At 65.3% G+C, this 57,671-nt stretch carries 49 protein-coding genes (1 of these 49 running past the window's edge); 42 read left to right on the forward strand and 7 right to left on the reverse strand.

From position 1 onward, the window contains the following. The 11 genes from dnaA to I3J27_RS00055 all read left to right on the forward strand — a co-directional run bounded on the left by dnaA (window position 1) and on the right by I3J27_RS00055 (window position 14,257). Complete coding sequence (dnaA, locus tag I3J27_RS00005; RefSeq protein WP_270164123.1) at window positions 1–1,410, forward strand: chromosomal replication initiator protein DnaA; 1,410 nt, start codon at window positions 1–3, stop codon at window positions 1,408–1,410. 249 nt (window positions 1,411–1,659) lie between these two features. Further along, complete coding sequence (dnaN, locus tag I3J27_RS00010; protein ID WP_270164124.1) at window positions 1,660–2,778, forward strand: DNA polymerase III subunit beta; 1,119 nt, start codon at window positions 1,660–1,662, stop codon at window positions 2,776–2,778. Between the two features lie 231 nt (window positions 2,779–3,009). Beyond that, window positions 3,010–4,146: a DNA replication/repair protein RecF gene (gene recF, locus I3J27_RS00015; protein WP_270164125.1), complete on the forward strand. Its 1,137-nt coding sequence runs from the start codon at window positions 3,010–3,012 to the stop codon at window positions 4,144–4,146. Between the two features lie 113 nt (window positions 4,147–4,259). Further along, window positions 4,260–5,018, forward strand: a complete 759-nt coding sequence (locus tag I3J27_RS00020; RefSeq protein WP_270164126.1) for a hypothetical protein — start codon at window positions 4,260–4,262, stop codon at window positions 5,016–5,018. Between the two features lie 281 nt (window positions 5,019–5,299). Further along, window positions 5,300–7,735: a DNA topoisomerase (ATP-hydrolyzing) subunit B gene (gyrB, locus tag I3J27_RS00025; RefSeq protein WP_270164127.1), complete on the forward strand. Its 2,436-nt coding sequence runs from the start codon at window positions 5,300–5,302 to the stop codon at window positions 7,733–7,735. Between the two features lie 255 nt (window positions 7,736–7,990). Continuing rightward, the gene (locus I3J27_RS00030; protein ID WP_270164128.1) at window positions 7,991–9,511 is read left to right on the forward strand and encodes a peptidoglycan-binding domain-containing protein; all 1,521 of its coding nucleotides are present in this window, start codon (window positions 7,991–7,993) and stop codon (window positions 9,509–9,511) included. Between the two features lie 126 nt (window positions 9,512–9,637). Next, entirely contained in the window at window positions 9,638–10,105 is a 468-nt protein-coding gene (yidI, locus tag I3J27_RS00035) for an inner membrane protein YidI (protein ID WP_270164129.1), read from the forward strand. Between the two features lie 119 nt (window positions 10,106–10,224). Further along, window positions 10,225–11,520, forward strand: a complete 1,296-nt coding sequence (gene murA, locus I3J27_RS00040; RefSeq protein WP_270164130.1) for a UDP-N-acetylglucosamine 1-carboxyvinyltransferase — start codon at window positions 10,225–10,227, stop codon at window positions 11,518–11,520. A gap of 210 nt (window positions 11,521–11,730) precedes the next feature. Next, window positions 11,731–13,125 (forward strand): MATE family efflux transporter, encoded by a 1,395-nt coding sequence (locus tag I3J27_RS00045; RefSeq protein WP_270164131.1) that lies wholly within the window; start codon window positions 11,731–11,733, stop codon window positions 13,123–13,125. After that, complete coding sequence (locus I3J27_RS00050) at window positions 13,122–13,610, forward strand: DUF2867 domain-containing protein (protein ID WP_270164132.1); 489 nt, start codon at window positions 13,122–13,124, stop codon at window positions 13,608–13,610. Before I3J27_RS00045 ends, I3J27_RS00050 begins: the two co-directional genes overlap by 4 nt. Further along, complete coding sequence (locus I3J27_RS00055; RefSeq protein ID WP_270164133.1) at window positions 13,607–14,257, forward strand: 2-hydroxychromene-2-carboxylate isomerase; 651 nt, start codon at window positions 13,607–13,609, stop codon at window positions 14,255–14,257. The genes I3J27_RS00050 and I3J27_RS00055 overlap by 4 nt, the downstream gene beginning before the upstream one ends. A 1-nt stretch (window position 14,258) precedes the next feature. Here the strand turns inward: I3J27_RS00055 and I3J27_RS00060 are convergent, their stop codons facing one another. Then, window positions 14,259–15,374: an FUSC family protein gene (locus tag I3J27_RS00060; protein WP_270164134.1), complete on the reverse strand. Its 1,116-nt coding sequence runs from the start codon at window positions 15,372–15,374 to the stop codon at window positions 14,259–14,261. 119 nt (window positions 15,375–15,493) lie between these two features. On the opposite strand from I3J27_RS00060, the gene I3J27_RS00065 reads away from it, so the two are divergent. Beyond that, window positions 15,494–16,861, forward strand: coding sequence for an MmgE/PrpD family protein (locus tag I3J27_RS00065; RefSeq protein ID WP_270164135.1), 1,368 nt, complete (start codon window positions 15,494–15,496; stop codon window positions 16,859–16,861). Window positions 16,862–17,057: 196 nt separating this feature from the next. Here the strand turns inward: I3J27_RS00065 and I3J27_RS00070 are convergent, their stop codons facing one another. Then, entirely contained in the window at window positions 17,058–18,485 is a 1,428-nt protein-coding gene (locus I3J27_RS00070) for a serine hydrolase domain-containing protein (protein ID WP_270164136.1), read from the reverse strand. Between the two features lie 143 nt (window positions 18,486–18,628). After that, the gene (locus I3J27_RS00075) at window positions 18,629–19,690 is read right to left on the reverse strand and encodes an AraC family transcriptional regulator (RefSeq protein WP_270164137.1); all 1,062 of its coding nucleotides are present in this window, start codon (window positions 19,688–19,690) and stop codon (window positions 18,629–18,631) included. 280 nt (window positions 19,691–19,970) lie between these two features. On the opposite strand from I3J27_RS00075, the gene I3J27_RS00080 reads away from it, so the two are divergent. From I3J27_RS00080 to I3J27_RS00095, 4 genes are all read left to right on the forward strand, one after another. Beyond that, complete coding sequence (locus tag I3J27_RS00080; protein ID WP_270164138.1) at window positions 19,971–20,888, forward strand: pirin family protein; 918 nt, start codon at window positions 19,971–19,973, stop codon at window positions 20,886–20,888. Between the two features lie 63 nt (window positions 20,889–20,951). Next, window positions 20,952–21,866: a phosphoribosylaminoimidazolesuccinocarboxamide synthase gene (locus tag I3J27_RS00085; RefSeq protein WP_270172996.1), complete on the forward strand. Its 915-nt coding sequence runs from the start codon at window positions 20,952–20,954 to the stop codon at window positions 21,864–21,866. 417 nt (window positions 21,867–22,283) lie between these two features. Continuing rightward, on the forward strand, window positions 22,284–24,500 hold the full coding sequence (locus I3J27_RS00090) for an SLC26A/SulP transporter family protein (RefSeq protein ID WP_270164139.1): 2,217 nt from the start codon (window positions 22,284–22,286) through the stop codon (window positions 24,498–24,500). 162 nt (window positions 24,501–24,662) lie between these two features. After that, on the forward strand, window positions 24,663–24,938 hold the full coding sequence (locus I3J27_RS00095) for a hypothetical protein (protein WP_270172997.1): 276 nt from the start codon (window positions 24,663–24,665) through the stop codon (window positions 24,936–24,938). 51 nt (window positions 24,939–24,989) lie between these two features. Here the strand turns inward: I3J27_RS00095 and I3J27_RS00100 are convergent, their stop codons facing one another. Then, window positions 24,990–26,483 (reverse strand): NAD-dependent succinate-semialdehyde dehydrogenase, encoded by a 1,494-nt coding sequence (locus I3J27_RS00100; protein ID WP_270164140.1) that lies wholly within the window; start codon window positions 26,481–26,483, stop codon window positions 24,990–24,992. Window positions 26,484–26,592: 109 nt separating this feature from the next. Continuing rightward, window positions 26,593–26,913 (reverse strand): hypothetical protein, encoded by a 321-nt coding sequence (locus I3J27_RS00105; protein ID WP_270164141.1) that lies wholly within the window; start codon window positions 26,911–26,913, stop codon window positions 26,593–26,595. A gap of 338 nt (window positions 26,914–27,251) precedes the next feature. Between I3J27_RS00105 and I3J27_RS00110 the strand changes: the two genes are divergently transcribed. Both I3J27_RS00110 and I3J27_RS00115 read left to right on the forward strand, forming a co-directional pair. Continuing rightward, window positions 27,252–28,445, forward strand: coding sequence for a serine hydrolase domain-containing protein (locus I3J27_RS00110; protein ID WP_270164142.1), 1,194 nt, complete (start codon window positions 27,252–27,254; stop codon window positions 28,443–28,445). Window positions 28,446–28,541: 96 nt separating this feature from the next. After that, on the forward strand, window positions 28,542–30,236 hold the full coding sequence (locus I3J27_RS00115; protein ID WP_270164143.1) for an AMP-binding protein: 1,695 nt from the start codon (window positions 28,542–28,544) through the stop codon (window positions 30,234–30,236). A 174-nt stretch (window positions 30,237–30,410) separates the two neighbouring features. Here I3J27_RS00115 and I3J27_RS00120 read toward each other — a convergent pair whose 3' ends face one another. Next, window positions 30,411–31,412: an adenosine kinase gene (locus I3J27_RS00120; protein ID WP_270164144.1), complete on the reverse strand. Its 1,002-nt coding sequence runs from the start codon at window positions 31,410–31,412 to the stop codon at window positions 30,411–30,413. A 124-nt stretch (window positions 31,413–31,536) separates the two neighbouring features. Between I3J27_RS00120 and murJ the strand changes: the two genes are divergently transcribed. From murJ to trmB, 16 genes are all read left to right on the forward strand, one after another. Further along, window positions 31,537–33,087, forward strand: a complete 1,551-nt coding sequence (gene murJ, locus I3J27_RS00125) for a murein biosynthesis integral membrane protein MurJ (RefSeq protein WP_270164145.1) — start codon at window positions 31,537–31,539, stop codon at window positions 33,085–33,087. 87 nt (window positions 33,088–33,174) lie between these two features. Further along, complete coding sequence (gene trpS, locus I3J27_RS00130) at window positions 33,175–34,227, forward strand: tryptophan--tRNA ligase (protein WP_270164146.1); 1,053 nt, start codon at window positions 33,175–33,177, stop codon at window positions 34,225–34,227. 98 nt (window positions 34,228–34,325) lie between these two features. Then, window positions 34,326–34,820 (forward strand): universal stress protein, encoded by a 495-nt coding sequence (locus I3J27_RS00135; RefSeq protein WP_270164147.1) that lies wholly within the window; start codon window positions 34,326–34,328, stop codon window positions 34,818–34,820. Window positions 34,821–34,982: 162 nt separating this feature from the next. Further along, window positions 34,983–35,552: a NifU family protein gene (locus tag I3J27_RS00140; RefSeq protein WP_270164148.1), complete on the forward strand. Its 570-nt coding sequence runs from the start codon at window positions 34,983–34,985 to the stop codon at window positions 35,550–35,552. A gap of 88 nt (window positions 35,553–35,640) precedes the next feature. Next, complete coding sequence (tsaB, locus tag I3J27_RS00145; RefSeq protein WP_270164149.1) at window positions 35,641–36,333, forward strand: tRNA (adenosine(37)-N6)-threonylcarbamoyltransferase complex dimerization subunit type 1 TsaB; 693 nt, start codon at window positions 35,641–35,643, stop codon at window positions 36,331–36,333. Further along, window positions 36,330–36,815 carry a ribosomal protein S18-alanine N-acetyltransferase gene (gene rimI / locus I3J27_RS00150; protein ID WP_270164150.1) on the forward strand — a complete coding sequence of 162 codons (486 nt, stop codon included), beginning with the start codon at window positions 36,330–36,332 and terminating at the stop codon, window positions 36,813–36,815. Before tsaB ends, rimI begins: the two co-directional genes overlap by 4 nt. A 38-nt stretch (window positions 36,816–36,853) precedes the next feature. Beyond that, entirely contained in the window at window positions 36,854–37,309 is a 456-nt protein-coding gene (locus tag I3J27_RS00155; protein ID WP_270164151.1) for a Fur family transcriptional regulator, read from the forward strand. A 1-nt stretch (window position 37,310) separates the two neighbouring features. Next, on the forward strand, window positions 37,311–37,991 hold the full coding sequence (locus tag I3J27_RS00160; RefSeq protein ID WP_270164152.1) for an HAD family hydrolase: 681 nt from the start codon (window positions 37,311–37,313) through the stop codon (window positions 37,989–37,991). Window positions 37,992–38,180: 189 nt separating this feature from the next. Beyond that, the gene (miaB, locus tag I3J27_RS00165) at window positions 38,181–39,575 is read left to right on the forward strand and encodes a tRNA (N6-isopentenyl adenosine(37)-C2)-methylthiotransferase MiaB (RefSeq protein ID WP_270164153.1); all 1,395 of its coding nucleotides are present in this window, start codon (window positions 38,181–38,183) and stop codon (window positions 39,573–39,575) included. Between the two features lie 64 nt (window positions 39,576–39,639). Then, window positions 39,640–40,635, forward strand: coding sequence for a PhoH family protein (locus I3J27_RS00170; protein WP_270164154.1), 996 nt, complete (start codon window positions 39,640–39,642; stop codon window positions 40,633–40,635). Window positions 40,636–40,696: 61 nt separating this feature from the next. Next, entirely contained in the window at window positions 40,697–41,206 is a 510-nt protein-coding gene (ybeY, locus tag I3J27_RS00175) for an rRNA maturation RNase YbeY (RefSeq protein WP_270164155.1), read from the forward strand. A 1-nt stretch (window position 41,207) separates the two neighbouring features. Next, window positions 41,208–42,326, forward strand: coding sequence for a hemolysin family protein (locus I3J27_RS00180; RefSeq protein WP_270164156.1), 1,119 nt, complete (start codon window positions 41,208–41,210; stop codon window positions 42,324–42,326). Then, window positions 42,323–43,936 carry an apolipoprotein N-acyltransferase gene (lnt, locus tag I3J27_RS00185; protein WP_270164157.1) on the forward strand — a complete coding sequence of 538 codons (1,614 nt, stop codon included), beginning with the start codon at window positions 42,323–42,325 and terminating at the stop codon, window positions 43,934–43,936. Before I3J27_RS00180 ends, lnt begins: the two co-directional genes overlap by 4 nt. 221 nt (window positions 43,937–44,157) lie before the next feature. Then, complete coding sequence (locus I3J27_RS00190; RefSeq protein WP_018319423.1) at window positions 44,158–44,571, forward strand: helix-turn-helix domain-containing protein; 414 nt, start codon at window positions 44,158–44,160, stop codon at window positions 44,569–44,571. A gap of 85 nt (window positions 44,572–44,656) precedes the next feature. Further along, window positions 44,657–45,814: a M20 family metallopeptidase gene (locus I3J27_RS00195; protein WP_270164158.1), complete on the forward strand. Its 1,158-nt coding sequence runs from the start codon at window positions 44,657–44,659 to the stop codon at window positions 45,812–45,814. Further along, on the forward strand, window positions 45,811–46,521 hold the full coding sequence (trmB, locus tag I3J27_RS00200) for a tRNA (guanosine(46)-N7)-methyltransferase TrmB (RefSeq protein ID WP_270164159.1): 711 nt from the start codon (window positions 45,811–45,813) through the stop codon (window positions 46,519–46,521). The genes I3J27_RS00195 and trmB overlap by 4 nt, the downstream gene beginning before the upstream one ends. Here the strand turns inward: trmB and I3J27_RS00205 are convergent. Further along, window positions 46,518–47,600 carry a DUF2336 domain-containing protein gene (locus tag I3J27_RS00205; protein ID WP_270164160.1) on the reverse strand — a complete coding sequence of 361 codons (1,083 nt, stop codon included), beginning with the start codon at window positions 47,598–47,600 and terminating at the stop codon, window positions 46,518–46,520. The genes trmB and I3J27_RS00205 overlap by 4 nt on opposite strands. 362 nt (window positions 47,601–47,962) lie before the next feature. Between I3J27_RS00205 and rimP the strand changes: the two genes are divergently transcribed. The 8 genes from rimP to pnp form a co-directional block, all read left to right on the forward strand. After that, complete coding sequence (gene rimP / locus I3J27_RS00210) at window positions 47,963–48,718, forward strand: ribosome maturation factor RimP (RefSeq protein WP_270164161.1); 756 nt, start codon at window positions 47,963–47,965, stop codon at window positions 48,716–48,718. A 2-nt stretch (window positions 48,719–48,720) separates the two neighbouring features. Continuing rightward, complete coding sequence (gene nusA / locus I3J27_RS00215; protein ID WP_270164162.1) at window positions 48,721–50,331, forward strand: transcription termination factor NusA; 1,611 nt, start codon at window positions 48,721–48,723, stop codon at window positions 50,329–50,331. Window positions 50,332–50,354: 23 nt separating this feature from the next. Continuing rightward, window positions 50,355–51,038, forward strand: a complete 684-nt coding sequence (locus I3J27_RS00220; protein ID WP_270164163.1) for an RNA-binding protein — start codon at window positions 50,355–50,357, stop codon at window positions 51,036–51,038. A 70-nt stretch (window positions 51,039–51,108) separates the two neighbouring features. Continuing rightward, a complete protein-coding gene (infB, locus tag I3J27_RS00225) occupies window positions 51,109–53,817 on the forward strand; it encodes a translation initiation factor IF-2 (RefSeq protein WP_270164164.1) in 2,709 nt (902 codons plus the stop codon). Between the two features lie 155 nt (window positions 53,818–53,972). Further along, the gene (gene rbfA, locus I3J27_RS00230) at window positions 53,973–54,404 is read left to right on the forward strand and encodes a 30S ribosome-binding factor RbfA (protein ID WP_270164165.1); all 432 of its coding nucleotides are present in this window, start codon (window positions 53,973–53,975) and stop codon (window positions 54,402–54,404) included. Beyond that, complete coding sequence (truB, locus tag I3J27_RS00235; protein ID WP_270164166.1) at window positions 54,401–55,519, forward strand: tRNA pseudouridine(55) synthase TruB; 1,119 nt, start codon at window positions 54,401–54,403, stop codon at window positions 55,517–55,519. Before rbfA ends, truB begins: the two co-directional genes overlap by 4 nt. Window positions 55,520–55,521: 2 nt before the next feature. After that, the gene (rpsO, locus tag I3J27_RS00240; RefSeq protein WP_270164167.1) at window positions 55,522–55,791 is read left to right on the forward strand and encodes a 30S ribosomal protein S15; all 270 of its coding nucleotides are present in this window, start codon (window positions 55,522–55,524) and stop codon (window positions 55,789–55,791) included. 377 nt (window positions 55,792–56,168) lie between these two features. Further along, window positions 56,169–57,671: the 5' portion of a polyribonucleotide nucleotidyltransferase gene (gene pnp, locus I3J27_RS00245; protein WP_270164168.1), read on the forward strand. Its footprint extends 654 nt past the window's final position; 1,503 of the gene's 2,157 nt are visible here — the first part of the coding sequence; it begins with the start codon at window positions 56,169–56,171; its stop codon lies beyond the right edge, outside the window.

The raw sequence follows: 57,671 nt of genomic DNA on the forward strand, positions 1-57,671 counted from the left end.
ATGACAATGGAACAGGATCGCTGGTCACGCGTGAAGAGCCGGCTGCGCTCGAACGTTGGCGAGGACGTCTATACGAGCTGGTTTGCGCGCATGGATCTGGAAGGCGTGCAGGAGGAGAGCGTGCGGCTCTCGGTCCCGACACGCTTCCTGAAGAGCTGGATCCAGGCCCATTATGCCGAGCGCGTGCTGTCGTGCTGGCAGGCCGAGATGCCCGAAGTGCATCGCATCGATCTCACCGTTCGCTCCGCGGTGCGCCCCGTGGTGCAGCCGAAGGAAGCGCCCGCGCCGGTCGAAGCGCGCCGCACGCCTGCGCCGGAGCTGCGCTCGACCGCGACCGCGCCGGTCTCGGCCAATCATGACGCGCTCGGCGGCTCGCCGCTCGATCCGCGCCTGACCTTTGCAAGCTTCGTCGTCGGCCGCTCCAACACGCTGGCGCATGCCGCGGCACGCCAGGTCGCCGAAGGGCGCCGCGGCGACCCCGTGATGTTCAACCCGCTCTACATTCATGCCGGCGTCGGCCTCGGCAAGACGCATCTGCTCCAGGCGGTGACCTGGGCCGGCAATTCCGGCAACGAGCGCAAGGTGCTGTATCTCACGGCCGAGAAATTCATGTACGGCTTCGTCGCCGCGCTGAAGACGCAGACGGCGCTCGCCTTCAAGGAAGCGCTGCGCGGCATCGACGTGCTCGTGATCGACGATCTCCAGTTTCTCCAGGGCAAGTCGACCCAGGCCGAGTTCTGCCACACGCTGAACGCGCTGATCGACGCCGGCCGTCAGGTCGTGATCGCGGCCGACCGTCCGCCGTCCGATCTCGAAAGCCTCGACGATCGCGTGCGCTCGCGCCTCGCCGGCGGCCTCGTGGTCGAGATGGGCTCGCTCGGCGAGGAGCTGCGCCACGGCATTCTCAAGTCGCGCGTCGCCGCCGCCCGCGCCCATCATGCGACCTTCGAGGTCCCGGAGGAGGTGCTGGCCTATCTGGCCCGCGCCATCACCCATAACGGCAGGGATCTCGAAGGCGCGATCAACCGCCTGCTGGCGCACTCGAAACTCAACAACCGGCCGGTGACGCTGGAAATGGCGGAGCACGAGGTGCGCGACCTGATCCGGCCGCAGGAGCCGAAGCGGATCAAGATCGAGGACATCCAGCGCGTGGTGGCGCGGCAGTATAATGTCAGCCGCTCCGACCTCCTGTCCTCGCGCCGTACCGCCAACGTAGTCCGGCCGCGCCAGGTGGCGATGTATCTCGCCAAGACGCTGACCCTGCGTTCGCTCCCCGAGATCGGCCGCCGCTTTGGCGGGCGTGACCACACCACGGTGCTGCATGCCGTGCGCAAGATCGAGGCCCTGGTGTCCAAGGACACCGCGCTGTCGGAGGAAGTGGAGTCGCTGAAGCGCCAGCTTCAGGAATAAACGCCTAGGCTGCCTCCTGCCATTCTCCCGCCGCCCTGGCCTGCCCGGGCGGCGGTTGCGTTTCCAAGGGTAAATCGTGGGGAACTGCCCCCAATCCCTTGAAACGGATGACATTCCGAGCCACCTTGCGCGACCCTGACGGCTTTGGTCATATCGGCTCGATGACCCGGCCTTCCGGGGTCTTCGGTGCCGCGGCGCGCTGTCCTCCGCCCGGCTTTTTCCATCTTTGGGGATCGGGCGAGTAGTGCAATGAAGGTTACGGTCGAACGCGCGCAACTCCTGAAGTCGCTGGGCCATGTCCACCGCGTGGTCGAGCGCCGCAACACGATTCCGATCCTCGGCAACGTGCTGGTCCGCGCCGAGAACGCGAAACTGTCGCTGAAGGCGACCGACCTCGACCTCGAGGTGACGGAAACGCTGCCGGCGGAAACCGCGACCGCGGGATCCACCACCGTGCCGGCGCACATGTTCTACGACATCGTGCGCAAGCTGCCGGATGGCTCGCAGATCGTGCTGGAGGCCGACGGCGACCGCGCCGTGCTGGCGATCCGCGCCGGCCGCTCGCGCTTCACGCTGCAGACCCTGCCGGAGAATGATTTCCCGGATCTCGCCGCCGGCGACATGTCGCATTCGTTCAACCTTGCCGCCAAGGACGTCAAGCGGCTGATCGACCGCACCCAGTTCGCGATCTCCACGGAAGAGACGCGCTATTATCTCAACGGCATCTATCTGCACGCCGCCGGCACCGCGAAGGCTGCCACCCTGCGCGGCGTCGCCACCGACGGCCATCGCTTGGCCCAGCTCGATTTGGTCCAGCCCAAGGGCGCCGACGGCATGCCAGGGGTCATCGTGCCGCGCAAGACGGTCGGCGAGGTGCAGCGCCTGATCGAGGACACCGAAGCCGAGATGACGATCGAGCTGTCGCAGGCCAAGATCCGCTTCACCATCGGCAATGTGGTGCTGACCTCGAAGCTGATCGACGGCACCTTCCCTGACTATGGCCGCGTCATCCCGCAAGGCAACGACAAGGAGCTCGTCGTCGACAAGAAGGATTTCGAGAACGCGGTCGACCGTGTCTCGACCATCTCCAGCGAGCGCGGCCGTGCGGTCAAACTGTCGCTGTCGCCGGGCAAGCTGGTGCTGTCCGTCACCAACCCGGATTCCGGCAGCGCGACCGAAGAGCTCGAGGTCGAATACGCCTCCGACGCCCTCGATATCGGCTTCAATTCCCGCTATTTGCTCGACATCGCCGCCCAGATCGAAGGCGACGTCGCAACGCTCCGGCTCGCCGATCCCGGTTCGCCGACGCTGGTGCAGGACAAGGACGACAAGAGCGCGCTGTATGTGCTGATGCCGATGCGAGTGTGAGGGGCGCTCTCTCGACCATCCATCGGAGCCGTAGGGTGGGCAAAGCTTGCGCCGTAGCTCGAAGAGCGAAGGTGAAAGCGTGCCCACCATGCAGCGGCACGGATGATCGCGGCGAGACGTGGGCACGGCGCGCGCAGAGCGCACCTTTGCCCACCCTACGGCATACTGCGTGAGGCGCCACCCTCTCCCACAAGGGGAGAGGGGAAGAATCCCGTCCATGACGAATAGCTGATGACCCCCTCCCGCATTCATCGCCTGACGCTGACGCATTTTCGCAATTACCGGGCGGCGGGGCTCGAGACGGCGGCTGACATGGTGGCGCTGGTCGGGCCGAACGGGGCGGGCAAGACCAATTGCATCGAGGCGATCTCGTTCCTGTCGCCGGGCCGGGGCCTGCGGCGCGCGACGCTGGAAGACGTCGCCGACAACCAGGGCGACGGCTCCTGGGCGGTGGCGGCGCAGGTCGAGGGCGCGCTGGGGCTTGCGACGCTCGGCACCGGCATCGACGCACCGCAAGCAGACAGCACCGTGAGCCGGCGCGTCCGCATCGACCGCGAGCCGGTCAATTCGGCCACCGCCTTCGGCGACCACATCCGCATGGTCTGGCTGACGCCGGCGATGGACGGGCTGTTCATGGGCGGAGGCTCCGAGCGGCGGCGCTTCTTCGACCGCCTGGTGCTGGCCATCGACAGCGACCATTCGAGCCGCATCTCCGCACTGGAGCGCTCGTTGCGCTCGCGCAACCGCCTGCTGGAGACGCGCAATTACGACGACCATTGGTGTGACGCGATCGAGCGCGAGACCGCCGAGCTTGCGGTCGCGGTCGCCGCAACGCGCGGCCAGACCGCAGCAAGGCTGACCGGCATGCTGAATGCGCGCGCACAGGCGTCCGCCTTCCCGTCGGCTCAAATCGCGCTCGACGGCTGGATGGAGAACGCGCTGCTTCAGGAGACTGCGACCTCGGTCGAGGACCGCTACCGCCAGATCCTGCGCGACAACCGTCCGCGCGATGCCATCGCCGGCCGTACCACCGACGGTCCGCATCTCACCGACCTTCAGGTGATCTATGCACCGAAGAGCATGCCCGCGCGCGACGCGTCCACGGGCGAGCAGAAGGCGCTTCTGATCGGCCTCGTGCTTGCCCATGCGACGCTGGTCGCCGAGATGACCGGCATCGTGCCGCTGCTGCTGCTCGACGAGGTCGTCGCCCATCTCGATCCTAGCAGGCGCGCGGCGCTGTTCGACGAGCTGCGCAAGCTCGGCGCGCAGGTCTGGCTGACCGGCGCGGACCCCGCCGCCTTCACTGAGATTGGCGCAGGCAGCGAAGTCTTTGACGTCGAGAGCGGACGGGTTTCGGCGCGGCGCTAGACCCCGCCCTTGAACCCGACCGTTTCCCTTCGCGACTAGCTTTTTGAGGCGCGGCGATGCGTGTCGCAACCTCAGCCATCGCGCATGACGCGCGATTTCCCTGGAGAAGCGAGATGCGGACGGTGAGGACCGGGGCGCGGGTCCCGGCACGATGGCTGGCGCCTGCCTGCGGCCTGTTTTTTCTTGCGACCTGCATGCTCGCGGCGAGCGCCAGCGCCTGGGTGCCGCAACTGGCGCCGCTGTTTTCACCCGCGCTGACGCCGGATCCCGACGCGAAGCTGCCCGCGCCGACCCGTTATACCTATCGCGAGATCGGCATCACCACGATGCTCGACGTCGACGCTCCGCTCCGGACCAAGCTCATCACCCGCATCCCCGCCGAGCTCGGCGACGTGCTCGCCTTCTACCGCAAGGAGCTCGGAAAGCTCGGGTGGCATGAGCAGCGCGATGGCGCGGTGATCGCTGCCGATCACGTCCAGCTCGCCTTCGTCTCCCCGCTTGGTCCGGCGGCGCTCGCGCTCGGCCGCAAGGACAGCGACACCTTGGTCCATCTGGTGCAGCGAAACCAGGAGGCCGCGACAAGAGCGCAAATCATGCCCAGGGCCGGCCGTGCCGCGCTGATGTTCACCAATCTCGGCGACAAGGAAGCCATCTTCACCATCGACCACCGGACCGTCACGCTCCCTGCGCGCGCCGGCAAGGAGCGCCCCGAGGCGCCGCTGTTCAATCTGCCGCCGGGAAAATACCCCACCACATTGAAGGTCGAAGGTCGCGCCGACCGCGATACGACGATCGAGCTCGTGGCCGGCGATGCCTGGGACGTCACGGTCGGGCCCAACGGAGAGCTGTGGTCGCCGCTCCAGCTTTACTGATCCTCAAAGCCTTCGAAGGCGCCCCGGCATCCCGGAACTGCTGCCGTCACCCCCGGGGAAATGCGGTTGATTTCGACGCGAAAAACCTCCCCGAATCGGGCTTTTCGCGAGCCTCCGAAACGGCCTTCAAACGCCTTGAAAACTCGCTGAAAAACCCCATCTACTCAAAGGGTTGCGAGGGGATACTTTGCGCTAGGCGCAATCCCTCTTTCGTGGCACAAATAGCCTGCAAATCAGCGCCTTTTGCGCCGCTGATTCGGGCGACATCTCGAAGGCCTCTCATGACAGAACCTGCTCGGCAGACGCCTGCCGAAAACGAGCCCTCAAATCCGAGCGATTACGGGGCGGAATCGATCCGTGTGCTCAAGGGTCTCGATGCCGTCCGCAAGCGTCCGGGCATGTATATCGGCGACACCGATGACGGCTCGGGCCTGCACCACATGGTCTACGAAGTCGTCGACAACGCGATCGACGAAGCGCTGGCGGGCCACGCCTCGCGCGTCGACGTCGTGCTCAATGCCGACAATTCCGTCACCGTGCGTGACGACGGCCGCGGCATTCCGGTCGACATCCACAAGGGCGAAGGCATCTCGGCGGCCGAGGTCATCATGACCCAGCTCCATGCCGGCGGAAAATTCGACCAGAACTCCTACAAGGTTTCCGGCGGTCTGCACGGCGTCGGCGTCTCCGTCGTCAACGCGCTATCGAGCAAGCTCGGCCTGCGCATCTGGCGCGACGACAAGGAGCACTACATCGAGTTCGCCCATGGCGATGCCGTCGCACCGCTGAAGGTGGTCGGCGACGCGCCGGGCCGGCGCGGCACCGAGGTGACCTTCCACGCCTCGACCGAGACCTTCAAGAACATCGAATATGATTTCGCGACACTGGAGCACCGGCTGCGCGAGCTCGCCTTCCTCAATTCCGGCGTCAACATCGCCCTCTCCGACATGCGTCACGCGGTCGAGAAGCGCGAGGAGATGCACTATTCCGGCGGCGTCGAGGAATTCGTCAAATATCTCGACCGCAACAAGAAGGCGATCGTGCCGGCCCCGATCATGGTGCGCGCCGAAGCCAACGGCATCGGCGTCGAGGCCGCTTTGTGGTGGAACGACAGCTACCACGAGAACGTGCTGTGCTTCACCAACAACATCCCGCAGCGCGACGGCGGCACCCATCTGGCCGGTTTCCGCGGCGCGCTGACGCGCCAGGTCAACGGCTATGCCGAGGCCAATGCGAAAAAGGAAAAGATCGCGCTGACCGGCGACGATTGCCGCGAAGGCCTCACGGCCGTGCTGTCGGTGAAGGTGCCGGATCCGAAATTCTCGTCGCAGACCAAGGACAAGCTGGTGTCCTCGGAAGTGCGTCCCGTGGTCGAGAACGTCCTCAACGAGGCGCTCCAGGCCTGGTTCGAGGAGCACCCGAGCGAAGCCAAGATGATCGTCGGCAAGGTGATCCAGGCTGCCGCAGCGCGTGAAGCCGCGCGAAAAGCGCGCGAGCTGACGCGCAAGAGCCCGCTGTCGGTCTCCTCGCTGCCCGGCAAGCTCGCCGACTGCCAGGAAAAGGACCCGGCCAAGTCCGAACTCTTCATCGTCGAGGGCGACTCGGCAGGCGGCAGCGCCAAGCAGGGCCGCAACCGTGAATTCCAGGCCGTCTTGCCTCTGCGCGGCAAGATCCTCAACGTCGAGCGCGTCCGCCCGGACAAGATGCTGGGCAGCGAGCAGATCGGCACGCTGATCACCGCGCTCGGTACCAGCATCGGCGACGAATTCTCGGTCGAGAAGCTGCGCTATCACAAGATCATCGTGATGACGGACGCCGACGTCGACGGCGCCCACATCCGCACGCTGCTGCTCACCTTCTTCTACCGGCAGATGCGCGACATCATCGACGGCGGCTATCTCTATATCGCGCAGCCGCCGCTCTATAAGGTCTCCAGAGGCAAGTCCGAGCAATATCTGAAGGATGAGCGGGCGCTGGAAGATTATCTGATCGACACCGGGCTCGACGACTGCGTCTACATTCCCGGCAATGGCGGCGACCGCACCGGCCGCGACCTGCGTTCGCTGGTCGATGATGCCCGCGTCGTTCGCAGCATCCTGCGCAATCTGCACAGCCGCTACAATCGCAAGGTGATCGAGCAGGCCGCCATCACCGGCGTGCTGAACAAGGCGATCTACGGCGATCCCGAGAAGGCCGCTACGGCCGCGCAATATATCGCCGGCCGCCTGGACAATCAGTCCGAGGAGGTCGAGCGCGGCTGGATCGGTCAATACGTCGAAGGCCAGGGCTTCCAGTTCGAGCGTACGGTGCGCGGCGTCAAGGAAGCCGCCGTCATCGACGACGCTTTCCTGGGCTCGGCCGAAGCGCGCAAGCTCGACGAGTACACCGTGAAGCTCCAGGACGTTTATGCCCGCTCCGGCAAGCTGCGGCGCAAGGACGCCGAACACCCTGTCCACGGCCCGGTCGATCTGTTCGAAGCGGTCACCGACGCCGGCCGCAAGGGCGTGACCCTGCAGCGCTACAAAGGTCTTGGCGAGATGAACCCGGAGCAGCTCTGGGAGACGACGCTCGATACCGACGCTCGCTCGCTGCTCCAGGTGAAGGTCAAGGAGGTCGACGAGGCCGACGACATCTTCACCAAGCTGATGGGCGACGTGGTCGAGCCGCGCCGCGACTTCATCCAGGAACATTCGCTCAGCGCGACGATCGATATTTGACAACCGGCTGCCCGTGTGCCGCAATCGCGGCGGCACTGCAGTGCAGCGCCGGACATGCATCCAACACAGGCCGGTGGACGAGGCCTCGACCTCCGTTTCCGTGCCCCCAGCCAAGCGCCACGAGGCCGATGATTGGCGGCCCGAGCGCGGGACCAATTGGGTTAGCGGCCCTGCCCTGTTGCGCCTGCCCCGCGTCGTATTCTAAACGTAAGGTTGCAACACGCCACTCCGGCGAAACTCTCAACGGAGGCTCCCGTGGCACGCGACACCTCTGGCGGCGGGACCGCCGACCTGGAGCGGGAAAAGCTCAATGCGGACGTACGGCTCCGCGAGCGAGAGCTCGGCATCAGGGAGCGCGAGCAGCAAAGCCGTGAAGCAGAGATCGCTCTCAAAGAGCAGGAATTTGCGCGATCACGCTGGTCAAGCCCTCTGGTCCTCGCCGTCATCGGTGCGGCCATAGCGGGCGTCTTCAATGGCGGCGTCGCATGGTGGAACAGCCGCGAGCAGCAACAGCTCGAAGGCGACAGGGCGAAGCGCAATCTGGAGTCGGAGCAGCAAAAGGATGAACGCAATGCTGCGCTCGAAGCCAGAAAGGCGGAAGCCGCCCGCATCCTCGAGATGATCAAGACTAACGATCAGGAAGCCGCGGCCAACAATTTGAAATTTTTGGTCGAGGCTGGTCTCGTGTCCGACCAAAGTGGGCAGCTCGGGAGGTATCTTGCCAAACGAAAACCGGGCGAAGGACCCGTACTTCCCTTGGCCGGAAGCAAGGAGCTGCGGTTTTCGCCTCAGTTGGGAATGGTTAGTGGGACCGGCGTCTACAGAATGGGCGATACCGCACTGGAGATCGCCTCGGTCCAAACGTACTTGCTGAAGGCCGGGTTCTATAAAGGCCTTCCAGATGGATCGTTCGGCCCTTTGACCGATGAAGGCGTGCGACGTTACGAGACTGAGAACAATCTACCTGTTACCGGCCTAATTGGTCCGCGCCTACTCGAACTCGCCCGCGCTACTGGCCAGCTTCGACTGCCCCAAAACTACAAGGACCTGAATTCGGACGATCTGGTAACTCGCTGCCTCTATCTGACAATGGCGTTGGACGGCACCGATTTCGATAGGGTTGCCGCAAGCGTCGATGACGGCCTTTTCCTTGGCGCGGGCGGCCTGGCGGCCTCGACACTGCTCTCGCGGATCAACCAAGCAGAACCGCGAACGATCCAGGACATTGCCGGCAGCATGGCGGAGACACTTCTAACGAACATTCAAAAGCCGAGGCCCGAGTTCATCTTATGGGCAAGATCGATTTCAGCTGGAGACGGCAATTCCCAACTGAAGGACCCGTGGCAGGATATCTTGGTTCGGATATTACAGACGGACGTCTCGAAACGCGTGCAGATGGACATGATACAGGAGCGATTTTATTCGCGTGCGAAGAAATTGCATGAGGAGCTGAAATTCACGTCAGAGCGATCTCTTTGTATGTTGTTCGATTTCCTCTGGCAGAGCGGGGCAGTCCGGAAAGAGATGATTGAGGAATATAAACGACTCAACGTCGAAATGGGTGATATTGAGCGACTAGGCTCGGATGTCGTCGAGCAGGGGCGGATCAGCAATTTCTTCAACGCGGTGGTCAAGAAACAGACCGGCGCCCGTTTCCCCGAACTTCTACTGCCCCGACGGCTTGTTTTCGTGTTCGGAAAGGGAACGGCCGACCACGCCGGGGACATCAACCTTGCCAGCAACTTCCAAATTGAACTGAAGCCCCTTGAACGATGAGATCGGGGGCCTCGTGACCTCCTGTATATCCAGCCGGATTTTCAGGATGCCGATGAACCCGACCCGCGGCCATCGCGACGAAGTGGCATGAACCCGTTGCCAGTTCGGCCGGGAACCCCTCACGCCATGACCGCCTCTGCAACGAACCGTTCCGCCGTTCCCTCCCGCCGCCTCGGGATCATCGGCAGCATCGTCGGCGTGCTGGCGCTGATGGCGGCCGTGCTGCCGCACTGGGTCGTTCCGATCGTTTTTCCGCCGCCGCCGGCGGATAAGGTGATTGTCGACACCGGGCATCGCATCAAGGATCGCGTCATCGCACACGTGAAGGGCGTGGAATACCAGGCTCCGAAGGTCGAAAAATCGGCCGCCAGAACCTGGCGCGAAACCGCTTCCGTCACCGCGATCACGCTGGGCCTGTTTGCCATCCTGCTCTCGGTCCTCTCGCTGATTTTTCGCGAGGAGAGGCTCCTGGCCGGCGTGGCCGCCACGCTCGGCATCGGCGCCATCGCGGTCGAGCTTTCCTTCGTCGTGATCGGCGCGCTGATCCTGATCGCGATCCTCTATGTGGTCGGCAATATCATCGGACTGCTCTGAGCCTTTTCGGGCCTGCCGGGCGGACGTCAGCGCAGCCAGCGCAATTGCTCCCGCGCTCGATTCTCTGTAGTTTCCGCCCGAAACAGCCCACCCCATCCAACAGCACAGCGAGAATCCACTTGGCGCCCATCCAGTACATCGTCGAGGGCGGTCACCGGCTCTCGGGCTCGATCGAGCCGTCCGGCAACAAGAATTCGGCGCTGCCGATCATCGCAGCCGCGCTGCTCACCGAGCATCCGGTGACGCTTGAGAACGTGCCGCGGATCCGCGACACCGAGACGCTGGTCGAGCTGATCCGCTCGGTCGGCGCGTCGGCCGAATGGACCGCCCGCAACACGCTGCATATCCATGCCAAGAGCATCCGCGCCGCCGATCTCGATCCCGAGCTGTGCGTGCGCATCCGCGCCTCGATCCTGCTCGCCGGGCCCCTGCTCGCGCGCTGCGGCGAAGTGATGTTGCCGCCGCCCGGCGGCGACGTCATCGGCCGCCGCCGGCTCGACACCCATGTGCTCGCGCTCGAACAGTTAGGGGCAAAAGTCACGGCGACCGACCGGCTCGAGTTTCGCGCGGCCAAGCTCGCCGGCGCCGACGTGTTCCTGGACGAGCCGAGCGTCACCGCGACCGAGAACGCGCTGGTCGCGGCGGTCGCCGCCGACGGCGTCACCTATTTGCGCAACGCCGCGTCCGAGCCGCATGTGCAGGACCTCGCCAATTTCCTGGTCGCGCTTGGTGCGAAGATCGAGGGCATCGGCACCAACACGATGATCGTGCATGGGCCGGCGACGCTGGGCGGCACGACCTACCGGATCCAGCCTGATCATATCGAGGTCGGCTCGCTGATCGGGCTTGCCGCCGTGACGCGCTCTCCCTTGCGCATCACGCGCGCCGGCGTCGAGCATTTGCGCTCGATCCGCATGGGGTTCGAGCGGCTCGGCATCGTCTGCCGCGTCGAGGGCGACGATCTGATCGTGCCCTCCAATCAGACGCTGAAGATCCAGGACGATTTCGGCGGCCACGTGCCGAAGCTGGAGGACCAGCCCTGGCCGGCCTTCCCGGCCGACCTGATGTCGATCGCGATCGTCACCGCCACGCAATGCGAGGGCGTGATCCTGATGTTCGAGAAGATGTTCGAATCCAGGATGTTCTTCGTCGACAAGCTGATCGCGATGGGCGCGCGTATCGTGCTCTGTGATCCTCATCGCGCCATCATCGCCGGCCCCAGCCGCCTGCGCGGGGCATCGATGATCTCGCCCGACATCCGCGCCGGCATGGCCATGCTGCTCGCCGCGGTCTGCGCCGAGGGCACCTCGACGATCAACAACGCCGACCAGATCGAGCGCGGCTACGAGCGCATCGACGAACGGCTCAACGCGCTCGGCGCGAAGATCAAGCGGGTGCCGGAACGGAAGGGGTGAGGCTGCCCTTCTTCCTCCTCCCCCTGTGGGAGGAGGTGTAGCCGAAGTCTCACGTCTCGAACCAGTATCGTAGGGTGGGCAAAGCGAAGCGTGCCCACGGCTTCTGATGGTGGGCACGGCGCAAGTGCGCCTTTGCCCACCCTACGATACCGAGCGAGCGGAGAACGCGGGGCCATGTTTTCGACGTGTGGCTGTGCTATTGCAGCCACCATGCTCGACACCGTCCAACATCGTTCGCAGCCGCAAGCCGGCGTGCCGCCAAACCATCTCGCCGAAGAGTTCGTCGAGACGCTGCGGCTGGCCGTGCCGATGATGCTGACGCAGCTCGGGCAGATCGCGATGATCACGACCGATCTGGCGATGATCGGCCACCTCGGCGAGAGCGCGGTGGCCGCGGCGGCGCTGGCGCACACGGTCTATTTCGTCAGCTTCACTTTCGGGCTCGGACTGATGTCCGCGGTGTCGCCGCTGGCCGCGCAGGCGTTCGGCGCCGGCGATTTCAGGCGGATCCGCCGCTCCCTGCGCGTCGGCCTGTGGGCCGCGCTGCTGATCTCGCTGCCGATGATGGCCTCGCCGCTCTATGGCGAGCACATCCTGATTGCGCTCGGCCAGGCGCCGCAATCGGCCGCGCTGGCCCAGCGCTATCTCTACGGATTGGCCTGGGGCATCGCGCCCGCGCTCGGCTTCATCGCGCTGCGCAGCATGATGAGCGCGGTGAACCGGCCGCAGGCGCCGCTATGGATCACCATTGCCGCGATCCCGATCAATGCCGCCCTGGTCTATGTGCTGATCCACGGCCTGTTCGGCCTGCCGGAGCTGGGCCTGTTCGGCGCCGGACTTGCGACCACGCTGGTCAATCTCGGCACGTTCCTCGCCACGCTCGCCATCGCCGCGTGGCGCAAGCCGTTCTCGGATTATCATCTGCTCGCCCATCTCTGGCGGATCGACTGGCCCTTGATGCGCCAGCTCATCGCGATCGGCGCGCCGATCTCGTTTTCCCTGCTGATGGAGTACGGCCTGTTCTCCTCGGCCGCCCTGCTGATGGGGCTGATCTCGACCGCGGCGATCGCCGCGCACCAGATCGCGCTCCAGGTCACCGCCGTGCTGTTCATGGTGCCGCTCGGCATCGGCATGGCGGCGACGGTGCGGGTCGGCCATGCCTTCGGCCGCAACGAACCGCTGGCGGTCAGGCGTGCAGGACTGGTCGCGGCCGTGCTCGGGATCGTTCTGGTCTCCGCCCTGACGGTCGCCATCATTCTCGGCCGCTACCAGCTCGGCCGGTTGTTCTTCGGCACCAGTGAGGCCAGCGCGGCAACCATCGAGCTGACGGCCACACTGCTGGTGGTCGGCGCGACCTTCTTCATCGCGGACGGCCTCCAGACCATCGTGGGCGGCGCGCTGCGCGGCATCAACGACACCAAGATGACGCTGGTGTTCGCGGCGATCGGCTATTGGGCCGTCGCCTTTCCCGTCGCCTGGGTGCTGGCGTTCAACGCCGGCTTCGGCGCGGTCGGCGTCTGGATCGGGTTTTCGGTCGGGACGTTCGTCTATGCCGGACTCTTGATCTTGCGCTTCCGCATGCTGACGCGCAGACTGGTGGGATGATCGGGACAGTTCGCGAAGTCGCCCCTGAGGTCGACGCCGGAGCCGTGCTGGCGGGTGCCCAGTTCATCGACGCGTTTCGCGTCGAGATCGGCGCAGCGGCGGTGGACGCGCGCGAGGCCTGCACGCGGATGGTGGTGCACGGACCACGCTGGGTCGATGCACTGCTGCGCTTGCGCAACATCCTGGTAACGCCGTTCGGGCTGAAGACATCGGGCGAAGGCGAGCCGGCGCCGGGCGGCTTGATCGGCCTGTTTCCGGTGGTCAGCGAAACGCCCGAGCGCCTGGTCGCGGGCTTCAACGATCATCATCTCGACTTCCGCCTCGTGGTCGACGTTGGCGGCGATGCAACGGGCCGTCAGGTGACCTCGACCACGTTGGTACGCACGAACAATCTGCTCGGCCGCACCTACCTCGCGCTCATCATGCCGTTTCACAAGCTCGTGGTCCGCAGCATGATGAGGTGCATCGTAGAGCCGGCGCGATGACCCTGTCCGTCGACCTCTTCTACTCCTACCGCAGCCCCTTCAGCTATCTGGCGCTGCCGAAGACGCTGAAACTCGTCGCCGAGTATGATCTCGCGGTCAACCTGCGGCCGGTCTATCCGCTCGCGGTCCGCGTGCCCGGCTTCTTCAAGAAAGCCAGCCCGAACTTCATTCGCTATGTGGTGCTCGACAGCACGCGCGTGGCGCAGCACGAGGGCATTCCGTTCCGATTTCCGAGGCCGGATCCGATCGTGCAGGACAAGACGACGTTCGATGTCGCAGCCGAGCAGCCCTACATCCACCGGCTGACCCGGCTGGGTGCGATGGCGCAGCTCGAGGGCCGTTCGCTGGAATTCACGTCGGCGATCGCACCCGTGCTGTGGGACGGCTCGGTGGCGGGATGGAACGAGGGCGATTATCTCGCACGCGCCGCCGAGAAAGCGGGGTTCGACCTCGCCGCGATGGATGCAGCAATCAGCACCGACGCCGATCGCTACGAGCAGGTGATCGCCGAGAACGAAAAGGACCACGCGGCCTCGGGCCATTGGGGCGTACCGACCTTCGTGTTCGAGAACGAGCCGTTCTTCGGCCAGGACCGCATCGATCTCCTGCTCTGGCGCATGCAGGGCAAGGGCCTGACGAAGCGATAGCTCATTCCGCCACGCGCGCGGACTTGTCGGACGAGGCTTCCGACCATTCGCCGACGACGCGATCGAGATCGCAGAGATTCTGGTGCATCTGCTCCAGCGAGAAGCCGATCGCGAAGAAGCGCTCTGCGGTGTCGCTCGGCTGGCCGCGAATCAGTCCGTCCTGGCGGACGGACGCAACCGCCTCGGCGTAATGCTGGAGCGCGACGTGGACGGGGTGGATCGCCGGCGCACCGGCGCCTTCGCGCAAAGCGCTGGCTGCCGAACGCAGGAAGCGCGCGATCACGGTCGAGACTTCCGTCAAGGGCCCTGCGAGCCGCATCTGCACCTCGGCCGGCAACGGCACCACCGTGGCGCGGCCGATCATCACGACGTCATGACGCAGCCGCAGCACCGTTCGTAGCAAGGGACCGGTGTCGGGCCCGCTCGACAGCCGCGCGGCGCGCTCGCGCTCGGCCTCAGTGCCGATGGCATTCATGCCGACCATGGCGGTGCCGATGCCGTCCTGGATCCGGTGCAGCGCGTCGTTGTCGCGGCCGCGCGTGAGGCCTGCCAAGAGTTCGGTGAAGGCGTCGGCGATCAGCTCGAGCAGTTTCGCCGCACTGGCGCGGATCTGCCGCACCGCGCGGGACGGCAGCACCAGGAACGAGACCAGCAGTCCCGTGATGGCGCCGACCCCGACCTCGCTGACACGGTCGATCGCCGACGTCATGGGATCGGAGTGATGCATGGTCGGAACCAGCAACACGATCACGGCCGTAACGGTGGCTGCGCTGAGGCTCGGATTGATCGCGGCGATGAAGGCGAGCGGGGCGACCGAGAGCACCAGCAAGCCCAACAGCCCGGCCTCGCTGGAATAGGGGATCAGGATTGCGATGGCGCCGCCATAGATGGCGCCACCGATGGTGCCGAGCATGTAGTCGCGCGTCGCCTTCAGCGAGCGTCCGACGCTCATCTGGGTCACGATCAGCGAGGTCAGCACCGCCCAGAGCGGCAGCAGCAGATGCAGCGCGGTGGCGATCGCATAAGCCGCCACCGCGGCCACCGTGACCCGGATCGCCAGCCCCAATTGCGTCCGCCGCGACCGGATCCGGTCGAACAGGTCTTTTGCGAATGCCATCGTCAGACGTCCCGATCCTCTCGAAGCCAGGCAAAAGCATGGCTGATGCCCGCGGCCCCGAGGGCGCTTGAAAGGCCAAATCAGCCCGCCTAACTTGCGCGCCAAAACGAGGAAACACGATGGCCCACGAAACCGCAACGCTCGCCGCCTATGTCTTCAATCTGACATACCAGGATATTCCGGCGGAGGTGCTGGAGCGCGCCAAGGTTCTGATGCTGGACTTCCTCGGCAGCGCCATCCGCGCCCGCAGCGAAGCGGAATCGACCCCGTCGATCCTGAAGATGCTGGAAGCGCTCTCGCTAGACACCAAGGGCGAGTCCACCGTGTTCGGCGACAGCAAGACCTGGACGCCGGCGGTCGCAGCTCTCCTCAACGGCGCACTCGGCCATTCCCTCGACTTCGACGACACCCACGCCGATTCCTCGCTGCATCCGAGCGCGCCGGTGGTTCCGGCCGCCTTCGCCGTCGGCGAAATGGTCGGCGCCTCCGGCCGCGACGTGCTGACCGCGATCGTCGCGGGCTACGAGGTCTGCTGCCGGCTCGGCAACGCACTCGACCCGACCTCGCATTATGCGCGCGGCTTCCATCCGACCGCGACCGCCGGCACCTATGGCGCGGCGGCGGCGGCGGCCAAGCTGTTCGGCCTCAGCGAGCAGCAGATCATCGCCGCCTTCGGCGTCTCCGGCAGCCAGGCCGCGGGCTCGCTGCAATTCCTGGTCAACGGCGCCTGGAACAAGCGCTACCAGGTCGGCGCCGCCGCGATGAACGGCGTCATCGCCGCGACGCTGGCGCGCAACGATTTCGTCGGCGCGACGGAATCGGTCGAGGGCAAGCACGGCCTGCTCGCCGGCTACACCGACGATGCGCATCCGGGCAAGGCGGTCGCCGAGCTCGGCAAGACCTATGAGACCATGAAGATCGGCGTGAAGCCGTATCCGAGCTGCCGCTACACGCATGCCGCGATCGACGCGCTGATCGCGATGCGGCGCGAGCACAATCTGACGCCCGACCAGGTCAAGCGCGTCGAGATCGGTTTGCATCGCAACGGCATCACCTTGACCGGCGATGCCGCCACCAAGCGGCATCCGACCTCGATCGTCGGTGGCCAGTTCTCGATGTTCTTCACCGGCGCACTCGCGCTCGACCAGGGCTCGTTTGGCTGGGACGACTACAACCGCCTTGGGGACGCCACCATCGACGCGCTCGCTGACAAGTTCGACGTGGTGCAGGACGACCGGCTCGAGGTCGGCCGCACCCATCCGTTCGGCGCGCGCGTCAGCATCACCACGGACGACGGCGTGCATGAGCGGCTCTATGCCGATCCCTCCGGCGAGCCGAATTCGTTCCCCGATGCGCAGGCGATGCAGCAGAAGTTTCTGACGCTGGCCCGCCCGGTGTTGAACGCACGCGCGGACAAATTTGCTGATGCAATCATGACGCTGGAGCGGTTTGATCGCGTAGCGAAGGCGACGGAGCTGGGAAGGTAGGTTCGTCGCGGCGCTTACCCTCCCTTGGAGGGGGAGGGTCGGTTCATATTGAGCGCAGCGAAATATGAGCCGGGGTGGGGTGACAGTCTCTCCACGTCCACACTGCCCGTGTTGAGAGATCACCCCACCCCGCTCGCGCTACGCGCGATCGACCCTCCCTCTCCAGGGGAGGGTAAGAAGCTTCGCTCCGCTTCAATCAATTCACCCCCGCCATTTTCCCCTTCTCGCGTGTCGCCGCCACCACATCGCGGACGAGATCGAACACGCCATCCGCTTGCGGCGGGGCGTTCGGCGAGCGGCCCAGTCGCACGATCACCAGCTTCTCCGACGGAATCACGATGGTGTACTGCCCGATCGTGCCCTTGGCGAAGAAGGCATCGCGCGGCCAGCCGTGGTCGACGCGAAATTTCGCGCCATAGCTGTTGCCCTGGTTGGTCCAGAAACCGGCGCCGATGCCGACCCAGGCATGTGGCGTGGCTGACGCCGAGTAGCTCACCCAACCCTCCGGCAGGATGCGCTTGCCGCCGGCGACGCCGTCATTGAGATAGAGCTGGCCGAAGCGCGCCCAGTCGCGCGCGGAGGCCAGCATCTCGCCCGAGCCTTCAATGGTGCCGGCACCGTCGAGCTGGAGCGTGACGTGGCGCATGCCGAGCGGCGCGAACAATTCGCGGCGCGCGAAGCGGAGCGCATCGGCGGGCTTTCCGCCGGCGGCGTCGCGCAGCAAATGCGCGAGGATGAGGAAGTTGCCGTCGTGGTAATTCCACGCCGCGCCCGGCGCGGTCGCAAGCGGGATGGTCGCGGCATAGGCCGCCATGTCGGCTTCCATGAACTTCATCCGGTTGACCGGCTCGAAGGCCGAGCCGAGCGAAGCCTCGAGCGAGCTGCCAAGCGCAAGACCCGCAGTATGACGCAGCAATTGGTCGACGGTGATGGCATGGCGTGGGTCGTTCGGATCTTTCCAGGCGGCGACCGGTGCGGGCCCGTCCAGCTTCAGCTTGCCCTGGCGCACAAGAATGCCGGTCAAGGCTGATATCACCGACTTCGTCATGGAGAAGCCGAGCAGCGGCGTCTCCGATCCGATGCCATCGGCGTAGCGTTCGGCGATGACGCGGCCGGACTTCATGACGACGATTGCGCGGGTGCGACGGTAAGGCGGCTGCGCGGGTTCGGTGAAGGCACGATCGAGCGCGGCGGCAAGCTCGGGACTTTGCGGCGGCACGATCGCTGGGCTCGCGATCTCGGGCAGCAGCGCGGGCTGCCTGTCGTCGGGCGGCACCGCCACATCGGCGAGCGGCGTCCCGTGGTCGAGCGTGCAGCCGAGGCCTTCGCGATAGACGGCATGGCTACGGCCAAGGCCGAACAAGGTCACCGTGACGTCCTTGCGCGCGCGATCGACCTGGTAGTCCATGGCCCAGGTGATCAGGCCGGTCCCGGGCATCGCGTCGGTGGTCTCGGCAAAGTTGCGCCTGGCATCGAGCCCCGAGACGAACGTCTCCGAGCACAGGATGTCGGCCACGAAGCCGGTCGCGACCTTCGGCACGTCGCGGGCCCGTGCGGCGCCAAGCGCGAGGCCGATACAGGCGATGGCGGTGGTCAGGAGGATGATCTTGCGGCGGCGGGTCACGGGCTTTCTCCGGCACGGGGGATGTGCCGGGAGGAAGCCGGAACGGACCGAGGATCGCTCGCCGGATTTGGAAAATGGCCTGGTTGAAACCGGGCGGGGCTTGCTGATTCTGAAATTTCGGCGTGATTAGAACGGCTTAGAATCTAGGCCGCATTCACCTTGAGCCGCCGATATTCCGTCGGCGTCACGCCCGTCACCGCCTTGAAGGCGCGGTTGAAGGGGCCGAGCGACTGGAAGCCGGCGTCCATCGCGATGGTGATGACGGGGACCTCGGCCTGAGCGGGATCGGCGAGCGCGGCCTTGGCTTCCTCGATGCGGTGGTTATTCAGGAACACATTGAAGTTGCGATAGCCGAGCCGCTGGTTGATCAGCCGACGCAGGCGGTATTCGGGAATCTTGAGCCGGCCCGCCAGGACGCCGATGGTGATGTTCTCCTGGCGATAGACCCGCTCGTCCGCCATCAGCCGCATCAGGGCATCGATGAGCTTTTGGTCGGCGGCGTCTTCAGTGGCTTGCGGACCGAAAATGACCGCCGGTTCGACCTTCGCTGCGACCGGAAACAGATCGGCGGCATCGACACGCATCATGGCATAGGCGATGGCCGCGACGATGCAGGCGAGCACGCCGGCATTGATCGTATCGGCGGCCTCGCCGACGCGATAGCCCGCAACGGAGATCTGAAGCAGCGCATTCACCCCGCCATAGAGCGCGCCGGCACAGACGATGAAGACGCGAACGCGGCGGCGGCGCTCGACCAGGTCGGCCGGCCACGAGGCGATCGTCTGCCCGATCGCAAGCGCGATGAAGCCGAGCACGATCAGGTTGACCATCGTCACCGAGAATCGCACATGGCCGCTGGGTGCAATCCAGACGCAGCCTGCGAAGCTGAACGCCGTTACCAGCGCCCAGACCCAGCCGTGCCACCAGCTCAAGCGAAACTCATCGTCGAACAGCGCGCGCGTGAACAGCCAGAACACCACGATGTTGCCGGTCGATATCGCAATCAGCGGCGCATGCGATGCCGGGATCCGCGACGTGACACCAACCGAATAGCTCACCGCATGCGCGGCCAAGCCCAGTGCGAGAGCAGCACCGAGCCGCCCCGCCAGCACATTGCGGAAATCGGAGAGCAATGACGCCGCCAGCACCAGCAGCAGCGCGACGCTGGCAGCGCGGAAGGCGAGCTCGGTTGCGGCAAGGGTCATCGGGTGATGCGATCGGTCGCAGTTGAAACCAGCCGAACATCGGTCGTTGCGGCTATTTTTTCAAGGACCATCCTCACTCACACTCACTCACAACTGTCATCGCCCGGCCTTGACCGGGCGATCCAGTACGCCGAGACGACAGTTATTGAACCGAGAGGCCGCGGCGTACTGGATGCCCCGCCTTCGCGGGGCATGACAGCGGAGTTTGTGGTGCGGCCTTTGTCGCGACGACAATGCAGAATTCTGCTACGATCATACCAGCAAGAAACAGGAGTCCACCATGAGCTGGCAACCCTCGAACGATCCCGTGCTCGGCGATCCCATGTCCTGCGATGCGCTCGATCTCGTCATCGTGCCGCGCACGCGCGATCTCGGCGATGGATTCGCGGTGCGGCGCGCGCTGCCGCATGGCAAGCGGCAGATGGTCGGGCCCTTCATCTTCTTCGACCATTTCGGCCCCGTGCAGTTCGTCTCCGGCAAGGGCATGGACGTGCGGCCGCATCCGCATATCGGGCTTGCCACCGTCACCTATCTGTTCGACGGCGCGATCATGCATCGCGACAGCGAGGGCAACGTCCAGGAAATCGCGCCCGGCGCGATGAATCTGATGACGGCCGGGCGCGGCATCGCGCATTCCGAACGCACGCCGGATGCCCAGCGCGCCTCGGGCCAGCAGATGCTGGGCCTGCAAAGCTGGATCGCGCTGCCGGCCGGATCGGAAGAGATCGCGCCGTCGTTCCAGCATTACGCGGCGGGCGACCTGCCGATGATCTCCGAGCGCGATTTTACCGCGCGGGTGATCGCAGGCTCCGCCTTCGGCATCACCTCGCCGGTGTCGATGGTCTCGCCCTGGTTCTATACCGAGGTCACGGCGGTGGCCGGCGCGAGCGTGCCGCTCGACCCTGACCATGAGGAACGCGCGATCTATGTGGTCGACGGCGAGGTCGAGATCGCGAACGAGCGCTATGAGGGGCCGCGGCTCCTCATCTTCCGGCCCGGCGACCGCATCACCGTGAAGGCGCTGAAGGCGACGCGGATGATGTTTCTCGGCGGCGATGCACTGGAGGGCCCGCGCCACATCTGGTGGAATTTCGTCTCCTCCGGCAAGGAGCGGATCGAGCAGGCCAAGCAGGACTGGAAAACCGGCCGCTTCGCCGCAGTTCCGCAGGAACATGAGTTCATTCCGCTGCCGGAATAGGCTAATCCGGTGTCCGGCCGTGCGATCAGGCGCGGCCGGATGTCCCGCGCGAAGGCTCTTCCGATGACCACCATGCTCTCCAGCGACCTGCCCCTGCCCAAGATCGGCCGCGGCAAGGTGCGCGATATCTACGCCGTCGACGACGACCGCCTGCTGCTCGTCACCACCGACCGCATCAGCGCCTTCGACGTCGTGATGGGCGAGACCATCCCGATGAAGGGCGCGGTGCTGACGCAAATCAGCGCGTTCTGGTTTCGCGAGCTCGAAGGCGTGGTGCCGCATCACATGATCAGCGCCGACACCGACGAGATCATCGCCGCCGTGCCGGCCTTGAAGCCGCACCGCGCCGAGATCCTCGGCCGCGCCATGCTGTGCAAGCGCACCACCGTGTTTCCGATCGAATGCGTGATCCGCGGCTATCTCTCGGGCTCGGCCTGGAAGGAATACGCTGGCGCCGGCACGCTCGCCGGCGAGAAGCTGAAGGCAGGCCTCGTCGAGAGCGAGAAGCTGGAGCCCTCGATCTTCAGCCCGGCGACAAAGGCCGAGACCGGCCATGACGAGAACATCACCATCGCGAAGATGCGCGCGGTGATCGGCGACGAGGTCGCCTACACGCTCGAGAGCATGACGCGCGCGATCTACACGCTCGGCGAGGAGCTGGCGCGCGAGCAGGGCATCATCATCGCCGACACCAAGTTCGAGTTCGGCCGCGACAAGGACGGCCGCATCATCCTGATCGACGAAGTCATGACGCCGGACTCCTCGCGTTTCTGGGCAGTCGATGCCTACAAGCCCGGCCAGCCGCAGGCGAGTTTCGACAAGCAGCCGCTGCGCGACTATCTCGACGCCGAGCGACGCGCCGGCCGCTGGAACGGCGACGCCCCGCCCCCGCCGCTGCCGGCGAGCGTTGTCGATGCAACCAGCAAGCGGTACCTGGAGGCTTACAGGCGGGTGACGGGGACAGAGCTGAAGATTTAGCCTCCGTTGCTGCCGCTCACTCCGTTATTGCAAGCATAGCGAAGCAATCCAGAATCCCACCGCGGAGGCAGTCTGGATTGCTTCGTCGCTTCGCTCCTCGCAATGACGGGTTGGGCGAAGCTCCTTCACACTCTCAACTGTCATCGTCCGGCTTGACCGGGCGATCCGGTACTCCGAGACGCCTGTGATTCAACGAGGGGCCGCGGCGTACTGGATTCCCCGCCTTCGCGGGGAATGACAGCGGTGGGTGTGGGACTTCGGCTTTCCCCTCAACCATATGGTTGACCATTCACACGTCATGAACGGGCGTCTTCAGCTGGGAATTGTCGGGTACTTCATACTTGCAAGAATCCTGTTGCGCTAAAGCTGCAGTCGGCTACGTCTCTGACAGGACTTTTCATGAGCGAGTGTCACGGCGTGACAGATCCAGCAATTGGCTTCGATCCGGTCACGGGGATCAATCCGTCCGTCAAGCGTGCGCTGAATGATATCCTGGGTGGAACCGCCGCGAGCGTCCTGACCGTCACCTTCGGACTGTCTTATTCGCTGCTGATCTTTGCCGGTCCGCTGTCGCCCTACCTGTCCTACGGGATCACGGCGACTTTCGTCAGCTCCGCCGTGCTCGCGGCCATCATCGCGCTCGGCAGCTCGCTGCCCTTCGCGATTGCCGCGCCCGACAGCTCCACTGCCGCGGTGACCGGAATCCTGGCCGCCTCGCTGATCGAGCGAATCGCGGCAGCCAATCCGTCGGCCTCGCTGCTCCCGCCGGTCCTGATCACCCTCGGCCTCTCGACCGTGCTGACTGGGGTCGTCCTGTGCGGCTTGGGGTTGACGCGGATGGGTCGCGCCATCCGCTACGTGCCCTATCCCGTGGTCGGCGGCTTTCTCGGCGCCACCGGGCTTCTCATCGTGATGGGCGCGATCCGGGTGATCACCGATCATCCCGTGCAATTCGCCACGCTGGTGCGCCTCGCCAACGGCACCGCGCTGTCCGAGCTGGGCGCCGCCTGCGCCATGGCGCTGGTACTGTATTTGACCTGGCATCGTTCGCGCAGCCCGTTCGGATTGCCGATTATCCTGATCGGCGGCATGCTGACCGCACATCTTGCGTTCTGGGTTACGGGCGTCTCGCTCGACGAGGCCCGCGCGCTGGGCTGGACCTTCCAGGCTCCGCCGCAGGCGGCTTTCATGGTGCCCTGGCATACCGACGCTCTCATCCACTATCCCTGGTTCGCGGTGCCAGACTTGCTCGGCAATCTCGTCGCCGTCATCTTCGTCACCGCCTCCAGCACGTTGTTCAACACCACGGGAATCGAAGTCGCCGTGCATCGCGAGGCCAATCTGGAGCGCGAGCTGAACGTCACCGGCGCGGCCAACATCCTGACCGGCGCGCTCGGCGGCTATGCCGGCTGCATCTCGGTCAGCCGCTCCGTCCTCAATTTCAGCAGTGGCGGCCGCGGGCGCCTGTCCGGCCTCGCCGTTGCGGCGCTGTCGCTGCTGATGCTTGCCGTTGCGCCGGAGCTGCTCGGCTTCATCCCGAAATTCGTGCTCGGCGGCCTTTTGCTCTATCTCGGCGCCGACCAGCTGCACAAATGGCTCATCGAGTCGCGCAGGCGGCTGTCGAAGCTCGAATATGTCTCGCTGATCGCCATCATCGCGATCATCGTCATCTGGGGCTTCGTGCCGGGCATCCTGATCGGCGTGATCATCGGCTGTGCGACGTTTGCGCTTAGCGCCGCGCGGGTGGAGTCGATCAAATACAGTTTCGACGGCTCTGAATATCGCTCCTCGCTCGACCGCTCGCGCGACGACCAGGAGGTGCTGCTGGCTCATGGCGGCAAGATCCAGGGCCTCAATCTTCAGAGCTATCTGTTCTTCGGCTCGGCCAACCGGCTCTATCAGCACGTCAAGCGCTTGCTCCAGCAGCGACCGGAGTGCCGCTATCTGGTGTTCGACTTCAAGCTCGTCACCGGCGTCGATTCCTCCGCCGCCTATAGTTTCGCTCAGATCAAGCGGAGCGCAGGCGACCTCGGCGTCGAGCTGATCCTGGTGCATCTGTCGGCCGCGGCCGAGAAGGTGCTGCGCTCCAGCGACTTCATCGGCGACGGCGTCACCCTCATCCCCGAGCTCGACCGTGCGCTGGAATGGTGCGAGAACGAGCTGATCGCGCAACATCAGGGGCTGGCACAGGAAGAAGCCAGCCTGCGCGACTGGTTCACAGCCATTCTCGACAGCGAGGACGACGCCGATGCGCTGATCCGCCGCTGCCAGCGCATCGAGGTCGAGGCCGGAGAAATCATCGTGCAGGCCGGCGACCTCGCCGATTCCATGCACTTCATCCTCGACGGCCGCGTCGGCATCATGGTTCCCGCCGATGACGACCGCACCACGCGCGTGCGCAGCCTCGGGCGCTACACCACGATCGGCGAGATGGGCCTGGTGTCGAACACCCCGCGCAGCGCAACGATCCAGGCCGAGGTCGACAGCGTGCTCTACGTGCTCAACACCCACCAGTTCGACGCGATCAAGGAAGAAGATCCCGCGCTCAGCCACAAGCTGCTGACGTATTTCGTGTCGGTCATGGCCGAGCGGCTGACGTTCGCGAACCGGACGATCGCGGTGTTGCGGCGGTAGCGCCTGCCTGGCCTGGATGGAGCCAACAGGTCGGCGCAAAGCGCCGATGACGCGCTCAGCGCAATCCGGACTACCTGAACTCCATTGATCCAGATCAAGCCGGGAGCAAATGGCAAAAGAAATGCTGATCGCCTCGACTTTGGTACAACGAGGGAGATTGGCATGAGACTGGTCAGCACCAAGCGAATGCTACTTGTTGCAGCCGTTCTGGGCTGTGGAATTTTCGGCTCAGCCGACTGGTCAAACGAGGCCGGCATGGCGTTCGGCGTTCCGAGCGCCGAAGCCAGGGTCGGACGACCGGCAACGCCCGCGAGCGTCGCCGGCGTCGCACGCCGAACCACGCGACGCGCTGTCGTAGGCGGAGCGGCTGTGGGTGCGGCAGCTGCCAGCACGGCATGCGTCCGCGTATATGTGAACGGCGCCTACGTGTGCCGCTGATGCGTTCGCGCCGGCGGCTCCAAAGTGCCGGCGCGCAGCGTCGATTGCCGGTTACACCCCGGCCATCATCACGTATTTGATCTCGACATATTCTTCCATGCCGTGACGCGAGCCTTCGCGGCCGAGACCGCTCTCCTTGACGCCGCCGAAGGGCGCGACTTCGGTGGTGATCAGGCCGGTGTTGACGCCGACCATGCCTGACTCCAGCGCCTCGGCGACGCGCCAGACGCGGCCGAGATCGCGCGAGTAGAAATAGGAGGCAAGGCCGAACGGCGAGGCGTTGCACATCGCGATCACATCGGCCTCGTCCTTGAAGCGGATCACCGGCGCGAGGGGGCCGAAGGTCTCCTCCTGCGCCACCAGCGAGTCCGGCTTGACGTCGGCCAGCACGGTCGGCTCGAAGAATGAGCGTCCGAGCTCGCTGCGCTTGCCGCCGGTCACGACCTTGGCGCCGCGCTTGACGGCATCGGCGATGTGGCGCTCGACCTTGTCGACCGCTTTCAAATTGATCAGCGGGCCCTGCGTGACGCCGCTCTCGGTGCCGTCGCCGATCTTCATCGCCGCGACCTTGGCCGACAGCTTCTTGACGAACTCGTCGTAGATCTTGTCCTGGGCGTAGAGGCGGTTGGCGCAGACGCAGGTCTGGCCCATGTTGCGGTATTTCGACACGATCGCGCCCTCGACCGCGGCATCGATGTCGGCGTCGTCGAACACCACGAACGGCGCATTGCCGCCGAGCTCGAGGCCGAGTCGCTTCACGCCGACGGAGGCCTGCTGGTAGAGGATCTTGCCGACCGCGGTCGAGCCGGTGAAGCCGACGAAGCGCACCGCCGGATGCTCGCACAGCACCTTGCCGATCGGCGGTGCCTCACCGGTGACGATGTTGAGCACGCCCTTGGGGATGCCGGCCTTCTCGGCGAGCACGGCCAGCGCCAGCGCCGAGAGCGGCGTCTCGTTGGCGGGCTTCAGCACCACGGTGCAGCCGGCGGCGAGTGCGGGTGACACCTTTCGGGTGATCATCGAGTTCGGGAAATTCCACGGCGTGATGGCGCCACAGACGCCGATCGGCTGCTTGATCGCGAGCAGGCGCGCATCGGGCCGCTGTGTCGGGATGGTCTCGCCATAGACGCGGCGGGCTTCTTCGGCGAAAAACTCGATATAGGCAGCGCCGATGTCGACCTCGCCGAGCGCCTCGGAGAGCGGCTTGCCCTGCTCGGAGGTGAGGATCAGCGCGAGGTCCTCGCGGTTGGCGGTGATCAGCTCGAACCATTTGCGCAAAATGTTGGAGCGCTGCTTGGCGGTGTGCTTGGCCCAGGCCGGAAAGGCGCGCTCGGCGGCCTCGACCGCCCGGGTCGTGTCGTCGGCATCAAGCTGCGGGACCTTTGCGAGCTCGACGCCGGTGGCGGGATTGTTCACGGCGAACACCGGCGAACCGACCCAGGCGCCGTCGATGTAGCAGGCCTCTTTCAGCAGCGAGGGGTCCTTCAACCGGTCGCGCAGGGTGGCGCTGGCTTGCGGGGCACGTGCGGCGGCGGTCGGGGTCATGGCGTTACTCCCTGGGAGGCGATCTGATCGGCCCGGAATATAGGGAGAGACGGTGCGCAATGCACCGTCCCGCAACGCACAGCTGCCTGTAGCTTAGAAGAGAGCGGCCTTAGGCCGCGCCGCTCATATAAGTCTCGCGCCGGCCGATCATACGCTCGGCGGCGGCCTTGGCGTCGGCCTTCGAGGAGGTCGCGCAGGTCCGGTATTCGAGATCGGGCACGTCGGACGCGTTGCGGCGGCCGAACCAGTTTTTCGAGCCAACCGGCAGCAGCGCCAGCGACTGCGCCAGATTGTCCACCGCGCCGAACGAATAGAGTGCGCCGGTACCGGCAATGCGGACCTCGTAAATGCCGGGCGAGATCGGCGCCTCGAGGTTCTCGCGCTGTCCGGGACGGGGATAGCGCTTCCATTCGCTCCAGGTCGAAATCATTTGAGGTCCCCCACGGCTCGTCAGGCCGCTAACTTTTGCATCAAATCTTAACGTCGGCCACGATTTGGCCTTATGCCGAACGTCGCAGCGCACAAAATGTTTCAAAGAATTCCTGAAACATATCGCCAGAGCCCATCCACGGTCACGGCGCGTTGCGGCCATCCACCGCAGATTGTGACGGAGTGTTGCAGTTCAGCCTCCCTGTCGTCCTGCGTGAGCCGCGGACCGTCAAGTCACGACATCGCGACCGCGTTGGGCATCTCGACGCGCTGGACGCGCGAAGCGCGCAGGAGGACAATCGATCGCTTCCAACAATAATCAAACCGGAGGAAACGCATATGCAGAGCAAAGCCGAGATCGACCAGATCCTGCGCCAGAAGAGCGACGCCAAGGAGATTCCCGGCGTCGTCGCCATCGCGGCCAGCGGTAACGACGTGCTGTATCAAGGCGCGTTCGGCAAGCGTGATCTGTCCAAGCCCGATGCGATGACTGAGGACAGCGTATTCTGGATCGCGTCGATGACGAAGGCGGTGACATCCGCGGGTGCGATGCAACTGGTCGAGCAGGGCAAGCTCTCGCTGGACGCGCCGATCGGCGAGGTGTTGCCCGATCTCGCCAAGCCGCAGGTGCTCGAAGGCTTCGATGCGAACGGCGAGGCGAAGCTGCGGCCGGCGAAGGGGCCGATCACGCTGCGCCAGCTCCTGACCCACACCGCCGGCTTCTGCTACAACATGTGGAACGGCGATCTCGCGGTCTATCTGGACAAGCACGGCATTCCCGCCATCACCACCTGCCTGAACGCGGCACTGAAGACGCCTGTCATGACCGACCCCGGCACGCGCTGGGAATACGGCACCAATATCGATTTCGTCGGCAAGGCCGTCGAAGCCGTCAGCGGCAAGCGGCTCGATGCATATCTGCGTGACAATCTTTTTGCTCCACTCGGAATGTCCGACACCGCCTTCAAGATCACCGACGACATGCGCAAGCGCCTCGTCGGCATGCATGCGCGCGGCGAGGACGGCCAGCTCGCATCGATCCCGTTCGAGCTCGAGCAGAACCCGGAATTCCACATGGGCGGCGGCGGCCTCTATTCGACCGCAGCCGACTACATCAAGTTCACCCAGATGATTTTGAACAAGGGCCGCGGCAACGGCAATCAGGTGCTGAAGGCCGAAACGGTCGCAACGATGGGGCAGAACCACATCGGCGATCTCGCCATGGGCAAGCTGACGACGGCGGCGCCGATGTACACCAACGACGTCGATCTCTATCCGGAGCAGGTGAAGAAGTGGGGCCTCAGCTTCATGATCAACACCGCGAAGACCGCCGAGGGACGCAGCGCCGGCAGCCTCGCGTGGGCGGGCCTCGCCAACACCTATTACTGGATCGACCCGGCGCGCGACGTTACCGGCGTGATCCTGATGCAGCTGTTGCCGTTCGCAGACGCCAAGTGCCTGGAGACGTTCGCGGGCTTCGAGCGTGGCGTGTATGCCGGGCTCGATGCCGGGAGCGGGCAGAAGGCGGCGTAAGAGCGCGGCTCTCTCACCACGCATCATGGCCGGGCTTGTCCCGGCCATGATGAGCGAGAAAGACTGTGCCGACCATTTTGACAAAAGGATTTCGACTTGGCTGATAAAGCAGACAGCTACGTTTGCGGCATCTCGGACACGCCGCTGCTCGGCGACACCATCGGCCGCAGCCTCGACCACGCGGTGAGGCGCTGGGGAAATCGCGAGGCGCTGGTCTCGCCCAGCCACGGCGTGCGGTGGACCTGGAGAGAATTCGCCGAGCGGGTCGACACGCTCGCCGCCGGCTTTCTCGCGCTCGGACTCGAACGCGGGGAGCGGATCGGCATCTGGTCGCTGAACCGGCCGGAATGGACGCTGACCCAGTTTGCCGCTGCCAAGGCCGGCCTGATCCTGGTGACGATCAATCCCGCCTACCGGCTCAGCGAACTGGAGTTCGCGCTGAAGAAAGTCGGCTGCGCGGCAATCGTGACGGCTACGGCGTTCAAGACCAGCAACTACATGGAAATGCTCGACACGCTGCTGCCGGAGCTGGCGGGCGCCAGGCCCGGACAGTTGCAGGCGGCGCGGCTGCCGGCCTTGCGGACGGTGATCCAGATCGGCGGCCCCGCAGCATCAGGCACGATCCCCTTCGAGGAGGTCGCCCGCATCGGCGGAGCCGGGCACCGCGAGCAGCTTGCCGCGCTCGGCGCGGCGCTTCAATTCGACGATCCCGTCAACATCCAATTCACCAGCGGCACCACGGGATCGCCGAAGGGCGTGACGCTGACGCACCACAACATCCTCAACAACGGCTATTTCACCGGTCGCGCCATGCGCCTGACCGAGCAGGACCGCATCTGCATCCCGGTACCGCTCTATCATTGCTTCGGCATGGTGATGGGCAACCTCGCTTCCGTCACGCTCGGCACCACAATGGTTTATCCCGGCGAGGGCTTCGATCCGCTCGCGACGCTGCGCGCGATCGAGCAGGAAAAATGCACCGCGCTGTACGGCGTGCCGACCATGTTCATCGCGGAGCTCGATCATCCTGAATTCGCAACGTTCGATCTGAAATCGCTGCGCACCGGCATCATGGCCGGCGCGCCCTGCCCGATCGAGGTGATGAAGCGCGTCAACACCGAGATGAACATGCGCGAAGTCACCATCGCCTACGGCATGACCGAGACGAGCCCGGTGAGCTTCCAGAGCGCGACCGACGATCCGCTCGAGCGGCGCGTCTCCACCGTCGGGCGCATTCATCCGCATGTCGAGGTGAAGGTCGTCGATCTCGAAGGCCGGATCGTCAAGCGCGGTGAACGCGGCGAGCTCTGCACCCGTGGCTACAGCGTCATGCTGGGCTATTGGGAAGAGAAGGAAAAGACAGGGGACGTGCTCGACGCCAATGGCTGGATGCACACCGGCGATCTCGCCACCATCGACGACGAGGGTTATTGCAACATCGTCGGCCGCATCAAGGATCTGGTGATCCGCGGCGGCGAAAACCTTTATCCGCGCGAGATCGAGGAGTTCCTGTACCGTCACCCCAAAATCCAGGACGTTCAGATCTTTGGCGTTGCAGACGCCCGCTACGGCGAGGAGCTCTGCGCGTGGATTCGGGTGAGGCCGGGTGAGACGCTGACCGCCGAGGAGGTCCGCGCCTTCTGCGACGGCCAGATCGCCCACAACAAGATCCCGCGCTATGTCGAGTTCGTCAACGAATTCCCGATGACCGTGACCGGCAAGATCCAGAAATTCGTGATGCGGGACGCAGTGGAGCAGCGGCTGGGGTTGAAGGCGGCGAAGACAGCGTGAGGTGCTTTGCGCTGCCGCCACAAAGACTGTCACCCCCCGCGAAGGCGGGGGATCCAGTACGCCGCGGCGTGTCAGTATTCCACTAAAGTCTCTGGAATATTGGGTCGCCCGGTCAAGCCGGGCGACGACGGCGGAGCATGAGGAGCGCGCCGGCCTCACGCCATCAGCGGGGCTCTAAACCGTCAGCCCGCGCTGCTGCGCCAGTTGCCTCAGCGACACCTGCGGGCGCGCGCCGATGTGCTGGATCACTTCGGCAGCCGCAAGCGCGCCGAGCTCGCCGCACTGCTTGTGGGCGAGGTTACGCGCCAGGCCATACAGGAAACCGGCAGCGAAGAGGTCGCCGGCGCCGGTCGTGTCAACGAGCTGCGTGATCGGAGACGCGGGAGCAGCGACGGCGTCGGTCGGTGTCACCACCACGCAGCCCTTCTCGCTGCGCGTGACGACGCCGAGCTTGACGTCGTTGCGTAGCTGCTTGAGCGCGGTGTCGAAGTCCGAGGTCGTGTAGAGCGAGTGCAGCTCGGCCTCGTTGGCGAATACGATGTCGACGGTGCCGCCCCGCATCAAGCCCAGAAACTCGTCGCGATAGCGGTCGACGCAGAAAGAATCCGACAGCGTCAGCGCCACCTTGCGCTTCGCTTCATGGGCGATGCCGGCGGCCTTGACGAAGGCGTCCTTGGCGTTCTTGGGATCCCAGAGATAACCCTCGAGATAGACGATACCGGCAGCGGCGATCTCGGCCGGATCGATATCGGCGGGCGACAGATCCTGCGCCGCGCCGAGATAGGTATTCATGGTGCGCTCGCCGTCGCCGGTGACCAGGATGTAGGAGCAACCGGTGGCAGGGCCGTCCTTCGCGGCCGGCGTGTTGAAGGCGACGCCGGCGGCGCGGATGTCGTGAACGTAAAGCTTGCCGATCTGGTCGTCCTTGACCTTGCCGACATAGGCCGCGCGGGCACCCAGGCTGCCGATGCCGACGATGGTGTTGGCGGCCGAGCCGCCCGAGACCTCCGTCGCCGGGCCCATGTCCTTGTAGATGGCGGCGGCCCGCGCCTCGTCGATCAGGGACATGCTGCCCTTGGTCATGGCATGTTTGGCCAGAAAGGCCTCGTCGGTCCGGACCAGCACGTCGAACAGCGCGTTACCGATGCCGAGAACGTCATATTTCACGTCAGCCATTCACCTTGATCCTGTTTGGCGGATTGCGATCCCTGCGGAAATCCGCTTCCTGTCGGCCTGAAATCTGGCTCGCGGCCTATCACGACCGGCCCTTCGCGGGCAAGCAACGGTATATGTACGCCTGATGATCCGCTCCTTCCTGACCGTCTCGACGGGAACACTGGCCTCGCGGCTGCTGGGGTTTGCGCGCGATTCCCTGATCGCAGCCCTGCTCGGCACGGGCGCCGTGGCGGATGCTTTCCTGGCGGCGTTCCAGCTCGTCAACGTGGTGCGCCGGCTGCTCAGCGAGGGCGCGCTGAATGCGGCGCTGATCCCGGCCTGGCTGCGTGTCCGCGAGCGTGACGGCGCGGCGGCTGCGGCGGCGTTCGCCGGGCGCGTGCTCGGCACGGTCAGCGCGGCCCTGATCGCGATCTCGCTCGTGATTGCACTCCTGATGCCGCTGATCATCACGGTGATCGCGCCGGGATTTCTCGGCAGCGGCACGCTCGATCTCGCCGTCCAGAACGCGCGGCTGATGCTGCCTTATCTCGCCTTCGCCGGACCCGTCACCGTGCTGATGGGGCTGCTCAACGCGCAAGGGCGGTTTGCGCTGACGGCATTCTCGCCGCTGCTGTTCAACATCGCGCTGATCGCTGCGATCGCGATGCTGCTTGTCTGGCACGCCGATGCAGCTTCCGCGGCGTGGATGCTGGCGGCGACCGTCGGCATCGCCGGGCTGCTGCAGCTCTTGATGCTGCTGTCGCAACGAAGTGCGCGCCTGGCGACACCGCTGCGTATCAGTTTCGACAAGGAGATGCGCGGCTTCTTCGCCAAGGCCATCCCCGGCATGATCGCAAGCTCGGGGCCGCAATGGCTGATGGTCGCCGGCGCAATCATCGCCTCGGCGACGCCCTCCGCGGTGTCGTGGCTCTATTTCGCCAACCGCCTGATCGAGCTGCCGCTCGGCATCGTCGGCGTCGCCATGGGCACGGTGCTGGTGCCGGAGCTGACGCGCGCGGTGGCGAGCGGCGACCGTGGCGCGGTTGCACACGCGGAATCGCGCGCGCTGGAGCTTGCGACCGGGCTGGCGCTGCCGGCCACGCTCGGCCTGATCGTGCTGGCCGACCCGATCGTGCGGCTGCTGTTCGAGCATGGCGCGTTCGGCGCGGACGACAGCACGGCGACCGCGCATGCGCTGATGTGGCTGGCGCTGGGCCTGCCGGCCCACGTGCTGATCAAGGCGCTGTCGCCGGCCTTCTATGCCCGCAGCGACACGATGACGCCGCTGCTGGCCACCACCAAAGGATTTGTGGTCGCTGTCGCGCTGGCGGTCCTGCTCGGCCATTTCTTCGGCGCGAGCGGGATCGCGGCGAGCATCGCAGCCGGCGCCTGGAGCAGCGCGCTGTCGCTGCTCCGGAAAGGCATGCGCGAATTCGGCTTCTCGGTCGATGCCGCTGCCCGCAGCCGGCTGCCGCGGATCGTGCTCGCAGCCGCCGCCATGGGCGCCCTGCTCTGGCTCACGACGGGGCTCTCGCCCGCCGAAGCGCATGGTCTCATCCGCGTCACCGTCCTTGGCATGCAGATCGCAGCCGGAATCGCCGTCTATGGCGCGCTCCTGCAGGTCCTCGGCGCAGCCTCGTGGCGCGAAGCGGTTCATTTGCTGAAGCGCCCGGCCCGGACCGAGTCCGGGGCGTGATGCCATCGAATTACCCTTGACGGGGCAGCGCCGCTGTTGGAAACGACGGCCGATGACCTTCAGGAAGGCTTGCCAGGAAGACTAACCATGCCATTCGTTGAACGGGTTTTTTCGGGCGTCCAGCCGACGGGCAATCTGCACCTCGGCAATTATCTCGGCGCCATCGTCAACTTCGTGAAGATGCAGGAAACCCATAACTGCATCTATTGCGTCGTCGACATGCACGCGATCACGCAGGGCGTGGATGTCTGGGGCGGACCCGCCGAGCTCGCGCGCAACACCCGCGAGGTGACCGCCGCGTTCATCGCCGCCGGCATCAATCCGAACAAGCACATCGTGTTCAACCAGAGCCAGGTCTCGGGACACGCCGAGCTCGCCTGGATCTTCAACTGCGTCGCGCGCATGGGCTGGCTCGGCCGCATGACCCAGTTCAAGGAGAAGGCCGGCAAGGACCGCGAGAACGCCTCCGTCGGTCTGTTCGACTATCCCGTGCTGATGGCCGCCGACATCCTGCTCTACCGCGCCACCCACGTTCCGGTCGGCGAGGACCAGAAGCAGCATCTCGAGCTCTCGCGCGACATCGCGCAGAAGTTCAACAACGATTTCGGCGATTCCATTCGCAGCCAGGGCGCCAATGACGGCCTGTTCTTCCCGCTGCCGGAACCCTTTATCACGGGCCCGGCGACGCGCGTGATGAGCTTGCGCGACGGCACCAAGAAGATGTCGAAGTCGGATGCCTCCGACAATTCGCGCATCAACCTGACTGACGATGCCGACACCATCGCGCAGAAGATCCGCAAGGCCAAGACCGATCCGGAGCCGCTGCCGAGCGAAGAAAAGGGCCTGGAAGCGCGCCCCGAAGCCGACAATCTCGTCGGCATCTTTGCCGCGCTCTCCGGCCGATCGAAGGCCGAGGTGCTCAGCGAATTCGGCGGCGGCCAGTTCTCCAGCTTCAAGAATGCGCTGGCGGAGCTGTGCGTCACCAAGCTCGCGCCGATCGCCGGCGAGATGAAGCGTCTCGTCGCCGACCCCGGCCATATCGACGCGATCCTGAACGACGGCGCCGACCGCGCCCGCGCCATCGCCGACGAGACCATGAACCTCTCGAAGGACATCGTCGGCTTCATCCGCCGGCGCTGATCATCGCGTCTGGCCGGCGCCCTGGCGCCGGCCACTCCCCTCTCCCCAACGTTGCGGGAGTGTGGCAGCATGCAGGTCGTGCACATTCCGGGACATGCATGACCAGCAAGCGACTTTGCTTCGAGCCGGGTCACAAGCCCAAATGCCTCGTCATCGTCGATGACACCGCCGAATGGGATCGCGCGGTCTATTATGCCAGCCGCTGGGCGATCCGCGCCGGCGGCGGCGTGGTGATGCTGCGCATCATCGAGCCCGAACAGCAGAGCCAGGAATGGCTTGGTGTCGCCGACATCATGCGCGCCGAAGCGCAGGAAGCGGCGGAAGCAGCCCTCGACCGCGCCGCCGGCCGCGCCAACGGCATTGCCGCGATCACGCCGGAGCGGGTGATCCGCGAGGGCGCGGCGATGGAACAGCTGCTCGCGGTGATCGACGAGGACCCTGACATCGCCATGCTGGTGCTCGCCGCCAATCCGGGCGCGGAAGGTCCGGGACCGCTGGTCAACCTGCTCGCGCATGCGCTGGGCACGTTCCCGGTGCCGGTGACGATCATCTCGGGCGCGCTGAGCGACGAAAGCGTGGATTCGCTGTCGTAGGGCTGCTGCTTCGTACCCTCCCCCTGGAGGGGGAGCACCACCCTAACTCACTGAAACCTATAACTGAATTTGCGTCTGCCCCTTGACCGTGCGTTCGCCGTCGCCATCTGCTAGTGGATAGCGCACGCGCCGGCCTTGAACCGGTGACGTCTGGAGAAAACCATGTTCATTCAAACCGAAGCCACCCCCAATCCCGCCACGCTGAAGTTCATTCCCGGCCGCGTCGTGGTCGACGGCAGCCCGATGGAATTTGCGAGCCGCGAAGCGGCCACGCGCTCGCCGCTCGCCGAAAAACTGTTCGAGGTGCCCGGCGTCACCGGCGTGTTCTACGGATCGGACTTCATCACCGTGACCAAGGCGAACGGTGAGTGGCAGCAGCTCAAGCCCGCGATCCTCGGCGCCATCATGGAGCATTACATGTCCGGCGCGCCGCTGCTCGCCGACGGCGCGGCCACGAGCGATGCCGATCTCGACGACGAGGACGAGTTCTTCGACGAGGCCGATGCCGAGACCGTCGACATGATCAAGGATCTGATCGAGACCCGGGTGCGGCCGGCGGTCGCCAATGACGGCGGCGACATCACCTTCCGCGGCTTCAAGGACGGCATCGTCTATCTCAACATGAAGGGCGCCTGCTCCGGCTGCCCGTCATCGACCGCGACGCTCCAGCACGGTATCCAGAACCTGCTCAAGCACTTCGTGCCCGACGTGGTCGAAGTCCGCCCGATGTGATCGGCAAGCGAATGGCGAGTAGCGAATGGCGGATGGAATTCCGATCGGCTAGAGTATTCGCCGTTCGCCACTCGCCATTCGCTTTTTCATGCTGATCCTTGCCATCGATACTGCCCTCGAGGCGTGCGCAGCCGCCGTTCTCGACACCGAAGCCGGCCAGCTCCTTGCGCAGGAGCAGCTTCTGATGAAGCGCGGCCACGCCGAAGCGCTGATGCCGATGATCGCACGCGTGATGCAATCGGCCGATCTCGCCTTCACCGCGCTCGACCGCATCGCCGTCACCGTCGGTCCCGGCAGCTTCACCGGCCTGCGCGTCGGCATCTCGGCGGCGCGCGGCCTTGCGCTTGCGGCCGGCAAGCCAGCGGTCGGCCTGACCACCTTGTCGGCCTATGCCGCCGCCATCGTGGGCCAGAGCAGATCGGCGCCCGTGATCTCCGCGATCGATGCGCGGCACGATCACGTCTATTTCCAGATCGTCGCCGGCGACGGCAGCCAGCTGGTGCGGCCGGGCATCGCTCCCATCGACGAGGCGATCGCGGCCTCGCAATTCGGCGCGCCGCATCTGGTCGGCAACGCCGCAAAAATCCTCGCCGATCGCTGGCCGAAGGATGGGCCGCAACCCGTCGCGGTCGACGCGCAACCCGCGCCCGACATCGGCTGGGTCGCCTGGCTCGGCGCCGCGGCCAATCCCGACACCAATCCGGCGCGGCCGTTCTATCTGAAGGCGCCCGATGCCAAGCCGGCGCGACTTCCGCCGCTCGCACAAGCCGCAACCTCATGATGCAATGGCTGTCGGAATGGTGGCGCGGCGGCACCGCCGTCGTCGAGCCTGCATCCGCGCGCGATGCCGCGCGGCTGGCGCAGCTTCACGGCGCCTCCTTCGCGCACGGCTGGGGCGAAGGCGAGTTCGAGAGCATGATGAGCGAGCGCAACACGCTCGTGCACCGGTTGCGGCTCGGCCGCAAGACCATCGGATTCGCGGTCTCGCGGATCGGCGCGGACGAAGCGGAAATCCTCTCCATCGCGGTCGACCAGAGCCAGCGCGGCCGCGGCCTTTCCCGCACGCTGCTGATGACGCATCTCGGCCACCTCGCCGGGCGCGGCGTGCGCACAATATTTCTCGAAGTCGAGGAAAACAACCAGCCGGCGCGGCGGCTCTACGACCGGGCCGGATTCATGGTGGTCGGGCGCCGCGAACGCTACTATAAGCAGCCCAACGGGGAACAATTGAACGCCCTTCTGATGCGGCGTGACTTGTCGTAACATTGATGGCAGAAAGCGCCCCGTCAGGCAGACACATCATGACCGCACTGAAACCTTCTTCCGCATCCAAGGCGTCCGGCATCGAGGCGCGCTGTGCCGCCACCGGCATGCGCATGACCGAGCAGCGCCGCGTCATCGCCCGCGTGCTGGCGGAATCGGTCGATCATCCCGACGTCGAGGAATTGTACCGGCGCTGCGTCGCCGTCGACGACAAGATCTCGATCTCGACCGTGTATCGCACCGTCAAGCTGTTCGAGGATGCCGGCATCATCGAGCGCCATGATTTCCGCGAAGGCCGCGCGCGCTACGAGACGATGCGCGACAGCCATCACGACCACCTCATCAATCTGCGCGACGGCAAGGTGATCGAGTTCACCTCCGAGGAGATCGAGAAGCTCCAGGCGGAGATCGCCCGCAAGCTCGGCTACAAGCTGGTCGACCATCGGCTGGAGCTCTATTGCGTCCCGCTCGACGACGACAAGCCGACGTCTTAAGTTGTCCATTGATCTCATCATCTTCGATTGCGACGGCGTGCTCGTGGACAGCGAGGTCATCTCCTGTCGCGCCCATGCCGACGTGCTGACGCGGCACGGCTATCCGATCACGCCGGATCAGGTGTTCGAGCGTTTCCTTGGCCGTTCGACGCGGCAGGCCAATTTGGAGATCGAAACCGAGCTCGGCCGCAAGCTGCCGGAGGCCTATCACGGCGACCTCCAGGACGAACTATTCCGCTCGTTCGAGGCGGACCTCGAGGCGATCCGCGGCATCCATGATGTGCTCGATGTCGTCACGCAGCGCGTTTGTGTCGCTTCGAGCGGTTCGCATCAGCGCATGCGTGTCAGCCTTGGCAGCACCGGTCTCTACGAGCGTCTGGCGCCGAACATCTTCTCGGCCTCGCAGGTGAAGAACGGCAAGCCGGCGCCGGACCTGTTCCTGTTCGCGGCGAAAGAAATGGGCGTCCCGCCCGAGCGCTGCGTCGTGATCGAGGACAGCCTGGCCGGCATCGCCGGTGCGCGGGCGGCAGGGATGACCGTGTTTGGCTTCTGCGGCGGCAGCCATTGCGGGGACGGCCATGCCGAGACCTTGCGCCAGGCCGGTGCCGCCCTGACGTTTGCGGACATGCATCAATTGCCGGAGCTGGTCCGGCGGGTCGCCGCGGACGCCCTGGCGGGCTGATTTCGGCCGCTTGGCGTCATTCCGGGCCGTGCGGCGTGTGTAAATTGTGGAATTCAGAGGTTTTGGTGCGAGATTCTGCACTTCGCGCTGGCCCTCCCTCGGAATGACGGCCCAAACGGCCCCCATCGCTGGATTTTCGCCCCTCCAGCCTATATCTGAGGGCCGTCCTCCACCTCAATTCCGGGTTCCATGACGCCGCCGCGCAAGCTGCACATCAAATCATATGGCTGCCAGATGAACGTCTACGATGCCCAGCGCATGGTGGACACGCTGGCTCCGGAAGGATTCGTGGAGACGGCCAGCGCGGAGGACGCCGACCTCGTCATCCTCAACACCTGCCATATCCGCGAGAAAGCCTCCGAAAAGGTCTATTCCGAGCTCGGCCGCCTGCGCGTCGCCAAGGACGAGGCAGCGCGCGGGGGTCGCACGATGAGAATCGCGGTCGCGGGCTGCGTGGCGCAGGCCGAGGGCGAGGAGATCGTGCGCCGCGCGCCCGTAGTCGACGTCGTGGTGGGACCGCAGAGCTATCACCACCTGCCCGAGCTCCTGAAGCGCGCCGGCCATGAAGGCCGCGCGATCGAGACCGAATTTCCCGCGGAGGACAAGTTCGGCTTCCTGGCGCAGCCGAAACCCGATGCGATCCGCGCGCGGGGCATTTCCGCCTTCGTCACCGTGCAGGAAGGCTGCGACAAGTTCTGCACCTTCTGCGTCGTGCCCTACACGCGGGGCTCGGAAGTGTCGCGCCCCGTCGCCAAGATCGTCGACGACGTGAGGCGGCTGGCCGACAATGGCGTGCGCGAGCTCACGCTGATCGGGCAGAACGTCAACGCCTATCATGGCGAGGGACCGGACGGAAAAGCCTGGCCGCTCGGCCGGCTGCTCGAACATTTGGCCCGGATTCCCGGCATCGCGCGGCTGCGCTATTCGACCAGCCATCCCCGCGACGTCGATGACAGCCTGATCGCGGCCCATCGCGATCTCGGCGAGCTGATGCCGTTCGTGCACCTGCCGGTGCAGTCGGGCTCGGACCGGATTCTGTCCGCCATGAACCGGAAACATACTGCCGATGATTACCGGCGAGTCATCGATCGTTTCCGGGCTGCACGCCAAGACATTGCTTTTTCATCAGATTTTATCGTCGGCTTCCCCGGTGAAAGCGAGCAAGATTTTCTCGCCACGCTCGCACTTGTCACGCAAATCGGCTACGCTGCGGCGTATTCGTTCAAATACTCCGCCCGGCCGGGAACGCCGGCCGCGGACATGCAGGAGACGGTGTCCCCCGCCGAGATGGACCAGCGATTGGAGCGGCTCCAGGAACTGATCGACAGCCAGCAATCGGCCTTCAACAAGGCTGCGATTGGCTCAACGGTCAATGTGCTGTTCGAGCGTCCGGCCCGCAAGGAGGGCCAGATCGTCGGCCGCACCGCCTTCCTCCAGCCCGCGCATGTGATGGCTTCGGCCGACATCATCGGACAAATCCTGCCGGTGCGCATCGACAGCCTCGAGCGCTACAGCTTCCTCGGTGAGCTCGTGACGCCGCATGGCGCGCGCGAGCCCGCTTTACCGCAAGCCAGTGGAGCCTGAACCCTTGCCCAAAAGCGCATCGGATTCGTCTTCTATCGCTCCCAGCCGCAAATTTGACCGCGACATGCAAGTTCCGCCCGAGACCCAGGTCGTCATCGACTTCGACGACAATCGCGCCGCATCCGCGCTGGTCGGCCCCTACGGTCAGCACCTCGCGCAGATCGAGCGGCGGCTCGGCGTCGTCGTCGACTCCAAGGGCAACCACATCACCATCGGCGGCACGCGCGACGGCTGCGATGCCGCGCGCCGCGTGCTGGAGACGCTCTACGCGCAAGCCGTGAAGGGACAGGATCTCGACCAGGGCGAGGTCGAGGGCGCGATCCGCGCCGTGATCGCGCAGGGCTCGCTGTTCGAGTTCGACGCCAAATCGGCCAAATCGGCCTTCGACAGCATCAATTTGCGCAAGCGCCCGGTGCGCGCGCGCACGGCTGCGCAGGATTCGTACATCCGCGCGCTGAAGCGCCACGAGCTGGTGTTCGGCATCGGCCCCGCCGGCACCGGCAAGACCTGGCTCGCGGTCGCGCATGCCGCGCAGCTGTTCGAGCGCAAGGAGGTCGACAAGATCATCCTGTCCCGTCCGGCGGTGGAAGCCGGTGAGCGGCTCGGCTTCCTGCCCGGCGATCTCCGCGAGAAGGTCGATCCTTATCTGCGCCCGATCTACGATGCCCTCTATGACCTCATGGATGCGCGCATCGTCGAGCGCGCCCTGCAGACCGGCGAGATCGAGATCGCGCCGCTCGCCTTCATGCGCGGCCGCACGCTGACCAATGCCGCCATCATCCTGGACGAGGCGCAGAACACCACGTCGATGCAGATGAAGATGTTCCTGACCCGTCTCGGCGAGAACAGCCGCATGATCGTGACAGGCGATCCCTCGCAGATCGATTTGCCGAACGGCCAGACCTCGGGTCTGGCCGAGGCGACGCGCCTGCTGAGCGGCGTCGAAGGCATTGCGCAAGTTCATTTCAAAGCCGAGGACGTGATCCGCCACGAGTTGGTGGCACGGATCGTCTCTGCCTATGAAGGGCAGCCGCAGCGGCCGGCCGCCGGTAAATCCTGACGGGACAACAGCCGGATCCAGCGGGCGCCGACCAAGCGCCCTTTCGTTCCGAACAAACACAATGTCACATCCGAACCTTCCCATGACCGAGGTCCTCGTCGTTGCCGATTGCTGGCAACGCGAACCCGATTCCGAAGCCGTGATCCAGCGCGCGGTCGCCGCCGCCGCCGAGAGTGTCGACGAGGAGGTCGCGGACGCGGAAGTGGCCGTGATGCTGACCGATGATGCCGGCATCCGCACCCTCAACAGCAATTGGCGCGGCATCGACAAGCCGACCAATGTACTGTCGTTTCCCGCGCTTCAGCCGGAGGGTGAATGGAAGGTCGGCGACGCGCCGCGCATGCTCGGCGACATCGCGATCGCCTACGAGACGATGCGGCGCGAGGCGGACGAGGAACAGAAGCCGTTCGACCACCATTTGAGCCATCTTGCCGTGCATGGTTTCCTGCATTTGATCGGCTACGATCACGAAAACGACGACGACGCCGAGGAAATGGAAGCGCTGGAGACCGAGATCCTGGCCCACCTCGGCATCCCCGATCCCTATGCCGACCGCGCGGGGACGCACTGAGATGCCGGATTCCGAGCCTACCCACGACAATCCGCGCAACACGGCCAATCTGCCGGCCGTGGTGACGCCAGGCGCGGTGATGCGTCCAACCGCGGACGGCTGGCTGCTGCGCGCCATCCGCACGCTGTTCGGCTGGAAGGCCGGATCGGTGCGCGACGATCTCCAGGTCGTGCTCGACGCCACGACACCCGGCGACACCGGCTTCTCGGCGGTCGAGCGCACCATGCTGCGCAACATCCTCGGCCTGCACGAGCGCCGCATCGCCGACGTCATGGTGCATCGCGCCGACGTCGTCGCGGTGAAGCGCGACATCCCGCTCGGCGAATTGATGGACCGTTTCGAAAGCGCCGGCCATTCGCGGCTCGTGGTTTACAATGAGACGCTCGACGATCCTGTCGGCATCGTCCATATCCGCGATCTGCTCGCCTTCATGACCGCGCGCGCGCGCGTATCGGAGGCCACCAAGACCAAACGCAAGAAGCCGCTGCCGGCCGGGCTCGATTTGAAGGCCGTCGATCTCGCGCTGCCGCTTCAGGACGCGCGCATCATCCGCAAGCTGCTTTACGTGCCGCCGTCGATGCGGGCGATCGACCTGCTCGCGCAGATGCAGGCCACGCGCATCCATCTGGCACTGGTGGTCGATGAATATGGCGGCAGTGACGGGCTGGTTTCGCTCGAGGACATCGTCGAGCAGATCGTCGGCGAGATCGACGACGAGCATGACAGCGACGAACCGCCCTCGATCGTGCGGCTGCCGGACAACGCCTTCATCGCCGATGCCCGCGCCAGCCTCGACGACGTCCGCACGGTGATCGGCGAGGATTTCGTCACCGGCGAGGCCGGCGAGGAAGTCGAGACGCTCGGCGGCTATCTCGTCAGCTTCGTCGGGCGCCTGCCGGTGCGCGGCGAGGTGATCTCGGGCCCCGGCACTTACGAGGTCGAGGTGCTCGACGCCGATCCGCGCCGCGTCAAGCGGCTGCGCATCTCGACACGGAAGGAGCGCCCGGCGCCGCGCACCCAGCGCGAGAGCCGCCGCCGCGAGGCCACGCCGGAGAGCGGTCAGCCGCCATCCGGCGATACCCCCACCCCGCCGCCAAGCGACGGGGCCGGCCCGCAGTGAGCGCCTTCCAGCGATTTCGGCAAATTGCGCTTGCCATCATCCTCACCTGGGGATGGAAGCGCGCGCTCCTCGCGATGGGGTGCGGTGCGCTGTCGGTGCTGGCGCTGGCGCCGTTCAATATCTTTCCGGTGCTGTTCGTCACCCTGCCCGTCATGGTCTGGCTGATCGACGGTGCCGGCGCCGGACGCTACAACGGCGTGCCCGCCGCGGCGCTGACCGGCTACTGGTTCGGGCTCGGCTATTTCGTGCCCGGCCTCTACTGGATCGGCAAGGCTTTCTTCGTCGAAGCCGACATCTTCGCCTGGCTGACGCCGTTCGCCGTGCTCGGCCTGCCGGCCTATCTCTCCATCTTCACGGCGATCGGCTTTGCGCTGGCCCGCCTGCTCTGGACCAAGGATGCGACGCGCATCCTCGCGCTCGCTGCAAGCCTCACCGTCGCCGAATGGCTGCGCGGTCACGTGCTGACCGGCTTTCCCTGGAACGCGTTCGGCTATGCCCTGTCCGAGCCGCTGCCGCTGGCACAGACGGCCTCGCTGATCGGCCTGTGGGGCATGACGTTCCTCAGCATCGCGATCTTCGCGAGCCCCGCGGCGCTGATCGACCGCACGCCGGATCGCCGACCGGCCTGGCGCGCCCCGGCCGCGGCAATTGCGCTTCTGCTTGTCATGAGCATCTTCGGCGCGATCCGCCTGTCCCTGCATCAGACCACGATGGTGGCGGGCGCCAAGCTGCGCCTGATGCAACCGGACCTCCAGCAGGACGCCAAATTCAACTACGCCGCCAAGGCGGAGGTGATGAAGAAATATCTGGCTCTGTCCGATCGCGCCTCGGGACCGCAATCGACCGGCGTGCGGGATGCCACCATCCTGATCTGGCCGGAATCAGCCTTTCCGTTCTTCCTCACCCGCGAAGCCGACGCGATGGCGCAGATCGCCGAGCTGCTGCCGAAGGGCACCGTGCTGATCACCGGCTCGGTCCGCGCCCCCGACCTGCCGCGCGGCACGCCGATCACCCGCGCCTATAATTCGATCTACGTCATCGACCACGACGGCAGCGTGCTCTCGGTTTACGACAAGCTCCACCTCGTGCCGTTCGGCGAATTTCTGCCTTACCAGGGCTTGATGGAGAAGCTCGGCTTCGAGCAACTCACGCGCGTGCGCGGCGGCTTCATTCCCGGCAGCGTGCGGCATGCGCTGCCGGTGCCCGGCGCGCCGCCCGCGCTGCCGCTGATCTGCTACGAAGCGATTTTTCCAGGCGAGGTCGCCGGCCGCAACGAGCGTCCGGGTTGGATCGTGAACCTGACCAATGACGGCTGGTTCGGCATCTCGACCGGCCCCTATCAGCATCTGGAGCAGGCACGGATGCGCGCGATCGAACTCGGACTGCCGCTGGTCCGCTCCGCCAATACCGGCGTATCGGCGGTGATCGATCCGGTCGGACGCACCATTGCCAGCCTCGGCCTCGGTGTCGAAGGCATTTTGGATGCAAACCTGCCCGCCGCGATCCCGCCGACCGTCTACGCGCGGGTGGGCGACGTGCCCGCAGCCATGCTCGTCGCGCTGGCAGTGTTTCTGGCGGTGCGCCGGCGTGTTGCCAAACGGCACCCCTGATCACGCCCTCGCCGCCGCAACGACCGGAATCCTTTGACAACCGTAGTCCCACGGTTGACAGACTGCACGCGCCCTCCTCATTCTGCACCGGCTGCGAAAGACAGCGGACGTTGCTAAATTTCTCCGCAATGTTTCCCAATAACAGGGTTTGATTTTGACGATGCTTGCACCTGAGGCATTCTCGATGATTGCGCTGAAGGTGGTGTTTGGAGGCTGAGGAAATGTCGAAAGCGCCCAACCCTGTTGACAAATATGTCGGCAGCCGCGTGCGTATGCGCCGCATCATGTTGGGCATGAGCCAGGAAAAGCTCGGTGAGGCCTTGGGCCTGACTTTCCAGCAGATCCAGAAGTACGAGAAGGGTACGAATCGCGTTGGTGCCAGTCGCATCCAGCAGATCGCCGAGATTCTCCAGGTGCCGGTGTCGTTCCTGTTCGAGGGCGGCCCGAGCGGCGTGCCGGGGCCCGACGGCTTCAGCGAAGGCGCCTCGCCCTCCTATGTCTCGGACTTCCTCGCGACCTCCGAGGGTCTCGCTTTGACCAAAGCGTTCACCCGAATCACCGATTCGAAGATGCGCCGCTCGATCGTCGATCTCGTCGAGCAGATCGCGGCCCGCGAAGGCCCCGACAAGCGCTGACGCGCGCGCTCGATCCGATTTGAGACTGCGTCAAATCTGGCCTATGTCGTCATTTGCGGCCGCGCCGTGATGCGCGCCCTGTTCGATGATGCGGTTCAAAGGCACAGATGCGTCCATGACCAACGCCAACTGGTTCGATTCTCAAACTATTCTCGATGGTATCCGCCGCTGGGTGGAGATCGAGACGCCGACGGACGCGCCTGAACAGGTCAACAGACTGGTCTCTGTCGTCGCGGAGCAATATCGCGATCTGCCGGTCACGCTCGAACGCGTCGCCGGCGTCGACGGCTGCGGAGATCATCTCGTCGCGCGCTCGACCTGGGGCCAGGACAAACCGGGCATTCTGGTGCTGAGCCACCTCGATACCGTTCACCCCATGGGATTCATCGCGCGCCTGCCGTTCAAGGTCGAGGGCGACAGCGCGTTCGGTCCCGGCATCTACGACATGAAGGGCGGCGCCTACATCGCCCATCACGCCTTTCGCGCGCTCTGTGCCGCCGGCGATCGTTCGCCGCTCGGCATCACGCATCTGTTCACCTCCGACGAGGAGATCGGCAGCCCGACCTCCCGCGCGCTGATCGAGACGGAAGGACGCAAGGCCAAATATGTGCTGGTGACGGAGCCGGCGCGCGACGGCGGCAGGATCGTCACCGGCCGCAAGGGCGTCGGCCGCTTCAAGGTGTTGATCAAGGGCGTGCCTGCGCATGCCGGCACGCGGCCCCAGGACGGACGCAGCGCCGTCCGCGAGCTCGCCAACGTCATTCTGGCGTTGGAGGGGATGAACGACATTGAGCGCGGCGTCAGCGTCAATGTCGGCGTGGTGCGCGGCGGCACGCGTCCCAACGTGACGCCGGAAGAGGCCTCTGCCGAAGTCGATCTGCGCGTGATGAGCTTCAAGGACGCGGACGAATTCGTCGGCAGAATCCTCGCCCTGACATCGAAGACGGAGGGCGTCACCGTCAAGGTCACCGGCGAGCTCAATCGTCCGCCTTACGAGAAGAGCAATGCAGGGGCCTCGCTGTACGAACATGCGAAGACGCTTGCCGCCGAGATCGGTTTCGATCTGATCGACACCCACACCGGCGGCGGCTCGGACGGCAATTTCACCGCCGCGCACACTGCGACGCTCGACGGGCTCGGCGTCGACGGCAAGGGCGCGCACACCCACTATGAGCAGCTCTATGTCTCGTCGCTCGAACCGCGCGCGCGGCTGCTCCATCGCCTGTACCAGACGCTGCGATGAACGAACGCAAATCAGATCCCGAGCGTGACGACAGCGAGCGCGCCTTCTTCGGGCGCCGCAAGGGCCACAAGCTCAGGCAGCACCAGGCCGAGTTGGTCGATCATCTGCTGCCGCATCTCGCGCTCGACATCGAGGGCGAGAAGCCGGCGAGCGCCAACGCGATCTTCGATCCCGCGGCGGACGATGTGCGGCTCGAGATCGGCTTCGGCGGCGGCGAGCATCTTGCGGCGGAAGCGCAAAACTTCGCCACGACCGGCTTCATCGGCTGCGAGCCCTATGTCAACGGCATGGCGAAGATCCTCGCGCAGATCGAAGCCGCAAACATCGCCAACATCCGCCTGTTCGCCGGCGATGCCGCCGAGCTGCTGGCCTGGCTGCCGCCGGCCTCGCTGTCGCGGATCGACCTGATCCATCCCGATCCCTGGCCGAAGCGGCGGCACTGGAAGCGGCGCTTCGTCCAGGACCGGACCATCGCCGCGATGGCGCGCGTGCTGAGGAGCGGCGGCGAATTCCGCTTCGTCTGCGACATCGACGATTACTGCGCCTGGACGCTGTCGCATCTGGCGCGCTCTGTAGATTTCGTCTGGCTTGCGGAACGCGCCGACGATTTCCGGCAACCATGGGCGGGCTACACCATGACACGCTACGGCCGGAAGGCCACGCGCGAGGGGCGCAAGACGACGTATCTGCGTTTCAAGCGAGTTTAGATCGTCTGCCGGTTACGCCAGAATTTCACGACGCGCTCGGCTGTCGCCGGCATCAGCCGCGTGAAGTTCACGCGCGCCTGCTCGATGTCGGCATCGGCCGGGGTGCGATGCGGCCCGTACCACATCAGGACCATCGCGCGCACCGTGGGCCAGCCGAGATTCAGCATGCGCCCCAGGATCAGAATCGGATCGTAGCGGTCGCCCGCGATCAGGCGGTCGAGGATCGAGAGGCGGACGCCGGCCATCGCCGAGAGCGAGGCGATCGATTCCTCGTATTTGTGTGCCTTGGCAAAGCCGAGCAGCGCGCTCTCGCCGAGATGGCCCTCGCGATGCAGGGCGAGCACCGTGCGCTGTGCCGCCGAGAAATCGCGACGCGGCCCCGGCGGCAGCGAGGCCTCCTCGATCGCCGCCATGGCGCGCTTGATCTCGACCTGGCGCGAGGGATTGACCACGCTGGAGAGGCGGCGGCGGATGACGTCGAGCGTGCCGTTGAGCAGCTCTTTCAGGTGATCGCACGAGAGATCGTTGCGCTGACCGATCTTCAGCGTCAGCACGCCGTCCTGCGACGCACGCTTGATCAGCTCGGAATAACTGCCCGGCGAGAACACTGCACCGGCATTGCCTACGGCGCGACGCACCACGTCGCGGTCGCCGCGCTCGACCAGCACGTCGGTGACGACAGACGACAAAGTGGGCCGCTCCGTCATCGCCAGCAAATGCCCCTGGCCCTTCAGCCGCGCGATTTCAACCAGAGCGGCTTCATCGAGCACGGGCGAGCGGCGCAGCACGGGGCCCGCCACCATGATCTCGTTTTCGCGCGCAAGCTGGTTCACCAGATGCGGCGGCGCGTTGTTCAGGCGCGAGAAGCGTTCGGCGAGATCGGCGCGCGAGGCAAGCTCGGCATGCGGGACGAGATCGATCAGCAGGTTGTCGAAGAGATCGATGAGATCGGGACGAAGCTTCTCGGCGTCCTGGAAGAATAATTGCGCGATGGCGCGCGCGATCTCGCCACGACGCCGGGGATCGCCGCGTTTGACGATATCGTCCAGTCCGGGAATGAGCGACGTGGCAACGGTCATGAAAACGCAAACTCGTATAGGGCACGCCGCGGGTGCGCCCTTGGTCCAAGCCGCCCCACGATCAGGGAATCTAGGCCTCGGAGATGAAGGAAGCGTTGCGCGGGGGGTCCGCCGATCGGGCGCAAAAAGCCTCCTCTCGCCTCCAATGGGCCTTGTCCGGGAGGGCGGAACGGGCTATATCAGCGCCAATTCATCTTCTCATACGATCCGCGTAGTGAGAGTGGGCCCGAAAGGACCCGCTCTTTTTTATTACCTGAACGCGGCTTGGCGGAAGATGTGGCCCGACGAGCGGTCGGGAGAGTTCCGAAGCGGACTTCGAAATCTTAACCAAGCCTTAACCATCAAGCGCCTTGACCCCTGATATGACCGAACCGAACACTGGTTCCACCGATGCCGAGTTGCTGGCCGAGCCGAGGCTCGTGGTCGAGCCGGGCGTGGCGGCGCGGGTGTCCGCGGTCGCAGGGCCGGTGCTCGAGGGCATGGGCTATCGCCTGGTGCGGATTCGCATTTCCGGGGAAGCCGGCTGCACCGTGCAGATCATGGCCGAGCGGCCGGACGGATCGATGCAGCTCGAGGATTGCGAAGCGATCTCGCGGGCGCTGTCGCCCGTGCTTGATGTCGCAGACCCCATCGACCGCGCCTACCGGCTGGAAATCTCTTCGCCGGGGATCGACCGCCCGCTGGTGCGCCGCTCCGATTTCGAACGCTATGCCGGTTATCTCGTGAAGATCGACATGGCGGTCGCCCATGAAGGACGCAAGCGGTTCCGTGGCACGCTCGGTGCCGTCGAAGGCGACCGCGTGCATCTGCATCGCGACGACGCCAAGGCGAGCGATAATCCCGACGTTCTCCTGACGATGGAAGATATCGGCGAGGCCCGGCTGGTGCTGACAGACGATCTGATCGCGGAATCCATGCGCCGCGGCAAGGCCGAGGAGCGCCAGATGCGCAGGGATCTCGGGCTGGAGCCGCCGGCTGCACCGCATGCGGAGATCAGCGCGAAGATCACCAAGAACACCAAGCCGAAAAAGAAGCCGGCACCGACCAATACCAAGAAACATCGCTTGGCCGCCGAACGCGCGCGGCGGGGCGAGATCGAGCCCGACGAAGGAGACTAGCCATGGCAGTCAGCGCCAATCGACTTGAATTGCTCCAGATCGCCGACGCCGTCGCACGCGAAAAATCGATCGACCGCGGCATCGTCATCGCGGCGATGGAGGACGCCATCGCCAAGGCGGCGCGAGCCCGTTACGGCAGCGAGACTGACGTTCACGCCGAGATCGACCCGAAGAAGGGCGAGCTACGGCTGTCGCGCCACATGCTGGTGGTCGAGAAGGTCGAAAACCATTCCAACCAGATCTCGCTGGTTGACGCGCAGCGCGCCAATCCCGGCGCCCAGGTAGGCGACACCATCGCCGATACGCTGCCGCCGCTGGAATACGGCCGCATCGCCGCGCAGTCGGCCAAGCAGGTAATCGTGCAGAAGGTGCGCGAGGCCGAGCGCGACCGGCAATATCAGGAATTCAAGGATCGCATCGGCGACATCGTCAACGGCGTCGTCAAGCGCGTCGAATATGGCAGCGTGATCGTCGACCTCGGCCGCGGTGAAGCCATCATCCGCCGCGACGAGATGTTGCCGCGCGAAGTGTTCCGCAACGGCGACCGCGTCCGCGCCTATATCTTCGACGTCCGTCGCGAGACGCGAGGCCCGCAGATCTTCCTCTCCCGCACCCATCCGCAGTTCATGGCGAAGCTGTTCGCGCAGGAAGTGCCTGAGATCTATGACGGCATCGTCGAGATCAAGGCGGTCGCCCGCGATCCCGGCTCGCGCGCGAAAATCGGCGTGATTTCCCGCGATTCCTCGGTCGATCCGGTCGGCGCATGCGTCGGTATGCGCGGCTCGCGCGTGCAGGCGGTGGTGAACGAATTGCAGGGCGAGAAGATCGACATCATTCCCTGGTCGCCCGATATCGCGACCTTCGTGGTCAACGCGCTGGCGCCGGCCGAAGTCTCCAAGGTCGTCATCGACGAGGATCGCGAGCGCATCGAGGTCGTCGTCCCCGACACCAACAACCAGCTCTCGCTGGCGATCGGCCGCCGCGGCCAGAACGTGCGTCTGGCCTCGCAGCTCACCGGCTGGGACATCGACATCCTGACCGAGCAGGAGGAATCGGAGCGCCGCCAGGCGGACTTCGAGAACTCCACCCGCGTCTTCATGGAATCGCTCAACGTCGACGAGGTGGTCGGCCAGCTGCTGGCGTCCGAAGGCTTCACCTCGGTCGAGGAACTCGCGATGGTGGACCTCAAGGAACTCGCCGGCATCGAGGGCTTCGACGAGGAGACCGCGCAGGAGCTCCAGAGCCGTGCCCGTGAATATCTCGAGCAGCAGGAAGCCGAGATCGAAGCCCGCCGCAAGGAACTTGGCGTCGAGGACGCCGTCAAGGACGTGCCCGGCGTCACCTCGAAGATGCTGGTGAAGTTCGGCGAGAACGACATCAAGACCGTCGACGACCTCGCCGGCTGCGCCACCGACGATCTGGTCGGCTGGACCGAGCGCAAGGAAGGCGGCGAGCAGACCAAATATCCCGGTGCGCTCGACGGGATCGACATCTCCCGTGACGATGCCGAAGCCATGATCATGCAGGCCCGCGTCAAGGCCGGCTGGATCACCGAGGCCGATCTCGCCAAGCCCTCTGAGGAGGCCGAGGCGACCGAAGATCAGCCGGCTTAAGGGCGAAGGAGAATGTCGCCCGGATGCTCTCGGACACTGACCCCGAACTTGACCATGGACCGCGGACCGAAAGGTCCGCGACCATGCGCATGTGCGCGGTCAGTCGCGAGGTCCGGCCGATCGACGAGCTGATCCGCTTCGTCGTCTCGCCTCAGGGAGACGTAGTTCCCGACCTCAAGCGCAAGCTGCCCGGACGCGGCATGTGGATCACCGCCTCGCGCGAGGTGGTTGCGGAAGCCGTGCGGCGTCACCATTTTGGGAGGGCCTTCAGGCGCGAGCTGCGCATTCCCCAGACCTTTCCGGCCGATATCGAGGCGCTTCTGGTCCGGAGCGTGACGGAAGTCCTTGGGATCGCCGCCAAGGCGCGCCAGATCGTCGCCGGTTTCGGCAAGGTCGAAAGCGCCCTGCAGGAAGGCACGGTCGAGGTCCTGATCCACGCCAGCGACGGGGCCGCGGACGGAATCCGCAAATTGGACATGCTGGCGCGTCAAAATGACGGAAATCGCGGCTCCAGGTCGCAGATTCCCGTCGTGACCGCACTGAAATCGATAGAATTGGATTTGGCACTTACCCGGTCAAATGTGATACATGCTGCCCTGCTCGCGGGCCCGGCGAGCAAGTCATTCTTGTCCCGTAGCCAGATGCTGGTCCGATACCGGATGGCGGACGCTGACAAGACTGCCGAAAAGCCCGGCCAGGATTTCTGAGAGACAACGACGACCCGATAGGATGGTGCGGCAACGCACAACACTGATAAATCAGGATTAGGACTGCTGAATGGTTGATACCAAGACCCCTGACGACAAGAAGCTGAGCGTTCCGAGCAAGACGCTATCGCTCAAGCCGCGCGTCGAAACGGGCACTGTGCGCCAGAGCTTCAGCCATGGCCGCAGCAAGCAGGTCGTGGTCGAGAAGCGCGGCAAGCGCCGTATCGACGGCAGCCCCGAGCCGCAGGCTCCCACGGTTGTTGCAAAGCCGGCACCGGCCGCGCCTGCCCCCGCTCCTTCGCGCCCGGCGCCGCCGCGCAACGCCGGCTCCGGCGTCGTGCTGCGCACCCTGACCGAGGACGAGCGTTCCGCCCGCGCCAGCGCGCTGGCCGATGCCAAGGTGCGCGAAGTCGAAGAGCGCCGCGTGGCCGAGGAAGAGGCCCAGCGCCGCGCCGTTCGCGAAGCCGCCGAGCGCGCCGACCGCGAGGCCGCCGAATCCCGCCGCAAGGCCGAGGAAGAGCGCCACCGTCACGAGGACGAAGCCAAGCGCAAGGCCGAGACCGAGGCCAAGAAGCGTTTTGGCGAAGGCGAGCAGCCGTCGGCATCCGCGCCGCGTCCCGCAGCTGCTGCCCCGAGCGCTCCCGCGCCGCGCCCGGGTGCGCCCGCAGCACGCCCCGGCACCACCACCACGGCACGCCCGGGAACCACGACTGCGCGCCCCGGAACGACCACGGCGCGGCCGGCAGGCGGCCCGTTGGGTCGCGCTCCCGCGGTTGCAGCCGGACCGGACGAGGACGATGGTCCCCGCCAGATCCGTCGCGGTCCCGGCGGCGCCGCGCGTCCTGTGGTCGCCCCCAAGCCCACCCACAAGCCCGGCCCGCAGAAGGAGCGCGGCCGCCTGACGGTCGTGACCGCGCTCAATGCCGACGAGGTCCGCGAGCGTTCGATCGCCTCGTTCCGCCGCCGCACCCAGCGCCTGAAGGGCCACGCGGCCAACGAGCCGAAGGAAAAGCTCATCCGCGAGGTGGTCATTCCGGAAGCGATCACCATCCAGGAGCTCGCCAACCGCATGGCCGAGCGCGCGGTCGACGTCATCCGCATGCTGATGAAGCAGGGCGCGATGCACAAGATCACCGACGTGATCGATGCCGACACCGCGCAGCTGATCGCCGAAGAGCTGGGGCACACCGTCAAGCGCGTTGCCGCGTCCGACGTTGAAGAAGGCCTGTTCGACGCCACCGACGATTCCACCGACACCGAGACGCGTTCGCCGGTGGTGACCGTGATGGGTCACGTCGACCACGGCAAGACCTCGCTGCTCGACGCGCTCCGGCATGCCAACGTCGTCTCCGGCGAAGCCGGCGGCATCACCCAGCATATCGGCGCCTATCAGGTGCTGTCGCCCGAGAGCGGCAAGAAGATCACCTTCATCGACACGCCCGGTCACGCCGCGTTCACCGCGATGCGCGCCCGCGGCGCCAAGGTCACCGACATCGTCGTGCTGGTGGTTGCGGCCGATGACGGCGTGATGCCGCAGACGATCGAAGCCATCAACCACGCCAAGGCGGCGCGGGTGCCGATCATCGTTGCCATCAACAAGATCGACAAGCCCGACGCCAAGCCCGAGCGCGTGCGCACCGAGCTGCTCCAGCACGAGGTGCAGGTCGAATCGTTCGGCGGCGAAGTCGTCGACGTCGAAGTGTCCGCCAAGAACAAGACCAATCTCGACAAGCTGCTCGAGATGATCGCGCTCCAGGCCGACATCCTCGACCTCAAGACCAATTCGGAGCGCCCGGCCGAAGGCACCGTGATCGAAGCCAAGCTCGATCGCGGCCGTGGTCCGGTCGCGACCGTGCTGGTCCAGCGCGGCACGCTCCGTGTCGGCGACATCATCGTCGCCGGCGCCGAGATGGGCCGCGTCCGCGCACTGATCTCGGATCAGGGCGAGACCGTGCAGGAAGCCGGCCCCTCGGTTCCGGTCGAGGTGCTCGGCTTCAACGGTCCGCCGGAAGCCGGCGATCGTCTCGCGGTGGTCGAGAACGAAGCCCGCGCCCGTCAGGTCACCAGCTACCGCGCGCACCAGAAGCGCGAGAACGCGGCTGCCTCGATCTCCGGCATGCGCGGCTCGCTCGAGCAGATGATGTCGCAATTGAAGACGGCGGGCCGCAAGGAATTCCCGCTGATCATCAAGGCCGACGTGCAGGGCTCGCTGGAAGCGATCCTCGGCTCGCTGGAGAAGCTCGGCACCGACGAAGTCGCCGCCCGCATCCTGCATGCCGGCGTCGGCGGCATCTCGGAATCCGACGTGACGCTCGCGGAAGGCTTCAACGCCGCGATCATCGGCTTCTCGGTTCGTGCCAACAAGGAGGCCGCTGCGGCCGCCAAGCGCAACGGCATCGAGATCCGCTACTACAACATCATCTACGACCTCGTGGACGACGTGAAGAAGGCGATGAGCGGCCTGCTCGCGCCGACCTTGCGCGAGACCATGCTGGGCAATGCCTCGATCCTGGAGATCTTCAACATCTCCAAGGTCGGCAAGGTTGCCGGCTGCCGCGTCACCGACGGCACCGTGGAACGCGGCGCCAATGTGCGCCTGATCCGCGACAACGTCGTCGTGCACGAAGGCAAGCTGTCGACGCTGAAGCGCTTCAAGGACGAAGTGAAGGAAGTCCAGTCCGGTCAGGAATGCGGCATGGCCTTCGAGAACTACCACGACATGCGCGCAGGCGATGTCATCGAGTGTTATCGCGTGGAGACGATCCAGCGCTCCCTGTAAGTCCAAATCTTACCGAAGCGTCCGGATCTTTTTGAGCTGAAATTGCGGGAGTGCGATGGCCGGATTTATTCCGGCCATCGCGCCGCATTCGTTTCAACAGGCCAAATGACAATGCTCGTGTCCCAAACGCGGGCACGACGAGGTGATTTTTAGAGATGCCCCGCCATCATCAGAAGAAGAGTTCCGCGCCGGGCGGCTCGCAGCGTCAGTTGCGCGTCGGCGAGCAGGTTCGCCACGCGATAGCCGAGATTCTGGCGCAAGGCAGCGTGCATGATGCGGACCTCGAAGGTCACATCATCACCGTGCCGGAGGTGCGGATGTCGCCCGACTTGAAGCTCGCAACCGTCTACGTGATGCCGCTCGGTGGCCGCGACACGGAGATCGTCATCGCTGCGCTCGAGCGCAACAAGAAATTCCTGCGCGGCGAGGTCGCGCATCGCGTTAACCTGAAATTTGCACCTGACCTTCGCTTCCGCGTCGACGAACGATTCGACGAAGCGGAACGGATCGAGAAGCTTTTGCGAACGCCTGCGGTGCAAAGGGACTTGGAACAGGATCCGGATTCGGATCGGGAAGAAGAGCAATGACGATGGACCCGGCTCAAGGCACGATCGGCGGCGAAGAGTCCGATCAGCGCGACGTGCAGAAAAATAATTTTGCGGATCTCGGCGGCGAGTCCCAGCCGCATCAGGAGCCGCGCCGCGTCAACAACGATCCGCGCGCCAAGCAGCAGAAGGGCAACCAGGTTCGCCGCGACCGCCGCGACGTCCACGGCTGGGTCGTGCTCGACAAGCCGATCGGCATGACCTCGACGCAAGCCGTCGCCGTGCTCAAGCGCCTGTTCAACGCCAAGCGCGCAGGCCACGCCGGCACGCTCGACCCGCTCGCCTCGGGCGGCCTGCCCATTGCCCTCGGCGAGGCCACCAAGACGGTCCCCTTCGTCATGGACGGACGCAAGCGCTACCAGTTCACCGTGTGCTGGGGCGCGGAACGCGACACCGACGATATCGAGGGCCGGGTCACCGCGACCTCCGACCAGCGGCCGAGCCGGGAGGCGATCCTCGCCCTGCTGCCCCGCTTCACCGGGGTGATCGAGCAGATCCCGCCGCGCTATTCCGCGATCAAGGTCCAGGGCGAGCGCGCCTACGATCTCGCCCGCGACGGCGAGGTCGTGGAACTGGCGCCTCGCCCGGTCGAGATTCATCATTTATCCCTTGTAGATCAACCAGATACCGATCGAGCCGTGTTCGAGGCCGAGTGCGGCAAGGGCACCTATGTCCGCGCGCTCGCCCGCGATATGGGCCGGATTCTCGGCACTTACGGCCATATCTGCGCGCTGCGGCGGACCCTGGTCGGCCCATTTGACGAAAACGACATGATTCCGCTGGATCAGTTAGAGGCTTTATGCGATAGAGCCGCGTCCGGCGAGGGCAGCCTCGCCGACGCGCTTATGCCCGTTGAGACCGCGCTGGACGACATCCCGGCACTGGCCGTCACTCGGGCTGATGCGGCAAGGCTCCATCGGGGCCAAGCCGTTTTGTTGCGCGGACGGGATGCGCCCACTTGTAGCGGCACAGTCTATGTCACGGTGGCAGGCCGCCTGTTGGCGCTTGCTGAAGTCGGCAATGGCGAAATCATCCCCAAGCGTGTGTTCAACCTGACCGGCCTGACTGCCAGCCCCGGTCGCAACGAGAGAAATTGACGATGTCGATTGCCGCAGAACGCAAAGCGGAAGTCATCAAGACGAATGCCAACAAGGCCGGCGACACCGGCTCGCCGGAGGTTCAGGTCGCGATCCTGTCGGAACGCATCAACAACCTCACCGCCCATTTCAAGACCCACGTGAAGGACAACCATTCGCGTCGCGGCCTCTTGAAGCTGGTCTCGACCCGCCGTTCGCTCCTCGACTACCTGAAGAAGCGGGACGAGGCGCGTTACAAGGCGCTGCTCGAGAAGCACAACATTCGTCGTTAAGTGTTCCTGCGCGCGCCAATGGCGCGCGTTTTCGCGCGTGGTTTCGAACGAAAGCGTTTGTTTAAAGGTTTTTGATCGAGGCTGCGTGCACGTCGGGTGCAAACCGTTGACGGCCAGCATCCGGGGCATGATGGGCGAGGACCGCGGTTCGGTGTTCGCGTTCATGCCGACTGACAGTCCAGCAGCAATCCGGCGGCTGGGCACAACGGGCAAGGCGCCCGTATGACCCGAAAGGATGGACGCCATCCGAAATCCAAAAACCATGGCAGGATCGCAGGACGCTGATCACCCGCTTCGATCAACGTCCCGCAATCTTGCGCATGGTTTTTGTTTTTCGAACGCATCCTTCTTTCGAGAACCCATGAAAGAAGACCTCTATGTTCAATAAGCATTCCGTCGAGATCGACTGGGGTGGACGCCCCCTCAAGCTCGAAACCGGCAAGATCGCACGTCAGGCTGACGGCGCCGTCGTCGCCACCTATGGCGAGACCGTGGTGCTCGCCACCGTCGTCGCCGCGAAGGCGCCGCGCGAAGGCGTCGACTTCCTGCCGCTGACCGTCGACTACCAGGAGAAGACCTACGCAGCGGGCCGCATTCCCGGCGGCTATTTCAAGCGCGAGGGTCGTCCGACCGAGAAGGAGACATTGGTCTCCCGCCTGATCGACCGTCCGATCCGTCCGCTGTTCGTCGACGGCTGGCGCAACGAGACCCAGGTGATCGTCACCGTGCTGTCGCACGACATGGAGAACGACCCCGACATCGTGGCGCTGGTGGCGTCGTCGGCGGCGCTGACCCTGTCCGGCGCGCCCTTCAAGGGCCCGATCGGCGCCGCGCGCGTCGGCTTCGCCAATGACGAGTTCATCCTCAATCCGACGCTGGACGAGATGGTGGACACCCAGCTCGACCTGGTCGTCGCCGGCACCGCCGACGCCGTGCTGATGGTGGAATCGGAAGCCAAGGAACTGAACGAAGAGATCATGCTCGGCGCCGTGATGTTCGGTCACCGCCACTTCCAGCCGGTGATCAACGCGATCATCGAGCTCGCCGAGAAGGCCGCCAAGGAGCCGCGCGAAGTCACCGTCATCGACAATTCGGCGCTCGAGAAGGAAATGCTCGGCCTCGTCGAGCAGGAGCTGCGCGCCGCCTACGCCATTCCGGTCAAGCAGGATCGCTACGCGGCGGTCGGCAAGGTCAAGGAAAAGGTGATCGCCCATTACTTCCCCGAAGGGCAGGAGCCGAAATACGACAAGCTGCGCGTCGCCGGCGTGTTCAAGGAGCTCGAAGCCAAGATCGTTCGCTGGAACATCCTCGACACCGGCAAGCGCATCGACGGCCGCGACAGCAAGACCGTTCGCAACATCGTCGCCGAAGTCGGCGTGCTGCCCCGCGCCCACGGCTCGGCGCTGTTCACCCGCGGCGAGACCCAGGCGATGGTCGTGACCACGCTCGGCACCGGCGAGGACGAGCAGTACATCGACGCGCTGTCGGGAACGTACAAGGAGACGTTCCTGCTGCACTACAACTTCCCTCCCTATTCGGTCGGTGAGACCGGTCGCCTCGGCGGCACCAAGCGCCGCGAGATCGGCCACGGCAAGCTCGCCTGGCGCGCGATCCACCCGGTGCTGCCGCCGCACCACGAGTTCCCCTACACCACCCGCGTGGTGTCGGAGATCACCGAGTCGAACGGCTCGTCCTCGATGGCTTCGGTCTGCGGCGCCTCGCTCGCGCTGATGGATGCCGGCGTGCCTTTGAAGCGGCCGACCGCGGGCATCGCGATGGGCCTGATTCTCGAAGACAAGCGCTTTGCGGTTCTCTCGGACATCCTCGGTGACGAAGACCATCTCGGCGACATGGACTTCAAGGTCGCGGGTACCGAGCAG

It is taken from the genome of Bradyrhizobium xenonodulans, assembly GCF_027594865.1.
GTDB lineage: Bacteria > Pseudomonadota > Alphaproteobacteria > Rhizobiales > Xanthobacteraceae > Bradyrhizobium > Bradyrhizobium xenonodulans.

Coding starts and splice junctions, on each gene's coding strand:
- dnaA (WP_270164123.1), top strand. CDS start 1: ATGACAATGGAACAGGATCGCTGGTCACGCGTGAAGAGCCGGCTGCGC.
- dnaN (WP_270164124.1), top strand. CDS start 1,660: ATGAAGGTTACGGTCGAACGCGCGCAACTCCTGAAGTCGCTGGGCCAT.
- recF (WP_270164125.1), top strand. CDS start 3,010: ATGACCCCCTCCCGCATTCATCGCCTGACGCTGACGCATTTTCGCAAT.
- I3J27_RS00020 (WP_270164126.1), top strand. CDS start 4,260: ATGCGGACGGTGAGGACCGGGGCGCGGGTCCCGGCACGATGGCTGGCG.
- gyrB (WP_270164127.1), top strand. CDS start 5,300: ATGACAGAACCTGCTCGGCAGACGCCTGCCGAAAACGAGCCCTCAAAT.
- yidI (WP_270164129.1), top strand. CDS start 9,638: ATGACCGCCTCTGCAACGAACCGTTCCGCCGTTCCCTCCCGCCGCCTC.
- I3J27_RS00045 (WP_270164131.1), top strand. CDS start 11,731: ATGCTCGACACCGTCCAACATCGTTCGCAGCCGCAAGCCGGCGTGCCG.
- I3J27_RS00050 (WP_270164132.1), top strand. CDS start 13,122: ATGATCGGGACAGTTCGCGAAGTCGCCCCTGAGGTCGACGCCGGAGCC.
- I3J27_RS00055 (WP_270164133.1), top strand. CDS start 13,607: ATGACCCTGTCCGTCGACCTCTTCTACTCCTACCGCAGCCCCTTCAGC.
- I3J27_RS00060 (WP_270164134.1), bottom strand. CDS start 15,374: ATGGCATTCGCAAAAGACCTGTTCGACCGGATCCGGTCGCGGCGGACG.
- I3J27_RS00065 (WP_270164135.1), top strand. CDS start 15,494: ATGGCCCACGAAACCGCAACGCTCGCCGCCTATGTCTTCAATCTGACA.
- I3J27_RS00075 (WP_270164137.1), bottom strand. CDS start 19,690: ATGACCCTTGCCGCAACCGAGCTCGCCTTCCGCGCTGCCAGCGTCGCG.
- I3J27_RS00080 (WP_270164138.1), top strand. CDS start 19,971: ATGAGCTGGCAACCCTCGAACGATCCCGTGCTCGGCGATCCCATGTCC.
- I3J27_RS00085 (WP_270172996.1), top strand. CDS start 20,952: ATGACCACCATGCTCTCCAGCGACCTGCCCCTGCCCAAGATCGGCCGC.
- I3J27_RS00095 (WP_270172997.1), top strand. CDS start 24,663: ATGAGACTGGTCAGCACCAAGCGAATGCTACTTGTTGCAGCCGTTCTG.
- I3J27_RS00100 (WP_270164140.1), bottom strand. CDS start 26,483: ATGACCCCGACCGCCGCCGCACGTGCCCCGCAAGCCAGCGCCACCCTG.
- I3J27_RS00105 (WP_270164141.1), bottom strand. CDS start 26,913: ATGATTTCGACCTGGAGCGAATGGAAGCGCTATCCCCGTCCCGGACAG.
- I3J27_RS00110 (WP_270164142.1), top strand. CDS start 27,252: ATGCAGAGCAAAGCCGAGATCGACCAGATCCTGCGCCAGAAGAGCGAC.
- I3J27_RS00120 (WP_270164144.1), bottom strand. CDS start 31,412: ATGGCTGACGTGAAATATGACGTTCTCGGCATCGGTAACGCGCTGTTC.
- murJ (WP_270164145.1), top strand. CDS start 31,537: ATGATCCGCTCCTTCCTGACCGTCTCGACGGGAACACTGGCCTCGCGG.
- trpS (WP_270164146.1), top strand. CDS start 33,175: ATGCCATTCGTTGAACGGGTTTTTTCGGGCGTCCAGCCGACGGGCAAT.
- I3J27_RS00135 (WP_270164147.1), top strand. CDS start 34,326: ATGACCAGCAAGCGACTTTGCTTCGAGCCGGGTCACAAGCCCAAATGC.
- I3J27_RS00140 (WP_270164148.1), top strand. CDS start 34,983: ATGTTCATTCAAACCGAAGCCACCCCCAATCCCGCCACGCTGAAGTTC.
- tsaB (WP_270164149.1), top strand. CDS start 35,641: ATGCTGATCCTTGCCATCGATACTGCCCTCGAGGCGTGCGCAGCCGCC.
- rimI (WP_270164150.1), top strand. CDS start 36,330: ATGATGCAATGGCTGTCGGAATGGTGGCGCGGCGGCACCGCCGTCGTC.
- I3J27_RS00155 (WP_270164151.1), top strand. CDS start 36,854: ATGACCGCACTGAAACCTTCTTCCGCATCCAAGGCGTCCGGCATCGAG.
- miaB (WP_270164153.1), top strand. CDS start 38,181: ATGACGCCGCCGCGCAAGCTGCACATCAAATCATATGGCTGCCAGATG.
- I3J27_RS00170 (WP_270164154.1), top strand. CDS start 39,640: ATGCAAGTTCCGCCCGAGACCCAGGTCGTCATCGACTTCGACGACAAT.
- ybeY (WP_270164155.1), top strand. CDS start 40,697: ATGTCACATCCGAACCTTCCCATGACCGAGGTCCTCGTCGTTGCCGAT.
- I3J27_RS00180 (WP_270164156.1), top strand. CDS start 41,208: ATGCCGGATTCCGAGCCTACCCACGACAATCCGCGCAACACGGCCAAT.
- I3J27_RS00190 (WP_018319423.1), top strand. CDS start 44,158: ATGTCGAAAGCGCCCAACCCTGTTGACAAATATGTCGGCAGCCGCGTG.
- I3J27_RS00195 (WP_270164158.1), top strand. CDS start 44,657: ATGATGCGGTTCAAAGGCACAGATGCGTCCATGACCAACGCCAACTGG.
- trmB (WP_270164159.1), top strand. CDS start 45,811: ATGAACGAACGCAAATCAGATCCCGAGCGTGACGACAGCGAGCGCGCC.
- I3J27_RS00205 (WP_270164160.1), bottom strand. CDS start 47,600: ATGACCGTTGCCACGTCGCTCATTCCCGGACTGGACGATATCGTCAAA.
- rimP (WP_270164161.1), top strand. CDS start 47,963: ATGACCGAACCGAACACTGGTTCCACCGATGCCGAGTTGCTGGCCGAG.
- nusA (WP_270164162.1), top strand. CDS start 48,721: ATGGCAGTCAGCGCCAATCGACTTGAATTGCTCCAGATCGCCGACGCC.
- I3J27_RS00220 (WP_270164163.1), top strand. CDS start 50,355: ATGCTCTCGGACACTGACCCCGAACTTGACCATGGACCGCGGACCGAA.
- infB (WP_270164164.1), top strand. CDS start 51,109: ATGGTTGATACCAAGACCCCTGACGACAAGAAGCTGAGCGTTCCGAGC.
- rbfA (WP_270164165.1), top strand. CDS start 53,973: ATGCCCCGCCATCATCAGAAGAAGAGTTCCGCGCCGGGCGGCTCGCAG.
- truB (WP_270164166.1), top strand. CDS start 54,401: ATGACGATGGACCCGGCTCAAGGCACGATCGGCGGCGAAGAGTCCGAT.
- rpsO (WP_270164167.1), top strand. CDS start 55,522: ATGTCGATTGCCGCAGAACGCAAAGCGGAAGTCATCAAGACGAATGCC.